The sequence below is a fragment of the Rhodobacter sp. NSM genome (genome assembly GCF_052244495.1).
Lineage (GTDB): Bacteria > Pseudomonadota > Alphaproteobacteria > Rhodobacterales > Rhodobacteraceae > Cereibacter_A.
Map to the genome: position 1 here is coordinate 1 of NZ_JBQPXH010000012.1, position 55045 is coordinate 55045.

At 68.1% G+C, this 55045-nt stretch carries 56 protein-coding genes and 1 tRNA gene; 24 read left to right on the forward strand and 33 right to left on the reverse strand.

The genetic code is table 11. The features are described 5' to 3' along the window. The 8 genes from ACTVZP_RS17635 to ACTVZP_RS17670 all read right to left on the reverse strand — a co-directional run. Nucleotides 1-293: HNH endonuclease (locus ACTVZP_RS17635; RefSeq protein WP_443213478.1), on the reverse strand; the 293-nt coding region annotated here is incomplete at its 3' end. Between the two features lie 103 nt (nt 294-396). Further along, nucleotides 397-936 carry a hypothetical protein gene (locus ACTVZP_RS17640; RefSeq protein WP_443213479.1) on the reverse strand — a complete coding sequence of 180 codons (540 nt, stop codon included), beginning with the start codon at nt 934-936 and terminating at the stop codon, nt 397-399. 74 nt (nt 937-1010) lie between these two features. After that, nucleotides 1011-1589 carry a hypothetical protein gene (locus ACTVZP_RS17645; protein WP_002720775.1) on the reverse strand — a complete coding sequence of 193 codons (579 nt, stop codon included), beginning with the start codon at nt 1587-1589 and terminating at the stop codon, nt 1011-1013. Between the two features lie 229 nt (nt 1590-1818). Further along, nucleotides 1819-2454, reverse strand: a complete 636-nt coding sequence (locus tag ACTVZP_RS17650) for a hypothetical protein (RefSeq protein ID WP_443213480.1) — start codon at nt 2452-2454, stop codon at nt 1819-1821. Nucleotides 2455-2494: 40 nt separating this feature from the next. Beyond that, entirely contained in the window at nt 2495-3052 is a 558-nt protein-coding gene (locus tag ACTVZP_RS17655; protein ID WP_443213481.1) for a DUF1937 family protein, read from the reverse strand. Next, nucleotides 3049-3297: a hypothetical protein gene (locus tag ACTVZP_RS17660; protein ID WP_443213482.1), complete on the reverse strand. Its 249-nt coding sequence runs from the start codon at nt 3295-3297 to the stop codon at nt 3049-3051. The genes ACTVZP_RS17655 and ACTVZP_RS17660 overlap by 4 nt, the downstream gene beginning before the upstream one ends. Further along, a complete protein-coding gene (locus ACTVZP_RS17665) occupies nt 3294-3551 on the reverse strand; it encodes a hypothetical protein (RefSeq protein ID WP_002719227.1) in 258 nt (85 codons plus the stop codon). The genes ACTVZP_RS17660 and ACTVZP_RS17665 overlap by 4 nt, the downstream gene beginning before the upstream one ends. 80 nt (nt 3552-3631) lie before the next feature. Further along, nucleotides 3632-3871: a hypothetical protein gene (locus ACTVZP_RS17670; RefSeq protein ID WP_443213483.1), complete on the reverse strand. Its 240-nt coding sequence runs from the start codon at nt 3869-3871 to the stop codon at nt 3632-3634. A 51-nt stretch (nt 3872-3922) separates the two neighbouring features. On the opposite strand from ACTVZP_RS17670, the gene ACTVZP_RS17675 reads away from it, so the two are divergent. The 10 genes from ACTVZP_RS17675 (at nt 3923) to ACTVZP_RS17720 (ending at nt 10040) form a co-directional block, all read left to right on the forward strand. Beyond that, nucleotides 3923-4258, forward strand: a complete 336-nt coding sequence (locus ACTVZP_RS17675; protein ID WP_443213484.1) for a helix-turn-helix domain-containing protein — start codon at nt 3923-3925, stop codon at nt 4256-4258. A 465-nt stretch (nt 4259-4723) separates the two neighbouring features. Beyond that, nucleotides 4724-4921: a hypothetical protein gene (locus ACTVZP_RS17680; RefSeq protein ID WP_443213485.1), complete on the forward strand. Its 198-nt coding sequence runs from the start codon at nt 4724-4726 to the stop codon at nt 4919-4921. Further along, complete coding sequence (locus tag ACTVZP_RS17685) at nt 4918-5250, forward strand: hypothetical protein (protein ID WP_443213486.1); 333 nt, start codon at nt 4918-4920, stop codon at nt 5248-5250. Before ACTVZP_RS17680 ends, ACTVZP_RS17685 begins: the two co-directional genes overlap by 4 nt. Then, nucleotides 5250-5645: a DUF2312 domain-containing protein gene (locus ACTVZP_RS17690; protein ID WP_443213487.1), complete on the forward strand. Its 396-nt coding sequence runs from the start codon at nt 5250-5252 to the stop codon at nt 5643-5645. The genes ACTVZP_RS17685 and ACTVZP_RS17690 overlap by 1 nt, the downstream gene beginning before the upstream one ends. Nucleotides 5646-5744: 99 nt before the next feature. Beyond that, nucleotides 5745-5924 carry a hypothetical protein gene (locus ACTVZP_RS17695; protein ID WP_443213488.1) on the forward strand — a complete coding sequence of 60 codons (180 nt, stop codon included), beginning with the start codon at nt 5745-5747 and terminating at the stop codon, nt 5922-5924. Then, complete coding sequence (locus tag ACTVZP_RS17700; protein ID WP_443213489.1) at nt 5917-6639, forward strand: hypothetical protein; 723 nt, start codon at nt 5917-5919, stop codon at nt 6637-6639. Before ACTVZP_RS17695 ends, ACTVZP_RS17700 begins: the two co-directional genes overlap by 8 nt. A 41-nt stretch (nt 6640-6680) precedes the next feature. After that, nucleotides 6681-6863, forward strand: coding sequence for a hypothetical protein (locus tag ACTVZP_RS17705; RefSeq protein WP_443213490.1), 183 nt, complete (start codon nt 6681-6683; stop codon nt 6861-6863). 5 nt (nt 6864-6868) lie between these two features. Next, nucleotides 6869-7957 (forward strand): site-specific integrase, encoded by a 1089-nt coding sequence (locus ACTVZP_RS17710; RefSeq protein ID WP_443213491.1) that lies wholly within the window; start codon nt 6869-6871, stop codon nt 7955-7957. A 463-nt stretch (nt 7958-8420) separates the two neighbouring features. Further along, a complete protein-coding gene (locus ACTVZP_RS17715; RefSeq protein WP_443213492.1) occupies nt 8421-9386 on the forward strand; it encodes a hypothetical protein in 966 nt (321 codons plus the stop codon). Between the two features lie 186 nt (nt 9387-9572). Beyond that, nucleotides 9573-10040, forward strand: coding sequence for a hypothetical protein (locus ACTVZP_RS17720; protein WP_443213493.1), 468 nt, complete (start codon nt 9573-9575; stop codon nt 10038-10040). 471 nt (nt 10041-10511) lie between these two features. Here the strand turns inward: ACTVZP_RS17720 and ACTVZP_RS17725 are convergent. Next, nucleotides 10512-10584 (reverse strand) — tRNA-Ile (locus ACTVZP_RS17725). A gap of 106 nt (nt 10585-10690) precedes the next feature. Here ACTVZP_RS17725 and purM point away from each other — a divergent pair. From purM to rnd, 3 genes are all read left to right on the forward strand, one after another. After that, complete coding sequence (purM, locus tag ACTVZP_RS17730; RefSeq protein ID WP_443213494.1) at nt 10691-11737, forward strand: phosphoribosylformylglycinamidine cyclo-ligase; 1047 nt, start codon at nt 10691-10693, stop codon at nt 11735-11737. Further along, nucleotides 11734-12324 (forward strand): phosphoribosylglycinamide formyltransferase, encoded by a 591-nt coding sequence (purN, locus tag ACTVZP_RS17735; RefSeq protein WP_443213496.1) that lies wholly within the window; start codon nt 11734-11736, stop codon nt 12322-12324. Before purM ends, purN begins: the two co-directional genes overlap by 4 nt. Nucleotides 12325-12417: 93 nt before the next feature. Next, nucleotides 12418-13575 carry a ribonuclease D gene (gene rnd, locus ACTVZP_RS17740; protein ID WP_443213497.1) on the forward strand — a complete coding sequence of 386 codons (1158 nt, stop codon included), beginning with the start codon at nt 12418-12420 and terminating at the stop codon, nt 13573-13575. Nucleotides 13576-13737: 162 nt separating this feature from the next. Here the strand turns inward: rnd and ACTVZP_RS17745 are convergent, their stop codons facing one another. Continuing rightward, on the reverse strand, nt 13738-14190 hold the full coding sequence (locus tag ACTVZP_RS17745; RefSeq protein WP_443213498.1) for a hypothetical protein: 453 nt from the start codon (nt 14188-14190) through the stop codon (nt 13738-13740). A 128-nt stretch (nt 14191-14318) separates the two neighbouring features. On the opposite strand from ACTVZP_RS17745, the gene ACTVZP_RS17750 reads away from it, so the two are divergent. Further along, the gene (locus tag ACTVZP_RS17750; protein ID WP_443213499.1) at nt 14319-14747 is read left to right on the forward strand and encodes a SufE family protein; all 429 of its coding nucleotides are present in this window, start codon (nt 14319-14321) and stop codon (nt 14745-14747) included. Between the two features lie 22 nt (nt 14748-14769). On the opposite strand, the gene ACTVZP_RS17755 is transcribed toward ACTVZP_RS17750, so the two are convergent. The 6 genes from ACTVZP_RS17755 to cobS all read right to left on the reverse strand — a co-directional run bounded on the left by ACTVZP_RS17755 (nt 14770) and on the right by cobS (nt 20570). Then, nucleotides 14770-15111 carry a DUF427 domain-containing protein gene (locus tag ACTVZP_RS17755; RefSeq protein WP_443213500.1) on the reverse strand — a complete coding sequence of 114 codons (342 nt, stop codon included), beginning with the start codon at nt 15109-15111 and terminating at the stop codon, nt 14770-14772. A gap of 66 nt (nt 15112-15177) precedes the next feature. Then, nucleotides 15178-16974 carry an aminopeptidase P family protein gene (locus tag ACTVZP_RS17760; RefSeq protein ID WP_443213501.1) on the reverse strand — a complete coding sequence of 599 codons (1797 nt, stop codon included), beginning with the start codon at nt 16972-16974 and terminating at the stop codon, nt 15178-15180. Next, nucleotides 16974-18833, reverse strand: a complete 1860-nt coding sequence (cobT, locus tag ACTVZP_RS17765) for a cobaltochelatase subunit CobT (protein ID WP_443213502.1) — start codon at nt 18831-18833, stop codon at nt 16974-16976. The genes ACTVZP_RS17760 and cobT overlap by 1 nt, the downstream gene beginning before the upstream one ends. Nucleotides 18834-18875: 42 nt before the next feature. Then, entirely contained in the window at nt 18876-19205 is a 330-nt protein-coding gene (locus ACTVZP_RS17770; RefSeq protein ID WP_443213503.1) for a hypothetical protein, read from the reverse strand. Nucleotide 19206: 1 nt separating this feature from the next. Further along, nucleotides 19207-19536, reverse strand: a complete 330-nt coding sequence (locus tag ACTVZP_RS17775) for a hypothetical protein (RefSeq protein WP_443213504.1) — start codon at nt 19534-19536, stop codon at nt 19207-19209. Next, the gene (gene cobS, locus ACTVZP_RS17780; RefSeq protein ID WP_443213505.1) at nt 19533-20570 is read right to left on the reverse strand and encodes a cobaltochelatase subunit CobS; all 1038 of its coding nucleotides are present in this window, start codon (nt 20568-20570) and stop codon (nt 19533-19535) included. Before cobS ends, ACTVZP_RS17775 begins: the two co-directional genes overlap by 4 nt. A 247-nt stretch (nt 20571-20817) precedes the next feature. On the opposite strand from cobS, the gene msrB reads away from it, so the two are divergent. Further along, nucleotides 20818-21288, forward strand: a complete 471-nt coding sequence (gene msrB, locus ACTVZP_RS17785; RefSeq protein WP_443213506.1) for a peptide-methionine (R)-S-oxide reductase MsrB — start codon at nt 20818-20820, stop codon at nt 21286-21288. A gap of 156 nt (nt 21289-21444) precedes the next feature. Here msrB and ACTVZP_RS17790 read toward each other — a convergent pair whose 3' ends face one another. Continuing rightward, nucleotides 21445-22080 (reverse strand): DnaJ domain-containing protein, encoded by a 636-nt coding sequence (locus ACTVZP_RS17790; protein WP_443213507.1) that lies wholly within the window; start codon nt 22078-22080, stop codon nt 21445-21447. Nucleotides 22081-22153: 73 nt separating this feature from the next. Here ACTVZP_RS17790 and ACTVZP_RS17795 point away from each other — a divergent pair, with 73 nt between their 5' ends. Next, nucleotides 22154-22411 carry a BolA family protein gene (locus tag ACTVZP_RS17795; RefSeq protein WP_443213508.1) on the forward strand — a complete coding sequence of 86 codons (258 nt, stop codon included), beginning with the start codon at nt 22154-22156 and terminating at the stop codon, nt 22409-22411. A 106-nt stretch (nt 22412-22517) separates the two neighbouring features. Here the strand turns inward: ACTVZP_RS17795 and ACTVZP_RS17800 are convergent, their stop codons facing one another. Next, nucleotides 22518-24677 carry a malate synthase G gene (locus tag ACTVZP_RS17800; protein ID WP_443213509.1) on the reverse strand — a complete coding sequence of 720 codons (2160 nt, stop codon included), beginning with the start codon at nt 24675-24677 and terminating at the stop codon, nt 22518-22520. Nucleotides 24678-25061: 384 nt separating this feature from the next. On the opposite strand from ACTVZP_RS17800, the gene pepN reads away from it, so the two are divergent. The 3 genes from pepN to ACTVZP_RS17815 all read left to right on the forward strand — a co-directional run bounded on the left by pepN (nt 25062) and on the right by ACTVZP_RS17815 (nt 29921). After that, a complete protein-coding gene (gene pepN, locus ACTVZP_RS17805; RefSeq protein ID WP_443213510.1) occupies nt 25062-27617 on the forward strand; it encodes an aminopeptidase N in 2556 nt (851 codons plus the stop codon). Nucleotides 27618-27748: 131 nt separating this feature from the next. After that, on the forward strand, nt 27749-28633 hold the full coding sequence (locus ACTVZP_RS17810; RefSeq protein ID WP_443213511.1) for a lysophospholipid acyltransferase family protein: 885 nt from the start codon (nt 27749-27751) through the stop codon (nt 28631-28633). Between the two features lie 184 nt (nt 28634-28817). Continuing rightward, complete coding sequence (locus ACTVZP_RS17815) at nt 28818-29921, forward strand: pyridoxal phosphate-dependent aminotransferase (RefSeq protein ID WP_443213512.1); 1104 nt, start codon at nt 28818-28820, stop codon at nt 29919-29921. A gap of 171 nt (nt 29922-30092) precedes the next feature. Here the strand turns inward: ACTVZP_RS17815 and ACTVZP_RS17820 are convergent, their stop codons facing one another. Beyond that, nucleotides 30093-30542: a DUF4177 domain-containing protein gene (locus ACTVZP_RS17820; protein WP_443213513.1), complete on the reverse strand. Its 450-nt coding sequence runs from the start codon at nt 30540-30542 to the stop codon at nt 30093-30095. A 226-nt stretch (nt 30543-30768) separates the two neighbouring features. After that, entirely contained in the window at nt 30769-32280 is a 1512-nt protein-coding gene (gene gatB, locus ACTVZP_RS17825; RefSeq protein WP_443213514.1) for an Asp-tRNA(Asn)/Glu-tRNA(Gln) amidotransferase subunit GatB, read from the reverse strand. A 166-nt stretch (nt 32281-32446) separates the two neighbouring features. Between gatB and ACTVZP_RS17830 the strand changes: the two genes are divergently transcribed. After that, nucleotides 32447-33043 (forward strand): transglycosylase SLT domain-containing protein, encoded by a 597-nt coding sequence (locus tag ACTVZP_RS17830; RefSeq protein ID WP_443213515.1) that lies wholly within the window; start codon nt 32447-32449, stop codon nt 33041-33043. A 4-nt stretch (nt 33044-33047) separates the two neighbouring features. Here the strand turns inward: ACTVZP_RS17830 and ACTVZP_RS17835 are convergent, their stop codons facing one another. The 3 genes from ACTVZP_RS17835 to ACTVZP_RS17845 form a co-directional block, all read right to left on the reverse strand. Continuing rightward, a complete protein-coding gene (locus tag ACTVZP_RS17835; RefSeq protein WP_443213516.1) occupies nt 33048-33392 on the reverse strand; it encodes a DnaJ family domain-containing protein in 345 nt (114 codons plus the stop codon). A gap of 64 nt (nt 33393-33456) precedes the next feature. Further along, nucleotides 33457-36420 carry a valine--tRNA ligase gene (locus ACTVZP_RS17840; protein ID WP_443213517.1) on the reverse strand — a complete coding sequence of 988 codons (2964 nt, stop codon included), beginning with the start codon at nt 36418-36420 and terminating at the stop codon, nt 33457-33459. 124 nt (nt 36421-36544) lie between these two features. Continuing rightward, entirely contained in the window at nt 36545-36976 is a 432-nt protein-coding gene (locus ACTVZP_RS17845; RefSeq protein ID WP_443213518.1) for an Lrp/AsnC family transcriptional regulator, read from the reverse strand. A 216-nt stretch (nt 36977-37192) separates the two neighbouring features. Here ACTVZP_RS17845 and ACTVZP_RS17850 point away from each other — a divergent pair, with 216 nt between their 5' ends. Together ACTVZP_RS17850 and ACTVZP_RS17855 are read left to right on the forward strand one after the other, a co-directional pair. Beyond that, on the forward strand, nt 37193-38338 hold the full coding sequence (locus tag ACTVZP_RS17850; RefSeq protein WP_443213519.1) for a type III PLP-dependent enzyme: 1146 nt from the start codon (nt 37193-37195) through the stop codon (nt 38336-38338). A 156-nt stretch (nt 38339-38494) separates the two neighbouring features. After that, a complete protein-coding gene (locus ACTVZP_RS17855) occupies nt 38495-39598 on the forward strand; it encodes a DUF2235 domain-containing protein (protein WP_443213520.1) in 1104 nt (367 codons plus the stop codon). A 106-nt stretch (nt 39599-39704) separates the two neighbouring features. On the opposite strand, the gene ACTVZP_RS17860 is transcribed toward ACTVZP_RS17855, so the two are convergent. Together ACTVZP_RS17860 and gltX are read right to left on the reverse strand one after the other, a co-directional pair. After that, the gene (locus ACTVZP_RS17860) at nt 39705-40991 is read right to left on the reverse strand and encodes a citrate synthase (protein ID WP_443213521.1); all 1287 of its coding nucleotides are present in this window, start codon (nt 40989-40991) and stop codon (nt 39705-39707) included. A gap of 106 nt (nt 40992-41097) precedes the next feature. Continuing rightward, complete coding sequence (gene gltX / locus ACTVZP_RS17865) at nt 41098-42513, reverse strand: glutamate--tRNA ligase (protein ID WP_443213522.1); 1416 nt, start codon at nt 42511-42513, stop codon at nt 41098-41100. Nucleotides 42514-42589: 76 nt separating this feature from the next. Here gltX and ACTVZP_RS17870 point away from each other — a divergent pair, with 76 nt between their 5' ends. Next, a complete protein-coding gene (locus ACTVZP_RS17870; RefSeq protein WP_443213523.1) occupies nt 42590-44629 on the forward strand; it encodes a ComEC/Rec2 family competence protein in 2040 nt (679 codons plus the stop codon). Nucleotides 44630-44794: 165 nt separating this feature from the next. Here the strand turns inward: ACTVZP_RS17870 and lexA are convergent, their stop codons facing one another. Genes lexA through ACTVZP_RS17900 form a run of 6 tightly spaced genes read right to left on the reverse strand, consistent with a single transcriptional unit; the run spans nt 44795 to nt 49643 of the window. Continuing rightward, on the reverse strand, nt 44795-45481 hold the full coding sequence (gene lexA, locus ACTVZP_RS17875; protein ID WP_443213524.1) for a transcriptional repressor LexA: 687 nt from the start codon (nt 45479-45481) through the stop codon (nt 44795-44797). 57 nt (nt 45482-45538) lie between these two features. Next, nucleotides 45539-46723 carry a molybdopterin molybdotransferase MoeA gene (locus ACTVZP_RS17880; RefSeq protein ID WP_443213525.1) on the reverse strand — a complete coding sequence of 395 codons (1185 nt, stop codon included), beginning with the start codon at nt 46721-46723 and terminating at the stop codon, nt 45539-45541. Beyond that, entirely contained in the window at nt 46720-47199 is a 480-nt protein-coding gene (gene moaC, locus ACTVZP_RS17885; RefSeq protein WP_443213526.1) for a cyclic pyranopterin monophosphate synthase MoaC, read from the reverse strand. The genes ACTVZP_RS17880 and moaC overlap by 4 nt, the downstream gene beginning before the upstream one ends. After that, nucleotides 47199-48011, reverse strand: a complete 813-nt coding sequence (trpC, locus tag ACTVZP_RS17890) for an indole-3-glycerol phosphate synthase TrpC (protein ID WP_443213527.1) — start codon at nt 48009-48011, stop codon at nt 47199-47201. Before trpC ends, moaC begins: the two co-directional genes overlap by 1 nt. Before the next feature lie 31 nt (nt 48012-48042). Beyond that, a complete protein-coding gene (gene trpD, locus ACTVZP_RS17895) occupies nt 48043-49059 on the reverse strand; it encodes an anthranilate phosphoribosyltransferase (RefSeq protein WP_443213528.1) in 1017 nt (338 codons plus the stop codon). Continuing rightward, nucleotides 49056-49643: an anthranilate synthase component II gene (locus ACTVZP_RS17900; protein WP_443213529.1), complete on the reverse strand. Its 588-nt coding sequence runs from the start codon at nt 49641-49643 to the stop codon at nt 49056-49058. Before ACTVZP_RS17900 ends, trpD begins: the two co-directional genes overlap by 4 nt. Before the next feature lie 180 nt (nt 49644-49823). Here ACTVZP_RS17900 and ACTVZP_RS17905 point away from each other — a divergent pair, with 180 nt between their 5' ends. Next, nucleotides 49824-51290: a divergent polysaccharide deacetylase family protein gene (locus ACTVZP_RS17905; protein WP_443213530.1), complete on the forward strand. Its 1467-nt coding sequence runs from the start codon at nt 49824-49826 to the stop codon at nt 51288-51290. Between the two features lie 219 nt (nt 51291-51509). Here ACTVZP_RS17905 and trpE read toward each other — a convergent pair whose 3' ends face one another. Next, on the reverse strand, nt 51510-53021 hold the full coding sequence (trpE, locus tag ACTVZP_RS17910) for an anthranilate synthase component I (RefSeq protein WP_443213531.1): 1512 nt from the start codon (nt 53019-53021) through the stop codon (nt 51510-51512). Between the two features lie 15 nt (nt 53022-53036). Continuing rightward, nucleotides 53037-54902 carry a peptidyl-prolyl cis-trans isomerase gene (locus ACTVZP_RS17915; protein ID WP_443213532.1) on the reverse strand — a complete coding sequence of 622 codons (1866 nt, stop codon included), beginning with the start codon at nt 54900-54902 and terminating at the stop codon, nt 53037-53039. Nucleotides 54903-55045 lie beyond the last annotated feature (143 nt).

Below are 55045 nucleotides of genomic sequence, written 5' to 3' on the forward strand. Positions count from 1 at the left end.
CCGGGATCGCCGCGGTGCGGCCGGATGTGATCGACCTCGGCCGCCGCCACCACGAGCCCGAGCCCGGCGCAGTCGGCGCAGAGCGGATGGGCCGCGAGGAAGCGCGCCCGCGCCCGCCGCCACCGGCCGGTGGCATAGAAGGCGGCACCCGCCTGCGCCGCGGCGCCTGCCTTGGCCCGAGCTTTCCGCGCCCGTGCCTTCGCCTCGGCCTCGGCGGCGTGATCGGCGCAGTGGGCGCGGCCCTCGAGCGCGAGCTCCTCGCAGCCGGGCGCGCAGCAGAGTTTGCGGATCAAGGGGGAGGCTCCAAAACGAAGCGCCCGGAGAGCTTCTGCTCGCCGGGCGCTTGTCTTCGATGATGGCAATCTGCCGAACCGAACGGGCCGCGTCAAGCGGGTGTCAGCTCCATGCCTCGTGGAGCGCCTGCAGTCCCCGCTGGAGCCGGTCGAGCTGGCGGGCCTCGTGCCGGCTGTTGAGCCGCCCGGGCAGGCTGCGGAGCGACTGATCGTCCAGAACGACATGCTGGATGACGGGCCGGGCGAAGGTCGGGACCAGCTCCCACATGCGGAAGAACTTGCGGCGCCGGTCCACCCGCTCGGCCTCGGGATCATGGGTGCCGCTCGTGTCCACTTTCACGATGGCGGCCAGCGGATCGCGCGCGGGCATGCCTGACGCCGCCTCGAAGAGCTCGGCCGCGATGTTCGCCTGCTCGACCGAGAGCTTGCCCTGCCGGTGATAGCGCCCGACCCAGGTCTCGCGCCTCGTGCGGATCACCCGGTTCGGGTTGCTCTTCCTGCCGGTCTTCGGGTCGACCTCGGCCACCTCCTCGATCCGCTTGCCCGCGATCTGCGCGGGCGTCAGCGGCCCGAGATCCCACGGCGCGAGCTTCAGGCTCACCAGCTTCGCCTTCATGGCCTTCCGGCCCTTCGCGCCCTTCATGCGGCACCCTTCTCGTTGTTGTTGTTCTTGTTGCCGCACCGGCTCTGTCCGCCGCATGTCCACCGCGCCGCCGATCATGCCGCCGCCCCTTCCTTCCGACCGCGCCCGGCATCGACCAGCGCGCGGGCCTGGGCCCGGTCGCGGAGGTAGAGCTCGAGCCAGTCCCGATCCTCCCGGCTCGCGGTCTCCCGGTCGATCCGGTCGCGGATCAGCTCGCAGCGCCGGGCATTGTCCTGCGCCTGATCGCGGATCTCGCGCAGGTCCATCGCGAGCGGCGGGCGGGGATGCTTCAGGAGCCAGCGGTAGAGCTCCACCAGATGCCCGCCCGCTTCCGCCTTCGGTCCCTCGACCGAGGCGAGCCAGCTCGAGACCAGCCGCCGCTCGGCCGGCGGCGGCTCCTCGATGGCGCGTGCGAACTGGCGGATCAGCACCTCGGACGGCCAGACCCCATCCGCCGCGCTGTCGATCAGCACCTCGGCCAAGGTCATGAGGTTCTCCGCGCCCATGTAGCCCAGCTGCTCGCAGAGCCTGGCCATCGCCGCCTCATGCGCCGCGGCGGCCGTGCCGCGCCGCCTCACCATCCCGGCCTGCTCCAGCCGGTCCACCACCAGCGCCTTCACCCGCGCCCGCTCCTCTGCTTTCGTCATGGCCATCCCTTTCTCAGCCAGCCACGCCTGCCGTCTCGCCACCGGTTCCGGTGGTTCCGGAACTCTGTTCTGTCTTGTCTCTGTCAGTGTCTTGTGCGCGGGACAGAATTCGGCCCGAAGCGGCCGCGTCCGTCCGGATCCGTCCGGTTCTGTCCAACTCTGTCCGCGTTCTGTCCCGATCCGTCCGGTTCTGTCCCGAACTGTCCGCATTCTGTCCGTCGGACAGAAGTTTCCGTTACACGGCAATCCCTTGCAGGACGTCCGCCTGCGCCAGCGCATCCGCCTCCAGCGCGCGGCGCACCATGTCGCGGGTCCGGTTGCCGGGGCAGTGCTGGGCGAGCCAGCCGTCCACGCGCTCGAGAAGCCCCGGATCGGCCGCCATCTTCCGCGTGCCGCCCGCCTCGAGGATCTGGTCGGGGAGCCGCGCGAGACGCTTTCTCCGCCGGCCGGCCTCGCCTTCGACGCGGCGCTTCTCTCGCAGGCTGAGACTTTCGAGGATGATCTCGACCACCACGCCGTGCATGAGCCGCACCTCGCCGTCGCACTGGCAGGGCACCCACTTGTAGAGCGGCGACCAGTCGCGCGCGCGGTAGGATTGCCAGGCCTTCAGGTCGAGCATGAGCAGCGCCGCGAGCTGCACGTCGTCATCCGGGAGGGTGCCCACCGGGGTCTGCTTCTGGCTCAGGCAGAAAAGATCGAAGGCGAGGCCGCGCACGTCGGGCGGCGCCGAGAGCCGGAAGCGGCTGTTCAGCCACCGGTCGTGATGCCAGGCCATGAAGAAGTGGGTCGTGAGCCGCTGGTTCGGATCGAGCGGATAGTCCGGGAGCTGCCCGGTCTCGATCAGCCGCGGCGAGGGGCGGGGGAGGGTCATGGCCGCGCCCTCCGCGGCGGGTCTGCAGGAAGATCAATCCTCATCGGGGAACCTCCGAAGCATAGATGAAGACGGGCACCTGGGCGGCGAGGGCGGATGCGACCTCGTGCCGGATGCCGGTGGATTGCGCCCAGCCGCGGATCTCGGGGACCACGACGGCGGCGCAGACGGACAGGATGGGGCGGCACCAGTCCTCCCAGAGGACCGGGTTGAACGGATCGATCCGGAGCCGGGGGAACATGGTGGCGTGGAGCGCAGCGGCGGAGAGCACGACGGGCGAGATCGCCGTGACGCCGACCTCGAGGAGCCGCGCCACCTCGCGCGCCGCCTCGGCCATCGCCGCCTCGGACTGATCCCGCGACCAGCACCCGTCCGGGCCGATGGCGCGGAGCGTGTAAGGGCTCGCCAGATAGACCGGCCGCCCCCAGCGCGCATGCCGCGCGACGAGCGCCGGATCGGCATGCCAGCGCAGGAGATCGGCCTGGCCCGCCGGATGGCGCCGCAGCGCGGCCCACCCGCTCGATCGAAAAGCGCCGGAGGCCGAAGCCCCCGGCGAAGTGGCCGCGTCCTGTACAGGCAAGGGCGCGGCGGCGGTCACAGAAGGCTCCCGAGAGCCGTGGCGAGGATCGCGGATCCGGCGAGAACGGACGGCACGAGCCACCAGCCCGAGGGCAGGAGACGAGGCGAAAGCTCCTCGCCTTCGGCCTCGTCTTTCAGCCATGTCTCGGTCAGCCGGGAAGAATATTTCCGCGACTGTTTCTTGAAGTGCAGATGGTTGCAGAAGGCGCGGAAGGACCGCGCCTCGTAGAACCGCTGCATGAGATACCAATAGACCCGCCTCATCCCCGTCCCTCGATGATGCTGAAGATTTCCTCGCCGCAGGCGATGGTCATGACCGCGAAGACATGGCGCAGCGCCGCGTCGTTCTCGCATTGCAGCCAGTTCCGGACCTGCCGCTCGCTCACGCCGAGCACCGGCGCGGCCTTCGCCGCCAGATCCCGCTCCGAGGAGGCCGGGAAGGCACGCCACAGAAGCCCCGCGAACCTTTTCCGGCTCGCTCGGGCATGAACGTCACTTTGGGCAAGATTTTTCCGCATGTTCACTCCATCTTCTCCCTTGGGCAGGGGTTTTGATGACGAAGCGATTTCACGACCGGAAAGGGGGGCGGCGTAGAGCATTACGCCGCCCCCTTAACTTCGCTGGACCGGTCGTGGACGGCCAGCATCCATTCTGCCGTTGCGAACGTCAGGCCTCGAGCGGCGGCAGCCTTTACGACTGCAGCTTGCCAGTCAGCAGGAACACGTCCTGCCCTCGCCCACTTGTGGACGGCCTCCACATTCGCGCCGACTTCAGCGGCGAAGGCCCGGCGCGTCGGCCAGCAAGCGATCAGCTTTTCGATCAGGTTCTCGGTCTGCATGCGGCGCATTCTGGACAAAACATCCAGAAATACAAGATGGAAGAAACTTCAATGGGCAAACTTTCCATTTGTCGTCAAAATGTGCCCATGAAATCAGTGCCTAGCAGGCTACCCAAGATTGACCAGGCTGGCGTGGCGCGCCGGCTCGAAGCCCTAAGAGACGCACTTGGTCTCGATAAGGGCGAGTTCGCACAATCGTTCGGCCTCGATCCTTCGAGCTATTCCAAGGTGCTGCAGGGCAAGAAGCCGCTGAAGTCCGAGTACGGCCACGCCATAGCCGAAGGCTGGGGTGTCAGCATGGACTTTATCTATCGGGGCGACATGTCCCGGATCGACGAGACCTTGCGAGCTAAGGTCATGCAGAACCTCACCGCACCGATGCGATAGAGGCGATCAATCGACATTCCGGAAGCATCGGCAAACGCGAACAGCAACCGGTCTCCTGCATCCAGTCTCATCTCTACCCCTCTTGTTCACATGCGGCTCTAGGCAAACTATGGCCATCACAGCGCCATTTCGGTCGGTGCCAGGTCGGGGATCGTCGTATGCCGCAACGGCGGAGATCCGCGCCCTAGTGAAAATTCTCTTTTTTTGCTCGCACCATACGATGACGGCAAGCGCAACCCTCGGCCGCTCCGGACGTTTCTGAGTTCTCCCGCTCCACGGCCAAGGCTTCCCCACCTGTCACTCCGACACTGCTCGTTGACTGCGGCTACTCCAGCTCATCAACGATCCCTCCGGAGCCCAAGTCAGCGACGCTCCTCAAGCAACTGGACGTTACATCCATCAATAAGTTGACGATGGAAGAAATGTCCAGCATGTTGAGGCGCACTTACTTGCATGGAGATCCTCATGCCCGCCACCGCCATCCGTTACCCGGCCTCTGCGCCGGTTGCCCGCTTCGCCCTCCTCGACCTGACCGAGCCCCAGCTGCGCCGGCTGCTCGCCGCGGCCGAGGCGGGGCTCCCGCAACTCGACGCCGCCGACGACGAGATCGCGGCCGAGGTCGACACCATCCTCGCCCAGGCGCGGGAGGCGCTCGGAGCATGAGCCGGATCCTGCCCCTCACGCCCCGCGATCTGAATGCCGTGCGCCATCGTGCCGAGCACGCGCCCACGCCCGAGATACGCGAGGCCGCCAGCCGGCTCCTGACGGAACACGAGCTGGCCGTTGCCATCGGCCGCCCGCTGCACCGCGCCCGGCCGCGGCCCGCCTTCCGCATGAGCAGGCCGAGCCCGCTCGGGTCGAACCTCACCGGTTTCTTCGTGGGCGCGCTCGCGCTCCTGGGCTTCCTGTTCGTCGCGACGGTCCTCTGGGCGCACGCTACCGATGTGGCCGAGACCATGCGCCAGCAGGCCAGCGCGATGCGGGGCATGTGATGAAGGCCGCCCCGCAGCCCGCGCCGCGCCCGCGTCCAGTTCCGGTGGAGAGCCTCAATGCAGCCGATCTCGACCGCATGGCCGCGGCCATCGACAGCGGCCGGATCCGGAAGCCGCCGATGAAGGAGACGCCGGCCGACCGCGCCGTGGCGGAGGCCGTCTATCAGGTCGCGGCCGACGAGCTCCGCCAGTTCATCGAACGCTACGAGCAGCTCGAGGCCGAGAAGAAGGAGATCGGCGGTCAGCAGAAGGAACTGATGGCCGAGGCCAAGGGCCGCGGCTATGCGCCGAAGATCCTCAGGATGATCGTGGCGCTCCGCAAGCGCACCCGCGACGACATCGCCGAGGAGGAGACGCTCCTCGAGCTCTACAAGGCCGCGCTCGGCATGGCCTGACCTAGCCCCGGCGCGGCGGGTTTTCCGCGCAGCTTCCGTTCACCTCGCCCGGCGCCTCCGCGGCCCGGGCCCTTTCTCCCGAACCTGCGGAGCATTCCCATGAAGAGCAAATCCTCGATCCTGTCCGCCTGGCGGCAGGTCCTCTCCGAAACGGCGCGGTATCTTCCGTTCGGCGGTGCCACTTCGGAGGACCGGCCCGGCCTCTATCGCCGTGTCGCGCGCAGCTGCGGCGTGCCGGTTGAGGCGGTGCGCCGAGCGGTGGAGGCCTCCGGTGGCTGATCCCATGCGCATCCTGATCGGCTGCGAGACATCGGGCGTGATGCGTCGGGCCTTCGCCGCCCGTGGGCATGACGTCTGGTCCTGCGACCTCCTGCCGGCCGAGGATCGCTCGAACCGCCACATCGTGGGCGACGTGCGCCACCATCTGGCCGATGGCTGGGATCTGCTGGTCGTGGCGCACCCGCCCTGCACGCGGCTCTGCAACAGCGGCGTCCGGTGGCTGCACGAGCCCTCGAAGCGCCTGCCCGAGACCTATGCCGCGGCGGAACGCGAGGCATTCGCCCGGATGGGTCGCGAGGAGCGGCTGGCCTTCCTGTGGGCCGACCTCGATCGCGGGGCGGCGCTGTTTGCGGCCTGCTGGCAGGCGCCGGTGCCGCGCGTGGCGGTCGAGAACCCGGTGATGAACCCGCACGCGCGAGAACGCCTGCCGGCCGACCTGCCGCGGCCGCAGACGGTGCAGCCGTGGTGGTTCGGCGAGCCCTTCTTCAAGGCGACGAGCTTCTATCTGCGCGGCCTGCCGCGGCTCGCCGCCACCAACCGGCTGACGCCGCCCCGGCCCGGCACGCCCGAGCACAAGAGCTGGTCGGCCGTCCACCGCGCGCCGCCGGGGCCCGACCGCTGGAAATTCCGCAGCCGCACCTTCGAGGGCGTGGCCGAAGCCTGCGCCGACCAGTGGGGCGGGTGGGCCGAAGGGGAGGCCGCGGCATGTGGGTGAGGCTGCCGAACGTGAACGAGGAACACGAGGAGGTCTAGGACATGCGATCAGCCACCGTCACGAAGACCGCGATCAGCCGCGCCATTGCCGCCTGGAAGGAATCTGGGCTGAAGGTCGGCGGGATGGAGATCACCAAGGACGGCACCATCCGTATCACGGCCGCGATGGACGATTCGGCGCCCGTGGCTCAGCGTGGTGGGCCGAAGCAGTGGCCGACCAGGTGATCGACGTGAAGCACAACTTCCCGGGCCTCCTGCGCGAGAAGCTCCCGTCCGGGGCCATCCGCTTCCGTGTCCGGGCCGAGGGCAACAAGCGGCTCCGCACCCCCATCCCGGTCGGGCCCGACCATGCTGACTTCTATCACCACTATACGGCCGCCCGGGAGGGGCGGCGCTGGGAGGGGCCGTCGCCCGAGAGCAAGGCGGTCGCCCACTCCATCCAGTGGCTGGTGGACAAGTATCTCGCGCACCTTGGGCGGCTGGTCGACGCCGGACAGGCCTCGAAGCTGACGCTTCAGCAGCGGCGATCCCAGCTGCGCAGGCTCTGCGCCATGCCCACCGACGACGGCGGCGGCATCTACGGCGAATATGACATGTGCGCGCCGCGGAGTGCCTTCATTGCCGCCCGGGACCAGTGGCGCGACAAGCCCGGCGAGGCGAACAACCTCATCAAGTCTGTCTCGGCCATGTATCGCTGGGCCATCGAGGAGGCTGAGCTCCTCGCCGAGAACCCGGTCAAGGGCATCAAGAAGCTCGCCATGAAAGGGGAGGGGGCGGCGCCCTGGACGCCGGAGGATCTGAAGAAGTTCCGGGACAGGCATCCGCTCGGCACCACCGCGCATCTGTGGCTCACGCTGCAGATGTTCACGGCCTGCCGGATCGACGACGCGCGCAAGCTCGGCCGCCGGCATGAGGTCGAGAGGGCCGGGGAGCTGTGGCTGGACTTCCAGCCCAGCAAGAAGGGAAGCGCGCCGGTGTCGATCCCGATGATGGCGCCCCTCCTGCGGGCCGTCCGGGCGCAGAAGGTGCAGGGGGCGACCTATCTTCTGACCGACTACGGCAAGCCCTTCAGCACAGCCGAGAGCCTGCGCAACCGCGTCCGCAAATGGTGCTCGGCGGCCGGCATCGAGGGGAAGTCCTCGCACGGGATCCGGAAGGCCGTGGCCGAACTCTTGGCAGAGGCCGGCTGCACCCAGCACCAGATCATGGCGATCATGGCGCACACACAGGCGAAGACCTCCGAGATCTACACGAAGGGCGCGCAGCGGCGGGTGCTGGCGGCAGATGCCCTAGCCGCTCTGAGCGACATGGAGTGGTGACGAAGAGACGACCTCGCCCCCTGCGTCAGGCGATGGTGCTGCTTGGAGATCATGGCCCAGTGGGCACAATGACTTGTTGGACAGCTGCTCCCGAAGGACTGCTGTCTGCTAGGCGCAGAAGCGGACCCCCGCTGCTGCTTGGCCGAGCGCAGCAAGATTGCGCGCCCGGCCCAAAGCGGACCTTGGTGTAAGTTGCCCTGAAGGTCGGCTTCGGAACCCATACCTGCGCCGCGAGGCCGACCCAGCCCGGCAGTAATTCTCAGCTTATCCCAGCCCGATTCATCGACCGACGATATTAAATGTGATATGCTCTTAATCAATCGGTGAGCCAGAGGTCCTGGCGCGTCGGACATTGCGAAGGTTCGAGCGCATGCGAACAGTCATGTATTCACCCTTGCGAGCGGGAGTTGCTCGGCGGACGCGAGCTTGCTCTTCTTGGAACCATGGTTGGAATTACCCTGTCGTGGCAGCGGTTTGGTTTGCGGGAGTATTGACTGGCGCGGTTCCGGCCGCAGCGACACCTCCCGAAGCCGTGCAGCCGGATTTCACCGGCCCCCCGAATGAGCTGTCACACGAAACGCGATGGTTCGACTTCCGGACCGATGCTGCGGCAGGCGAGGTTTACCGGAGCATCAATCGCTCCTTCTGGGTGCAAGTTCAGAACGACAGCGACAACGATTTGAGGATTATCTGGCACATCGCCGGTGTTGATGGCTGGGTCGAGCCAGGCAGCGACCGGGCCTGGCCCCGCGACCTCGTCGTGGGGTCCGAGCGGCAGATAAATGTCTTTACCAGTTGTGTCTCCTACGGAAACCGGGGCTCCGATCACGTTACAGCGACGCTGATCGGACCGTCTTGGGAAATCCAGCCGTCCCAGGAGCAGGTTGACGCGCAGTGCGCGGGCCTTGAGGGCAGACCCACCCTCGTTGATCCGCCGCCGGCCACCCAGGAGACGGAGATTTTCCCATTTTCACGCTTCTACGATTTCATATTTCCGTCGTCGCTCGATGAGCCCGGGAGCACCATGCTGCGCATACGCGCGAACTACACGATCAATCCTGAGACGGAGTGGGCTTACCAGGCCACTCTCGATTTCGAACTTGGTCGCGCGGAAGGCTATGAGGGTGGCGATCCGCGCGGGATGAAGTTATCAATTTTCCAAGCCTCTGAGGAGGACCAAGTGATCGCTGACGCCTTGGAGGCAAGTTTTCCCGACGGTCTCCAGCCCGGGCTCGTTGAGCCACCTGTAGTATTTGGCACGGTCGAGGAGCCGGGAGACGAGCCCGTCTTTGGTTCGGTGAAGTTCTATGTCGAGGGAGGTGAGGAGACCGTCTGGCGCATGGCGCAGCTCGGCCTCGGCTTCGAAACCGCCGACGGGGAAAGGGCCGCGACCCTCTACATTCCAGTCTTCAGCACCTTGGAGCAATAGGGTGCTTCTATGGCCGCGTGTTCAGCACTTGAATTCGAGCCGCCATTCCCCGAATTGGGTGCGGGGTGTAGTCACGTTTGGCCAGAACTCCGTTCGGAGTGGGGCCTGGGTCCGCGGCAACTGGCGGAGAAGAGCTCGACGCTCTTTAAGAGCGCCGGGAGGCCCTGCACGCGAGGCGAATAGGCCATGACCGATCCTCCGAAAAGTCTGCTCGAGAAGCTCTTCGAAGGCGTTTCTTTTGAAAGGCTCGGTAAAAACTTTGTGGAGATGATCGTGGCCTGCATGACGCCGGCCTTGGTTATCCTGCTCGATTCGCAATTCCAGATCCTTGGGGGCGAAGGCTCCTTTCTCTACAATCCCGAATGGAAGTCCGGAGCGCACGCTACGGCGCTGTCCATCTGTTTCCCGATCGCATTCGTGTTGAGCTTCCTTCTGAGGTCGACTTCCGAAAGGCGACTACTCAACTTAGGAAAAATCATCTTCATCCTCTTCTGTGTGTCTGTCGTTCTTTGCCTCGTTTTCTACTTCAGTATCAACGCCATGGGTCGGGAAGCGAGCGAACTCGCGCAAGATGCCTGGATGTTGTTCTACATACTCGCTTACGTGTTCCTGACGGTGTCCGGGACGGCATACGCAGTGAAATATATCGGGTGAGGCCGTCGCGCTGCACGCCCATGTGCAGATACGAAGAAGAGTTTTCCTGCGGAGTCCGACCTCCGATAGAGTTTCCAGTTGCAGCGAAGAAGGAGCATGTGCGGCGAAAGGCAGGAATGTTCCGCACTCCGGACATTAGTGGAGCCTGCGGCGAAGGTCCGTTTCCCGCCCTCTGCGGCAACGCGGTGCATTGCGCTGCGTCCCGCATGAGTGACGGCAAAGGGCTGGTAGCGGTCATCATGCTTCGAGCCTTCATAGATCTCCCGAGCGCTGTTCGTTGCGGAGGGCCGGCCAAGAGGCGCCGCCCTCTCGGCATGCGCATGGTCCGGTCTCGCCCACTTTAAGGGTGCGGATCGTGTCCTCAAGGGAGCCGCTCGAGTGGCCGGAACCTCGCGTCTGCGGCTCGGTGTCCCACGGTCCCGAAAATTGGGACACCTTACGTTGTTCTTGCGGGATAAAATGCTGGAATGCTAGGCCCGGAGGGACTCGAACCCCCAACCAAGGCGTTATGAGCGCCCTGCTCTGACCATTGAGCTACAGGCCCGGCCGGTTCCGGTTAAGGCGAAGAGGCGCAGGGGTCAAGCGCGCTTCGCGTTGCGGAGGCGCCGTTGATCGTCTAGAGCAGCCGCAGGCAGCGGCAGGGGTGAAAGATGGCCGAAGAGCAGAAGGGTCTGACCTACGCGGACGCGGGCGTGGACATCGACGCCGGCAATGCGCTCGTCGAGCGGATCAAGCCCGCGGCGAAGCGCACCGGGCGTCCGGGAACGGTTTCGGGCCTTGGTGGCTTCGGCGCGCTCTTCGACCTCAAGGCCGCGGGCTACACCGACCCGGTGCTCGTTGCCGCGACTGACGGTGTCGGCACCAAGCTGCGCATCGCCATCGACACGGGCGAGGTGGACACGATCGGCATCGACCTCGTGGCCATGTGCGTGAATGACCTCGTCTGCCAGGGCGCGGAGCCGCTGTTCTTCCTCGACTACTTCGCCACCGGCAAGCTCGAGGTGGAGCAGGCCGCCCGCATCATCGAGGGCATCGCCGAAGGCTGCGCCGCCTCGGGCTGCGCGCTGATCGGCGGGGAGACGGCCGAGATGCCGGGCATGTATCACAAGGGCGATTTCGACCTCGCCGGATTCGCCGTGGGCGCGATGGAGCGCGGTGCCGACCTGCCGCAGGGCGTGGCCGAAGGCGACGTCCTGCTCGGGCTCGGCTCGAACGGGGTCCATTCGAACGGCTATTCCTTCGTGCGCAAGGTGGTCGAGCTTTCGGGGCTGGGCTGGGACGCGCCGGCACCCTTCGGCGAGGCGTCACTCGGGCGCGAGCTCCTTGCGCCGACGCGGCTCTACGTGAAGCAGGCGCTGGCCGCCGTGCGTGCGGGCGGGGTCCATGCGCTGGCCCATATCACCGGCGGCGGGCTGACCGAGAACCTGCCGCGCGTGCTGCCCGAGGGGCTCGGCGCCCGCATCGACCTTGGCGCATGGGAGCTGCCGCCGGTGTTCCGGTGGCTGGCCGGGACCGCCTCAATGGCCGAAGCGGAGCTTCTCAAGACCTTCAACTGCGGCATCGGCATGATCGTCGTCGCAGCTGCCGACCGGGCCGACGAGATCGCGGCGCTGCTCGTGGCCGAGGGCGAGACGGTGACGCGCATCGGCGAGGTGATCGCCGGCCATGGCGTGAGCTACGACGGCCGCCTTCTGTGAAACGCGTCGCCGTCCTGATCTCGGGCGGAGGCTCGAACATGCTCGCGCTCCTGCGCAGCATGGAGGGCGACCATCCGGCGCGTCCGGTGCTGGTGGCCTCGAACGACCCGCAGGCGGCGGGCCTCGCGCGGGCAGCCGCGCTCGGCGTGCCGGTCGCGGCAGTGGATCACCGGCCGTTCCACGGAGACCGCGCGGCCTTCGAGGCCGCGCTGCTGCAGCCGATCCTCGCGGCCGAGCCCGACATCCTCTGCCTCGCGGGCTTCATGCGCGTGCTGACGGCGGATTTCGTCGGCCGGTTCGAGGGCCGGATGCTGAACATCCATCCCTCGCTGCTGCCGAAATATCAGGGGCTGCACACCCACCAGAGGGCGCTCGATGCGGGCGACGTCGAAGCGGGCTGCACCGTGCACGAGGTGACGGCCGCGCTCGACGACGGGCCGATCCTCGGGCAGGCGCGGGTGCCGGTGCTGCCGGGCGACACGGCAGAGACGCTCGCCGCCCGGGTGCTCGCGCGGGAGCATGTCCTCTACCCCGCGGTTCTGCGCCGTTTTGCGGCAGGCGACCGCAGTCCGCTGCAGCTCGACTGACGCAAACGCCCATCGGCCTTTCCTTTTCCCCTCACGCCGCCTATAGCGGAAGCGCGGGACGAACCCGCATGAACCCCGAGACGCGGGATCTGGATGCAGACGATCACCACCACCGAGGCGCTGGCCGCCTTTTGCGCGGCCGCCAAGACCGCTCCCTATGTCACGATCGACACGGAATTCCTGCGAGAGCGCACCTACTGGTCGAAGCTCTGTCTGATCCAGATGGCCCTGCCGGGCAAGGATGGCGAAGCTGTGCTGGTGGATCCGGTCGAGGGGCCGGAGATGTCGCTCGAGCCGCTCTACGACCTCTTCCGGCACGAGCCGACGGTGAAGGTGTTCCACGCCGCGCGGCAGGATCTCGAGATCTTCTTCGTCGAGGGGCGGACCTTCCCCACGCCGCTCTTCGACACGCAGGTCGCCGCCATGGTCTGCGGCTTCGGCGAGCAGGTGGGCTATGAGACGCTGGTCAAGAAGATCGCGCGCGAGCAGCTCGACAAGACCTCGCGCTTCACCGACTGGTCGCGGCGTCCGCTGAGCGAGGCGCAAAAGACCTACGCCATCGCCGACGTCACGCATCTGCGGGTGATCTACGAATGGCTCTCGGCGCAGATCGAGAAGAACGGCCGGCAGAAATGGGTCGAGGAAGAGCTTGCGATCCTGACGGATCCCGAGACCTACACGGTCCGACCCGAAGAGGCCTGGCTGCGGATCAAGACGCGCACGACCTCGGGCCGCTTCCTTGCCGTGGTGAAGGAACTCGCCCGGTTCCGCGAGGAATATGCGCAGAAGAACAACGTCCCGCGGTCGCGCGTGATGAAGGACGACGCACTGCTCGAGATCGCCTCGACAAGGCCCGCCAATTCCGAGGAACTGGGCCGCTCGAGGCTCCTTCTGCGCGAGGGGCGGCGGGGCGATATCGCCGAGGGCATCCTCGCTGCCGTCAAGGCAGGCACGGAGGTGCGGGCCGAGGACCTGCCGAAGCCCGACCTCTCTCGCGAGCAGCTTCAGGTGAATCCGGCGCTTGCCGATCTCCTGCGGGTGCTGCTGAAGGCCAAGTCCGAGAGCCTCGGCGTCGCCGCGCGCCTGATCGCCTCGGCCGCCGATCTCGATGCCATCGCCGCGGGCGAGCGCGACCTGCCGACGCTCAAGGGCTGGCGTCTCGAGGCCTTTGGCGCCGACGCCCTGCGCCTCTGCCGGGGCGAGATCGCGCTTTCGGCCAAGGGCAATGACGTGCGCGTGGTGAAGCTCTGACGCTGCGAGGCTGTTCGCGCGCGTAGCCACTCCGATTGTCCGATCCCGCCCGCCCGACCCGCATGGCGCCGGTCGGGCGGAGCGTGGTTCTGCGACGGCGCGGCACCACAACCCTACAAAAGGGCCGCATGGCGGGTGCGCCGGGACCGGCGCAGCCTTCGCTCAGCGCCGGCTGGTGAGGGCGTTGCCCGCTGCCACCACGGTGATCTGGCTGATCGACCGGAGCTGATAGGCCGTCAGATACGCTCCGACCGTCACCTCGCGCGAGGCCTGGGTCGAGACATCGCCGCCCTGAGGCGGGGGCAGGGCACGGAACTCGTAGGTGATCACCCCGTTTTCAACCGGCCGCGCCACAAGCTCGGCATCCCAGTAGCCCTGCGTCGGCGGCACGCCCACGGCGCGCACCACGGCGCCGCCGCGGTTCTGCTCCACATCGAGCGAGATCACCTGCGCCATCAGCGGTCGCGTGTCGGGCGCGGTGCTCGGCAGGTCCGTCGGTGCCAGCACGGACGGCGCGGGCTCCGACCCGCCGAACCAGTTCAGCGGGTTGAGGCGCGAGCCGCAGGCCCCGAGTGACAGGACCAGCGTGAGCCCCACGAGCAGCGGTCGTCTCATTCCTTCATCCCTCGCATCGTTCTCTGCCCATTGGCTAGCCGATGCCGCGCGCTTTGGAAAGCGCGGGCGCGCAGGGCTGGACCTTGCGTGGGCGAGGGGCTACCTCTGGCTCAGAGACGGAGAGGACCATGGCCACCGAAGCCTTCGAAGACATTGCCGAGACGTTCGACTTCCTCGACGACTGGGAGGACCGGTATCGGCATGTGATCGAGCTCGGCAAGGCGATGCCGCCGCTGGACGACGCCTTCAAGGTGCCCTCGACGAAGGTCGAGGGCTGCGCCAGCCAGGTCTGGATCCGGCCGGTCATCGAGGGCGAGGGCGGTGCCGCGCGCTTCGACTTTCATGGCGACAGCGACGCGATGATCGTGCGCGGCCTCATTGCGGTGCTGCACGCGCTCTATTCCGGTCTGACGGTGGCCGAGGTGGCAAAGGTGGACGCGCCGGCCGAACTGGCGCGGCTCGGGCTGGATCAGCACCTGTCCTCGCAGCGGTCGAACGGCCTGCGCGCGATGGTCGACCGCATCCGCCGCGTCTCGGCCGAGGCTGCAGCCGCCTGAGCGGAGACGGCTTCCCGATCCCTCAGTACTGGCCGACCTTCGTGAACTCGGGCGCGAAGGCGAGATAGCCGGCGATCGATTCGAGCCCCTTCTTCGGCGATTCGTAGGACCAGGCGGCGTCCCGCAGGGTGCCGTTCGCGCCGACGATCGAGAAGTAGCTGGCCTCGCCCTTGAAGGGGCAGGTGGTCTTCTTCTCGCTCTTGTCGAACATCACCATCGCCACGTCCTCACGCGGGAAGTAGATCACCGGCTCTCGCGTGCCTTCTGTCAGTTCGATGGCATTGAGGGTTTCGCCCAGAACAGCCGAATCCGTCCGGATGACCCATTTGCCTTCGGCCTTGCGCAGGTGAATGTGATCGTTCATCGGAGAGTCCCTCACTGTGCTGCAACGCAGCAAATCATGCCGCCGCGCAGGCCTTCGGGCAAGAGGTCAAAGAGGCGCAGCCACCTTGCCAAGCCACTCGCGCGCGCCTGACGACAGGCGCATACCTATCTTCGCGATAACGTCCGCATGATAGGCGTCCAGCCATTCCCGCTCTCCCGGCGCAAGCCGGTCGACCAGGATCAGGCGCCGGTCGAACGGCACGAAGGTCAGCGTCTCGAAGGCCAGTTGCTTGCGATCGTCGCCCAGCGGGGCGGCCTCCTTCACGACGATGAGGTTCTCCAGCCGGATGCCGAAGGCGCCCTCGCGGTAGTAGCCCGGCTCGTTCGAGAGAATCATCCCGGGCTCGAGCGGGACCTCGGAGATCCGCGAAAGCCGCTGCGGCCCCTCATGCACGGACAGGAAAGCGCCCACGCCGTGGCCGGTGCCGTGGTCGAAATCCTGCCCCGCTATCCAGAGCGGATAGCGGGCGAGCGGATCGAGATCGCGCCCGGCAAGGCCCTTCGGCCAGCGGACACGACTGATGGCGATGAGGCCCTGCAGGACGCGGGTGTAGCATTCACGCGCCTCCTCGCCCGGATCCCCCACGGCAATCGTGCGGGTGATGTCGGTCGTGCCATCGGCGTATTGTGCGCCCGAGTCGACGAGCAGCAGCTCGTCCTGCCCGACTTGCCGGTTCGAGCCGTCGGTCACGCGGTAATGCATGATGGCGCCGTTCGGTCCGGCTCCGCAGATCGTGTCGAAGCTGATGTCGTGCAGCGCGTTGGTGGCGCGACGGAAGCCCTCCAGCGCCGTCACGACGTCAATCTCCGTGAGGCCGCCGGACGGCGCCTCGGCATCGAGCCAACAGAGGAACTCGACCATCGCCGCCCCATCCCGGAGATGCGCGTCGCGCATGCCCGCGATTTCGGCTTCCGTCTTGCAGGCCTTGGGCAGGCGGCAGGGATCGTCGCCTTCCGCCACCTCGATCCCGGCATCGTGCAGTTCGAGCGTCACGGCGAGCGGGGCGGTCTTTCGGTCGACCTGCACAGGGCCCTGAAGGGTGCGCAGGCCCGGCACGAAGGCTGCCGGGGGCCGCAGTGTCACATGCTCGCCCAGATGGGCCCTGGTCGGCTCGTCAAACTTGCTGTCTTCGGTGTAGAGCGTCACGCGCCCGTCGTCGTGCAGCACCGCGAAGGCGTGGAGCACCGGATTGCGCGGCACGTCGGCGCCCCGGATGTTCAGCAGCCAGCAGATCGAATCGGGCAGGGTCAGGACAGCCGCCTGTCGACCCGCTGTGCGCAGACCCTCCGCCAGACGTTGGCGCTTCGCCTCGCTGGTCTCGCCTGCACGCTCGTCCGGATGGATGAAGGCGCGGCCCAGAGGCGGCTCGGGCTGATCGGGCCAGATCCCGTCAACCGGATTCTCGACAGGCCGCAGGACGATGCCCGACCCCGAAAGCGCCGCTTCCAGCCGCGCGATCTCATCGGCGGTGTGAAGCCAGGGATCGAAGCCGACGGTGCCTTGTGAAAGTTTTTCACGCAGCCATTCGCCGGGCTGCACCTCGGGCCAGGGCACCGGCACGAAATGTCCCGTATCGACCTGGTGCTTGACCTGGACACGGTAGCGGCCGTCGATGAAGACCCCGGCCGCGTCGGGCAGGACGATGCAAAATCCGGCGGATCCGGTGAAGCCGGTAAGCCACTGCAGCCGCTCGTCGCGGGCAGCGACGTATTCGCCCTGATGCGCGTCCGAGCGCGGGACAATGAAGCCCGAAAGCCCATCTGCCGCGAGGGCCGCCCTGAGCGCCGCAAGCCGGGCCGGCCCCTGGGCCGGGGAGGAAGTCGCATGGAACGTCTGGAACATCAGGCCACCCGCCGTTTGCCGACGCGCTTCTTCGGATCGGCGTCGAATAGGGAGGCGAGCTGCTCGGTCATGGCGCCCGCCAGTTGCTCCACGTCGGTGATCGTGACGGCGCGCGCATAGTAGCGCGTCACGTCATGGCCGATGCCGATGGCGATGAGCTCCACCTGCCGCTTGCGCTCGACCATCGAAATCACGTCGCGAAGATGTTTTTCAAGATAGCTTGCCGGATTCACCGACAGGGTCGAATCGTCCACCGGCGCGCCGTCCGAGATCACCATCAGGATCTTGCGGGCCTCGGCGCGGTGGCTCAGCCGGCGGTGCGCCCATTCCAACGCCTCGCCGTCGATGTTCTCCTTGAGGAGCCCTTCTTTCATCATCAGACCGAGATTTTCCCGCGCGCGGCGCCAGGGCGCGTCCGCCCCCTTGTAGACGATGTGGCGCAGGTCGTTCAGCCGCCCCGGCTGCTGGGGCCGGCCCGCGGCCAGCCACTTCTCGCGGCATTGTCCGCCCTTCCAGGCGCGGGTCGTGAAGCCCAGGATCTCGACCTTGACCTGGCAGCGTTCCAGCGTTCGCGCCAGCACGTCGGCACAGATGGCGGCAATCGAGATCGGCCGGCCGCGCATCGAGCCGGAATTGTCGAGGAGCAGCGTCACGCAGGTGTCGCGGAACTCGGTGTCCTTCTCGACCTTGAACGACAGCGGCGTGGTGGGATTGGCCACCACGCGCGCCAGGCGGCCGGCATCGAGGATGCCTTCCTCTCGGTCGAACTCCCAGCTCCGGTTCTGCTGCGCCTGAAGCCGGCGCTGCAGCTTGTTTGCCAGCCGGCTCACCGCGCCCTTCAGCGGCTCGAGCTGCTGGTCGAGATAGGCCCGCAGCCGTTCGAGCTCGGCAGGCTCGGCCAGATCCTCGGCGCGGATCTCCTCGTCGAAATCGGTGGTGAAGACGATGTAGGCGGGGTCTGCCTCGGAATGGGGCGCCGGGGGAGGGGGCTCCAGCGGCGCCTCGCCGTCCGGAAGCTCCACCTCCTCGCCCTGGTCGGCATCGGGCTGGTCTTCCATCGAGACCTGCGCCTGGCTCGGATCGTGCTGCTCTTCCTGGCTGCGCTCGGGCTGCGCCTCGGGCGATTCCTCGGAGTCGTCCTCGCCCTGGCTCTGGGACTCGTCCTCGGTCGTCTCGGCATCCTCGCCGGCGTCGTCCTGCTCGTCCGTATCGGGATCGTCGCCGAGCTGGTCGCCATATCCAAGGTCCGAGATCACCTTCCGCGCGAACCTCGCGAAGGCCGCCTGATCGCCCAGCACCTCGCCGAGATCCTGCAGAGTGCCACCGGCCTGCTGCTCGATGAAGCCACGCCACAGCTGCATCACGTTGTCGGCGCCTCCGGGCAGCGATCGGCCCGTCGCGAGGTGGCGCACCAGATAGCCCGCGGCCGTCGCAAGCGGTGCATCGGCGGCTTGCGTGATCTGCCCGTAGCCGCGGCGCTCGGCCTCGTGGCCAATGCGGGCGTCGATGTTGCCGGCGGTACCGGGCATGGTCTGCGCGCCCACCGCCTCGCATCGCGCCGTTTCCATCGCGTCGTAGATCTCGCGCGCCATCTGGCCTTGCGGCAGGTAGCGGGCGGACACCGCGTCATCGTGATAGCGCCGCCGGAGTGCGAAGGCATCGGCCGTCCCGCGCGCAAGCAGCACCTCGTCTCGCGTCATCCGGCGGCTGACCTGCGGCAGCCGCATTCCGTCGCGGTTCATGCCCGCAGGATCGACCGTGAAGGTTACCGTCATGTCCGGATCGTCGGCGAGCGTCTTCGTCGCCTCGGCAAGGGCCTTCTTGAACGGATCGGCGGGATTGTCGCTGGGCTTGCTCATGGCTTCAGATAAAGCACCGGGGCAGGGCGCCGGCAAGGGGCGTCAGCGGAAGAGCTTCCACCGTTCGGCGCGGGCGGTCGCGCAGGCCAGGCGGTAGCGGTCCATGGCGAGGGCAACCTGCTCGGGATAGGCGCGCTCCAGCGCGGCGCGCTGGCGCTGGGCCCGCAGGCGGCGCAGAGAGAGGGGCGCCGCCGCAGCAACAAGGCCGCCGAGCCCGCAGGCAAGGATCCAGACGCCGTCGGCCGCGGCCAGCCACGCAGCGAATGCAGCCGAGCCGCCTGCCGCCAGCAACAGGAGCCGGTCGCGGCGCCGCGTGCCGTCGATCACGCTGTGCAGACGGGCCAGCCGCTCGGCGATCTCGGCCTGATCCATTTCAGCAGAAAAGCTTGTAGCGCGAGGCGCGCTCCGTCGCCGAAACCATCCGGTAACGCTCGAGCGCCTCGGCAAAGAGGGCAGGCTGATCGGCCTCGAGCCGCGCCAGCCTGCGGCGCGTCGAGACCAGCACGACAACGGCGCTGGCGGCGCCAAAGGTCGCGCCCACCACCGCGAGCGCGGCCGCATTCCGGACGCTGCCAAACAGCAACAGGCCCAGCAGCGCGCCGGTCAGCGCCAGCACCGGGGCGAGGAACAGAAGCTGGCGCCTGGCCCGCGTCCGCGCCGCCTCGCAGTCGGCGATGCGCCCGGCAAGCGCCGCGACCGTCATCTCATGGCCTGCGACGCAGCGCTTTCGGGCAGTTCCTCGTTGAAGCAGCGCTGGTAGAACTCGGCCACGGTCTGGCGCTCGAGTTCGTCGCACTTGTTCAGGAAGGTCAGCCGGAACGCATAGCCCACATTGCGGAAGATCTCGGCGTTCTGCGCCCAGGAGATCACCGTCCGCGGGCTCATTACCGTCGAAAGATCGCCGTTCATGAAGGCCGTCCGCGTGAGATCCGCCACCGTGACCATCTGGCTGATCTGCTTGCGGCCCTTCTCGGTGTTGTAATGCGGGTTCTTCGACAGGACGATCGCCACCTCGGCATCATGGCTGAGGTAGTTGAGCGTGGCCACCAGCGACCAGCGGTCCATCTGGCCCTGGTTGATCTGCTGGGTGCCGTGGTAGAGGCCGGTCGTGTCGCCGAGGCCCACGGTGTTTGCGGTCGCGAACAGCCGGAAGCACGGGTGGGGCGTGATGACCTCGTTCTGATCGAGGAGCGTGAGCTTGCCGTCGGTCTCGAGCACGCGCTGGATCACGAACATCACATCGGCGCGGCCGGCGTCGTATTCGTCGAAGACGATGGCGCAGGGGTTCCGGAGCGCCCAGGGCAGGATGCCTTCCTGGAAGGTCGTGACCTGCTTGCCGTCCACGAGCTTGATTGCATCCTTGCCGATCAGGTCGATCCGGCTGACGTGGCTGTCGAGGTTCACGCGAACGCAGGGCCAGTTGAGGCGACTGGCCACCTGCTCGATGTGCGTGGACTTCCCGGTGCCGTGATAGCCCTGGATCATGACGCGCCGGTTGTAGGCGAAGCCTGCAAGGATCGCGAGCGTGGTGTCCGCATCGAACTTGTAGGTCGGGTCGAGATCGGGGACCCGCTCGGCACGCTCGGCAAAACCCTTCACCTTCATGTCGGTGTCGATGCCGAAGGTTTCGCGAACGGAAATTTCCTCGGTGGGTTTCACAGTCATGTCCAGCATTCCGTCCGCCTTGTTTCCGCTTCGGGCGCCTTTCCGGCGCACGCCCGGTCTTTGATGAAACATATCTTGGGGGCCTGCAAGGGGAAGGGGTCCCGGCAGCGGCGCCTCGACCACGTCCGCGGGGCGTATCCCGCCGCTCGCAATGCGTCCCTCAACCGTCCCTTGACGGCTCTCGCCCCCGAGGCGCCTGGCCAGGGACGGGTGCGGCGTCGGTGACGACAGGTCATCCGCGTCGGCGCATGGGGGTGCAGACCGCGGCTTGCGCCCCTATCTCTGAAGCTAGGAATCGTTGTTGCGAAAGGAGGAGACCATGCTGCGCCGGACCTTCGTGGGCCTTTCGGGCCTCGCGGCAGGCCTCTCGGTCCTGCCGGGCCGGATGAGGGCCGCCGAGACCTTCGAGGTCACCCTCAGCGAGGCCGAATGGCGTCGCCGCCTTTCTCCCGAGGCCTTTGCCGTCCTGCGGCAGGAGGCGACCGAGCGTGCCTTCTCGAGTCCGCTGAACGACGAGCATCGGGCGGGCGTCTATCACTGCAAGGGATGCGAGCTGCCGCTCTATTCGTCCGAGACGAAGTTCGAGAGCGGAACGGGCTGGCCGTCCTTCTGGCAGGCGCTGCCCGAGGCGGTGGCGACGAAGCGCGACTGGAAGCTGATCATCCCGAGGACCGAGGTCCATTGCCGCCGATGTGGCGGGCACCTCGGTCACATCTTCGACGATGGGCCGGAGCCGACCGGAAAGCGGCACTGCCTGAACGGGGTGGCGCTGACCTTCGAGCCGGCCTGACGGTCCCGCCGCCTTGGACTCCTCCAGCGCATCGGCCGGGGGATCGTCCGTGAGCCGCCCGTTTCCGCCGGCAGGGCCGGGTAAGGGGCCATCGCCTCGCGTCAGACGGCGCTGCGCTGCCGGAGGTGCAGGCGCAACGCCTGCTGCCGGTCCGGATCAGTCCCTGAAGTAGCGGCTGTCCTTGATCTGGTCCCAGGCCCAGACGACCTCCTGCAGGCGGTCCTCGTCGGCGCGGTTGCCGCCGTTCATGTCCGGGTGCAGATCCTTGACGAGGCTCTTGTATTGCTTGCGGATCTCGACCTTCGTCCAGGTGTCGCGGGCATCGAGGATCTCGAGCGCCTTCCGCTCGGTCGGCGGAAGCTTGCGCGTGGCGGTGGTGGCCACCTTGCCGGGGTTCTGCGTCGCCTTCTCGCCCAAGATCTCCATCGGGTCGCTGACGCCCAGACGCGACCAGACGCGGCCCTCGTCGGGGCGCTTGCCGAAGGGCTGGGTCTCGCGTCCCCAGAGGCGATCCTTCTCGAGGATGCGCTTGATCTCTTCCTCGCCCGAGCCCTGGAAGAAGTTCCACTTGAGGTTGTACTCGCGGACATGGTCCTTGCAGAACCAGAAGAACTCGTCGAGCAGGTCCGGTGATTTCGGAGCCCGGTAAACCCCTGCCTCGGCGCAGCCCGGATACTCGCATTGACGGTTCGACGTCTCGAAGGCGCCCGACATTCCCCGCCGCCCGGTCTTGCGCCGCTTCTTGTCCGAGGACACCCGGATGTCGAATTCGAAGGGGGGGCGGTTGGTCATCTCTTCTGCCTTTCCGACTCGGAGGCGTGAGTTTAGGGGTTTGTGCGCGGGATTGAAGAGGGGAAGGCGCAGGATGGGTGTCGTCGAGGAAATTCGTGATCGGCTGAAGGCGGCCTTCTCACCGAACGAGCTTGAAGTCGTGGACGAAAGCGAGAAACACCGCGGTCACGGCGGCTGGCGCGAGGAAGGCGAGACGCACTTTCGCGTGAGGATGCGGGCCGGAGCGATGGCGGGCAAAAGCCGGCTCGAACGGCATCGCGCAGTCCATGCGGCGCTGGGTCAGGATCTGGTGGGGCGCATCCACGCGCTGGCGCTCGACCTCGACGGCTGAGGCCGGCCCGTGCAGGTCCGGCGGCGTGGCCGTTGCCGCCGCCGGATGCACACTGGGGGAAGAATGACAGAGGCCGTGTCGCCGTTGCGGGGGGCGGCGCGCCCGGTCAGCTCCGGCTGACCTGCGGCGTCCGTTCGGCCTTCACCTGCAGCCGGCGGGCGTGGAGCACCGGCTCCGTGTAGCCCGATGGCTGCTCACGTCCCTTGAAGACGAGGTCGCAGGCTGCCTGGAAGGCCGCGCCATCGAAGTCCGGCGCCATCGGGCGGTAGGCCGGGTCCTCGGCATTCTGCTGGTCCACCACCGCTGCCATCTTCTTCAGCGCGGTCATCACCTGCTCCTCGGAGACGACGCCGTGGTGCAGCCAGTTGACCAGCGCCTGGCTCGAGATCCGGCAGGTGGCGCGATCCTCCATCAGGCCCACGTCGTTGATGTCCGGCACCTTCGAGCATCCGACGCCCTGATCGACCCAGCGCACGACATAGCCGAGGATGCCCTGGGCGTTGTTCTCGATCTCCTGGCGAAGCTCGGCATCCGACCAGTTCACCCCCTCGGCCACCGGCAGGGTCAGCAGGTCGGCGAGGCTGCCACGCGGTCCGCCGGCCGCGATCTCTTCCTGGCGGGCCTTGACGTCCACCTGATGGTAATGCGTGGCGTGAAGCGTCGCCGCCGTGGGCGAAGGCACCCAGGCGCAGTTCGCTCCCGCCCGGGGATGGGCGATCTTGGTGGCCAGCATCTCGGCCATCCGGTCGGGCATGGCCCACATGCCCTTGCCGATCTGCGCCCGGCCGCGCAGCCCGCAGGCAAGGCCGATGTCCACGTTCCGGTCCTCGTAGGAGGCGATCCAGCGCGACGCCTTCATGTCGCCCTTCTTGACCATCGGCCCGGCTTCCATGCCGGTGACGATCTCGTCGCCGGTGCGGTCGAGGAAGCCCGTGTTGATGAAGGCCACCCGATGCCTTGCGGCCCGAATGCACTCCTTGAGGTTGACCGAGGTGCGCCGCTCCTCGTCCATGATGCCGAGCTTGACCGTGTTGCGCGGCAGGCCGAGCGCCGCCTCGACGCGGGTGAAGATCTCGTCGGCGAAAGCCACCTCTTCGGGCCCGTGCATCTTCGGCTTCACGACATAGATCGAACCGGCGACCGAATTGCGGGGCCCCTCCGTCTTCTGCAGGTCGTGCATGGCGCAGAGCGTGGTCGCGAAGGCATCGAGCATGCCCTCGAAGATCTCGGCGCCCTCGGCATCCAGAACCGCGGGCGTGGTCATCAGGTGCCCCACGTTGCGCACCAGCATCAGCGCGCGCCCCTTCAGGGTCAGGGTGCCGCCGTCGGGCGAAGAGAACTCGAGGTCTGGCGCCAGCTCGCGCACGAACATGCGCCCGGATTTCGAGATCGCCTCGCGCAGGTCGCCGCGCATCAGCCCCAGCCAGTTGGCATAGGCCAGCGCCTTGTCCTCGCCATCCACGGCCGCGATCGAATCCTCGCAATCCATGATCGCAGACAGCGCGGCCTCCATCCGGATGTCGGCCACGCCCGCCCGGTCGGTCGCGCCGATCCGGTGGGCGCCGTCGATCTCCAGGATCACGTGCAGCCCGTTGTTCCTCAGCAGGATCCCGGAAGGCGCATCCTGGGTCCCCGTGTAACCTGCGAACTGAGCCGGATCCTTCAGCGCCGGCACGAGCGCGCCGCCTTCGACGTTGTATCGCTCCACCGCCGCATGGCTTCCTTCGGCGAGCGGCGCCACCTCGTCCAGGAACCTGCGCCCCCAGGCGATGACGCGGGTCCCACGCTCCGCGTCGAAGCTGCCGTCGGGCGGCAGGTCGCCAAGCGCATCGGTTCCGTAGAGCGCGTCATAGAGCGATCCCCAGCGCGCATTGGCGGCGTTCAGCGCGTAGCGCGCGTTCATCACCGGCACGACGAGTTGCGGCCCGGCGACCTCGGCAATCTCGGGATCGACGCCGGTCGTCTCGATCATGAAATCCGGCCCCTCTGGCAGGAGATAGCCGATCTCGCGCAGGAAGCTCATGTAGTCGTCGGGGCTGGCTTTCCGGCCGCGGTGCTCGCGGTGCCAGTCGTCGATCTGCGCCTGCAAGCCCGCGCGCCGATCAAGCAGCTCGCGGTTGCGGGGTCCGAGTTCGGCCGTCATCCGGGCCAGTTCGCCCCAGAAGACCTCTTCGCTGACGCCCGTGCCCGGGAGAGCCTCGCGCGTGACGAATTCGGCGAGACGAACGTCGACCTGCAACCCCTGCTTCTCGATCCGATCGGTCAAGGCACCACTCCCGCTGAGGACAATCTGTCGCAGCAATACGAAGAAATGCGGCAACATTCAATGTTCTGGTCAGCAAAGATGACCAATCCCTCTCGCGGTGGCTGCAAAAGACGGGATCGCTATGGCGCGCGCAGCGGCGGTCGCCGGCATCTCGGGCAGCCCATGACGTCCTTGCCAGATCACGGATGACCGCTTCCTGCCCGAGCAGGCCCGGCTGAGCGGATGCGCGGCCTTCCGGGCGCGCCGGCACGCCGCAGCCCAGGTCGGGGCGCTGTCACCTTCCTGAAACCGGACGGGATCATCATCCTGCGACCTTGCCGATCCTGTGCGGCGGGCCTTGCACGCGGCGTGGCGCGGACTAGGCTGAAGGTCCAGGAGAAGATCATGACCGAAATGCCGATCCGCCTCGCCGATTACCTTCCCCCCAGCCATCTCGTCGATGCCGTCACCCTTACCTTCCGCCTGACTCCCGGGCAGACACGCGTGCTGTCCGAGATCCGCTTCCGGCCGAACCCGGCCCGGCCGGGCCCTCAGGACCTGCGGCTGGACGGCGAGGGGCTGACGCTTGTCGAAGCGCGCATCGACGGAGTGGCCGTGACGGCGCAGCCGGATGCGACCGGGCTGAGCCTGCCGGCCCGGATCCTGCCCAACGGCCCCTTCACCTTCGCGGCGGAAGTGGAGATCGACCCGGCCGCCAATACGGCGCTTGAGGGGCTCTACATGTCGAATGGCATGTATTGCACCCAGTGCGAGGCGGAAGGCTTCCGCAAGATCACCTTCTATCCGGACCGGCCCGACGTGATGGCCCCGTTCCGCGTGCGCATCGAAAGCGACCTGCCGGTGCTGCTGTCGAACGGCAACGAGATTGCCTCCGGGCCCGGCTGGGCCGAATGGCACGATCCCTGGCCGAAGCCCTCGTATCTTTTCGCGCTGGTGGCGGGCGACCTCGTGGCGCACAGCTCGGGCTTCACCACGAAGTCGGGCCGGGACGTCGCGCTGAACATCTGGGTGCGCCCGGGCGACGAGGCCCGCTGCGCCTATGCGATGGACAGCCTGATCCGCTCGATGCGCTGGGACGAGGAGACCTATGGCCGCGAATACGACCTCGACGTGTTCAACATCGTTGCCGTGGACGACTTCAACATGGGCGCGATGGAGAACAAGGGGCTGAACATCTTCAACTCGAAGTATGTGCTGGCCCTGCCCGAGACCGCGACCGACGACGACTTCGCCCGGATCGAGGCGATCATCGCGCATGAATACTTCCACAACTGGACCGGCAACCGGATCACCTGCCGCGACTGGTTCCAGCTCTGCCTGAAGGAGGGGCTGACGGTCTTCCGCGACCAGCAGTTCAGCTCGGACATGCGGTCGGCCGCGGTGAAGCGGATCGAGGACGTGCTGACGCTGCGCGCCCGGCAGTTCCGCGAGGATAACGGGCCGCTGGCCCATCCCGTCCGCCCCGAGGAATACATCGAGATCAACAACTTCTACACCGCGACCGTCTACGAGAAGGGCGCCGAGGTGATCGGCATGCTCAAGCGTCTCGTCGGCGACGAGGGCTATGCCCGCGCGCTCGACCTCTATTTCCAGCGGCACGACGGAGAGGCGGCCACCATCGAGGACTGGCTGAAGGTCTTCGAGGACGCGACGGGCCGCGACCTCTCGCAGTTCAAGCTCTGGTATTCCGAGGCCGGCACGCCTCGCCTGAAGGTCAGCGACCGTTTCGAGGACGGGCGCTACACGCTCGAGGTCGAGCAGATGAACCCGCCGACGCCCGGCCAGCCCGTCAAGCGGCCGAAGGTCATCCCGATCGCGGTGGGGCTGCTGAACCCCAACGGCGACGAGGTGGTGCCGACGACCGTCCTCGAGATGACCGAGCCGCGGCAGAGCTTCAGCTTCGACGGGCTGGCGAGCCGGCCGGTGCCCTCCATCCTGCGCGGCTTCTCGGCCCCCGTGGTGCTCGAGCGCGAGACCTCGCCCGAGGAACGCGCCTTCCTGCTCGCCCATGACACGGATCCGTTCAACAAGTGGGAGGCGGGCCGCGCACTGGCCAAGGACGTGCTGGCGCGGATGGTGACGGAAGGGGCACAGCCCGGGCCGGACTGGCTGGATGCGCTGGCCCGGGTGGCGGTGGACGACGCGCTCGACCCCGCGTTCCGTGCGCTGGCCCTCCGCCTGCCGGGCGAGGACGACATGGCCCAGACGCTGCATGCCGCGGGTCACGTTCCCGACCCCGCGCGCATTCATGCCGCGCGCGAACGGATGGCGACGGCGCTGGCCGAGCGGCTCGAGCCGCTGCTCGGCCCGCTCATCGAGGCGCTGGCAGAGCCCGGTCCCTTCTCGCCCGAGGCGCGGGCCGCGGGGCGGCGCGCCCTGAGGCTGGCCGCGCTTGCGCTCGTCACCCGCCGCGATGGCGGCGCGCAGGCCGAGGCCGCCTTCCGCGCCGCGAACAACATGACGGAGGAGGTGGGCGCCCTCGGCTGCCTCCTCGAGATCGGGCGCGGACAGGAGGAACTCGGCCTTTTCGAGACGCGCTGGGGACGCGACCGGCTGGTGATGGACAAGTGGTTCTCGATGCAGATCCTGCATGCCGCGCCGGAGCAGACCGCGGCGACCGTCGAGCGGCTGACGGCACATCCGGCCTTCGACTGGAAGAACCCCAACCGCTTCCGCTCGGTCATCGGGGCGCTGTCGGCGAACCACGCGGGCTTCCACCATGTCTCGGGCGCGGGATACCGGCTGCTGGCCGACTGGCTGATCCGGCTCGATCCGCTCAATCCGCAAACGGCCGCGCGCATGTCGACCGCCTTCGAGACCTGGGCGCGCTATGACGTCGACCGGCAGACCATGATCCTGACCGAGCTCGACCGGATCCTTGGGACCGGCGGCCTGAGCCGTGATCTAGGCGAGATGGCAGGGCGGATGAGGCACGGATGAGGGAGGGGAACCTTGGGCCGAAACGGGCGTTCTGACAGGCGGATGACCGCCGAGAGCGAAGGGATGCGAAGGCCGGCGCTTGCCGACGGAACGGACCCTGCCTCATGTCACGCGAGAGCTGGAGGCCCGTGATGTCGCGCATGATGCAGTCCCGAATCGATCCCCTCATCGAGGAACGCGCGCCGTGGCTTTTCTCGGGCAGGCCGCATCACGAACTGTCGCGGAGGGTGCTGACCCGCGTTCTGGGCTACCACAAGACTGTCGAGATCGGCGAGCGGCTGCAGGACGACGCCACGCCCGACATCATGCGCCGCGTGGCCGAGATGATCGCCCGCGACGTCGAGGCGACGGGCCTCGAGAACCTGCCGCGCAACGGGCCGGCGCTCGTCGTCTGCAATCATCCGACCGGCATCGCTGACGGGGTGATCCTGCACCATGTCCTCGCGCCGCTGCGGCCCGACCTTTTCTTCTACGCCAACCGCGACATCCTGCGGGTGCTGCCGCAGATGGAAAACCTGATCTGCCCGGTGGAGTGGCGGCAGGAGAAGCGGAGCCACCAGAAGACGCGCGAGACAATGGACTACACCCGTCGTGCCATCGAGGCGGGGCGGCTCGGGGTGATCTTCCCCTCGGGGCGGCTGGCCAAGCGGACGGGGCTGAAGCTGATGGAGCGGCCCTGGATGGCCTCGGCCGCCATGATCGCGCGCAAGTTCGACCTGCCGGTGGTGCCGGTGAACATCCGCGCACGCAACTCGACGCTGTTCTACCTCTTCGACCTGATCCATCCGACGCTGCGCGACATCACGCTTTTCCACGAGGTGCTGAACAAGCACCGCCAGCCGTTCCGCATCACGATGGGCCGGCCCATCCCGGCCGAGCGGCTGCCCTCGAAATCCGAGGAGGGCATCGAGATGCTGCGCGAGGCGACGCTTGCGCTCGGCGGCCAGTATTCGCCGGCAGTGAGCATCCTGCAGATGACGAGCCTGCGCGGAGCGCTCCGCTACGCACGGGGATAGGAGCCCGGCCTTTCGACAGACAGCCTGAGCGACGCCACGCAGTTGCGATCCGCACGAGGATGAGAGCGCCGGCGGCCGTGCCCCCGGCGGGCTGCTCGCGTCTTTCTTGTCGCGGCTGTGGTCGCTCGCGCGCCATGGAGGCGGCTCTTGCGCCGGCATGCGGGATGGCGTTCAACTCGGCGCCATGACCGGACCTCGTTACACCCCGCTCGTCACGAGCCTGCCCGCCACCGTTCCCTTCGTCGGCCCGGAAACGCAGGAGCGCGCGCGCGGCCGTCCGTTCCGTGCACGCCTCGGCGCCAATGAGAGCCTCTTCGGTCCTTCGCCCCGGGCGGTGGCCGCCATGACGCTCGCCGCGTCCGACGTGTGGATGTATGGCGACCCCGAGATCCACGAACTCCGCCATGCGATTGCCGCCCATCACGGCGTGGCGCCGGATCAGGTGACGGTGGGCGAGGGGATCGACGGGCTGCTGGGTCTGCTCGTCCGGCTGCTCGTGACGGAAGGCGATCCCGTGGTGACCTCGGAGGGCGCCTATCCGACCTTTGCCTTTCACGTCTCAGGCTTCGGTGGCGCGCTCCACAAGGTGCCCTACGGCGGCGATCATGAGGATCCCGAGGCGCTGGTGGCGCGGGCACGGGAGGTCGGGGCGAAGATCCTCTACATCGCCAATCCGGACAATCCGATGGGCTCGCACCACCCGGCCGCCACGATCCGGGCGATGATCGAGGCGATGCCGGACGGGACGCTGCTCGCGCTCGACGAGGCCTATGTGGAACTCGCCCCCGACGGCACCGAGGCCGAGATCGACCCGGAGGATCCGCGCGTGATCCGCTTCCGCACCTTCTCGAAAGGCTATGGCATGGCGGGCCTGCGGGTGGGATATGCCATCGGTGCGCGCGGTCTGATTGCGGCCTTTGACCGTGTGCGCAACCATTTCGGCGTGGGACGCATCGCGCAGGCCGGTGCCCTTGCCGCGCTCGAGGATCAGGACTGGCTGGCGCAGGTGCGTGCGCAGGTCGTGCTTGCCCGCGACGAGATCGCCCGGATCGCGCGCGATTGCGGGCTGAAGCCGCTGCCCTCGGCCACGAATTTCGTCACCATCGACTGCGGTCGCGACGGAACCTTCGCCCGGGCGGTGTTGAAGGAGTTGTCGGAGCGCGACATCTTCGTGCGGATGCCCTTCGTCGCACCCCACGACCGCTGCATCCGGATCAGCTGCGGCCGCGCGGTCGACCTTGAGGCACTGGCACTCGCGCTGCCCGAGGCGCTTGCCGCAGCTGGCTGAACCCGCTGCGGCGTCAGGCTCCGGTTGCAGGCCATCCCCGAGGGGGGATGACGCCCTTGCGTGTCGCCGGCTGCCTGCGCGGCGCAGTAGCACGTCGCGGCTCGGTCCCCTACGGTTCCCGCAAGGCAAGGCCCCTTCCGGTGGAACTGCCGGGCTGCGCTTGCATGACGCCTATTCGGCCGCGAGGCCGCCGCCGCGGGCAGGCCCGACCGTCGGTGCATGGCCCTGCGGTGCCTTCGCCGAAAGGGCCCGGACCCCACCCTTCACGCGGGGATTGAGCGTGGCCGCCAGTTGCGCCTGCGTGGTCGCGCGTTCGGGCCGGAAGAAGGCGGGAAGGTCGGGCGGGAGCCCCTCTTCGTCGACTTGCGACCCCGCAGAGGAGACCTCTTCGACCGACCGCCGGAAGATCAGCAGGTTCTGGTAAGTGGTCGTCTTGCCGGTGAAACCCGCGCGCTCCTCGCAGGGCAGGGTTTCGGCGCGCATGTATTCCCAGCCGTCGCGGCCGAGTTCGTTCATCACCTGCGTGAGGGAATGGGCGAACCTGTCCGAGGGCGTCTTCAGCCCCTTCACCTTCTCGCCTTTCCGCGGTGCGGGAACCACCTTGTATTCGAATCGGGTCATGATCTGAAATTCTCGCTGACTATCAGGCGAGTCTAGGACAGATCACGCAGTTGCCAAGAGCCAAGGACCGGCCCTGCAGTCCACCGCGCGGCGAATGGCCGAGCGCGAAGGGAGGAGTGGCTGGCACCCCTTCCGGCTGAAAGGTCAATCCTGCGCCGAAAGGCGAGGTGTTTCGGTCAAGAACGGGCAGTGCGGAGCATCTCGTGCACCGCACTGCCCGTGTGGATCAAAGGCCCAGCTTGCGCGCCACGATCTCGTTCACGGCGGCCGGATTGGCCTTGCCGCCGGAGGCCTTGATCACCTGTCCCACAAACCAGCCGGCGAGCTTCGGGTTGGCCTTGGCCTTCTCGACCTGCGCAGGGTTGGCCGCGATGATCTCGTCGACGGCCGCCTCGATGGCGCCGGTGTCGGTCACCTGCTTCATGCCGCGCGCGGCGGCCACTTCGGCCGGATCGCCGCCCTCGGTCCAGATGATCTCGAACAGGTCCTTGGCCATCTTGCCCGAGATCTCGCCCGAGGCCATCAGGTCCAGCACGCCGCCCAGTTGCACCGCGCTGACGGGGGTCTCGGCGATGCCGAGCCCCTGCTTGTTCAGCCGCCCGAAGAGTTCGTTGATCACCCAGTTTGCGGCCTGCTTGCCGTCGCGACCGCGGGCGACCTCCTCGAAATAGGCCGCGGCGTCGAGTTCGGCCGTCAGCACGTTGGCGTCGTAATCGGTCACGCCGTAATCGGCCATGAAGCGCGCCTTCTTGGCGTCCGGCAGTTCCGGCATCGAGGCGGCGATGTCGTCCACCCAGGCCTGTTCGATCTCGAGCGGCAGCAGGTCGGGATCGGGGAAGTAGCGGTAATCATGCGCCTCTTCCTTCGACCGCATCGACCGGGTTTCGCCCTTGTCGGGATCGTAGAGGCGGGTTTCCTGCACCACCTTGCCGCCATCCTCGAGGACCGCGATCTGGCGGCGCGCCTCGTAGTCGATGGCCTGCTGGATGAAGCGCATGGAGTTCATGTTCTTGATCTCGCAGCGGGTGCCGAGATGCGAGAAATCCTGCGTCGCCTGATAGCGCTCGTAGTCGCCCGGACGGCAGACCGAGACGTTCACATCCGCGCGCAGGTTGCCGTTCTGCATGTTGCCGTCGCAGGTGCCGAGGTAGCGCAGGATCTGGCGCAGCTTCGCGACATAGGCCGCGGCCTCCTCGGGTCCGCGAATGTCGGGGCGGCTCACGATCTCCATCAGCGCGACGCCGGTGCGGTTGAAGTCCACGAAGGACAGGTTCGGGTCCATGTCGTGGATCGACTTGCCCGCGTCCTGCTCGAGGTGGATGCGCTCGATCCGCACGAGCCGCGCGACGCCGGGGGCCATCTCGACCAGCACCTCGCCCTCGCCCACGATGGGGTGGTAGAGCTGGCTGATCTGGTAGCCTTGCGGCAGGTCCGGGTAGAAGTAGTTCTTGCGATCGAAGGCCGAGGTCAGGTTGATCTGCGCCTTGAGGCCAAGGCCGGTGCGCACCGCCTGCGCCACGCAGAAGTCGTTGATGACCGGCAGCATCCCCGGCATCGCGCAATCCACGAAGGAGACGTTCGAGTTCGGCTCGGCCCCGAAAGTGGTCGAGGCGCCCGAGAAGAGCTTGGCATTCGACGAGACCTGGGCGTGGATCTCCATGCCGATCACCAGCTCCCAGTCGTGTTTCGCCCCGGCGATCACCTTGGGCTTGGGGGCTTCGTAGGTCAGGTCGAGCATGGGACACCTCCGGTCGATGGGCGTTTCTAGGCGGGGAACCGCCAGAGGGCAAGGGAGGGGCGGGCGGAGTCTCGCCGATATCCGCAAGGTCGGGTTGCCAGAATCCGCCGTCCGCCGGCACAACCTCCGGGCCGCAGTGTGAGGCGGTGCAACACGAGGTTGTCGGATGAAGATCCGAATGGTCCTGATCGGTCTGATGCTCGCCCTGCCCGTATCCTGCGGCGAAGCACGGCCCACTTCGGAAGTCCGCAACTTCCTGCCCGTCATGCGGTGGGATCACCGACCCGAAGCGAAGATCTGGACCGAGCGGACACTGCTCGCCGTCGAGCAGCGCGACGACTTCCTGACCGACACCGTTCCGCAGGACATCGGCACCTGGTGCCCCGGTTATCCCGACGCCACGCCGGAAGAGCGCCGCGCCTTCTGGACCGGCATCCTGTCGGCGCTGGCCAAGCACGAGAGCACGTGGAACCCGGTCGCCTCGGGTGGCGGCGGCCGCTGGATCGGCCTGACGCAGATCGCGCCTCAGACCGCCCGTGCCTACGGCTGCCGCGCGCAAAGCGCCGGTGAGTTGAAGGACGGCGCGCTGAACCTCTCCTGCGCGGTGCGGATCGCCGCCAGGCAGGTCGGGCGCGACGGCATGGTGGCGGGCAACGGCCGGCTCGGCCTCGGGCGCGACTGGGCGCCGTTCCGCAACGCCTCGAAGCGCGCCGAGATGGCCGCCTGGACCCGCGCACAGCCCTACTGCCAGGTCAAGAGCTGAGGACTTAGCCGCGCAGGAAGCGGCGGCGCGCCTCCTCGGCCATCGCCTGCCGCATCTCGATGCGCGCCAGTTCCGACATCGCCGCGCGCCGTTCCTCGGGATCGGTGATCTCCGCCAGACGCGCGCGCTGAGCAGTGGCCTGCTTCTTCAGGACGATTTCCTCGGGCAGCACGCCCGCTTCGGCCATGATGCGGAAGCCGATCGCCTCGCCAGGGGTGGTGAAAGCCTCCGAGGGCCGCTCGGGAAACGGGCGTCCCTCACCCGACAGCCCCGAGAGCTTGCCCTCGGCCCGGGCCTTGAGCATCCGGCGTTCCGCGATCCGGTCGAGCCACCCCATCCGCGCCTCCATCGGGTCCGAGACGGCTTTCCGGCCCCGCTTGGGGCAGGGGCGGCGCCGCCCCTGCCGGTCGTCCTCAGGCGATCTCGGACAGGCGGGCGAGGGCGGCCGAGAGCTTCGCCCCTTCCTCCTCGCCCTGTTCGAGCCGGGTGCGCGCCTCGTCCACCACCTCTTCCGGGGCCGAGGCCACGAAGTTCGGGTTGCCGAGCCGTCCGCGCAGCCCCGCCATGTCCTTCTCGAGCTTCTCGAGGGTCTTGGCGAGGCGGGCCTTCTCGGCGCCGATGTCGATCACGCCCTCGAGCGGGATGGCGAAGCTGCCGCCCTCGACCGGGATCGTGAGCGCGCCCTTGGGCGCACTGGTGGCTTCGGTGAACCCTTCGAGCCGCGCAAGCCGGAGGATCAGCGCCTCGTTCCGCGCAAGCGCCCCGCGGCCGGTCTCGTCCAGCGCCAGTTGCAGCACCGGGAGCTTCATGCCGGCCGGGACATGCACCTGCGCACGGGCCGAGCGAATCTCCTCGATGAGTCCGATCACCCAGGTCATCTCGCGGTCGGCTTCGGGATCGACCAGTTCGGCGCCGAAGGACGGCCAGTCGGTGTGGACCAGCATCTTTCCGCGCGCGCCGGTGGTGGCCCAGAGGTCCTCGGTGATGAAGGGCATGATCGGGTGGAGCAGGATCATGCACTGGTCGAGCACCCAGCCCATCGTGGCGCGGGTCTCGGCGGCCGCCTCGGTGTCGAAGAGCGGCTTCGAGAATTCCACATACCAGTCGCAGACCTTGCCCCAGACGAAAGCGTAGAGGGCGTTCGCCGCCGCGTCGAAGCGGTACTGGCCAAGGGCCGCATCCACTTCCTCACGGACGCGTCCCGTTTCGCCGATGATCCAGCGGTTGACGGTGGCGGTCGCGGCGGGCGGGGCGGCCTGCGTCGCATGGCCCTCCCAGACGCCGTTCATCTCGGCGAAGCGGCAGGCGTTCCAGAGCTTCGTGCCGAAGTTGCGATAGCCCTGGATGCGCGCCGTCGAAAGCTTCAGGTCGCGCCCCATAGCGGCCATGGCCGTCAGCGTGAAGCGCACGGCGTCGGCGCCGAACTCGTCAATCAGCTCCAGCGGATCGAGCACGTTGCCGAGCGACTTCGACATCTTCTTGCCCTTCTCGTCCCGCACGAGGGCGTGGACGTAGACGGTGCGGAACGGGATCTCGTTCACCACGGCCAGCTGCATCATCATCATCCGGGCCACCCAGAAGAAGATGATGTCGAAGCCGGTGACCAGCACGCTGGTCGGGAAGTAGCGCGCAAGTTCGGGCGTCTCCTCCGGCCAGCCCAGCGTGCCGATCGGCCAGAGGCCCGAGGAGAACCAGGTGTCGAGCACGTCCGGATCGCGCCAGACCGGGTAGACGAGGTGGGTCGGGTCCTCGTTCAGGTTGTAGTCGGCCAACGCCTGCGCCAGCCGGTCGACGGCCTCGGCGCGGTCGGCGACCTCGATCACCCGGGCGTTGTTCAGCGGATGCGGCAGCGAGGCCAGATCGTCGAGGAACTTCTCCGACACGGCGTCGAAGTCGAAGGCGCAGTGATGCGTCGGTTCGGCATGGTTGAAGGCGCCGTCTTCCAGCAGTTCGAACAGTTCCACGTCGTCCAGCGTGTCGTCGCCGTCATCGTCGAAGCGCGCGGGCCAGACGTCGAGGCCGTACCACACGGGGATCTGGTGCCCCCACCACAGCTGGCGGCTGATGCACCACGGCTCGATGTTCTCGAGCCAGTGGAAATAGGTCTTGGCGTCGCGTTCGGGCAGGATCTCGGTCCGGCCGTCGCGCACGGCGTCGATGGCGGGCTGGACGATCTTTGCCGTGTCCACGAACCACTGGTCGGTCAGCATCGGCTCGATGGCGACCTTCGACCGGTCGCCATGCGGGACCATGTGGCGGTCCTGGTCGATGCCGTCGAGCCAGCCCTGCTCCTCGGCCAGTGCCACAATGCGCTTGCGGGCGTCGTAGCGGTCGAGGCCGTCCAGCGCCAGCGCCTCCTCGGACGGCTCGCAGCCTTCAAGGAAATCCGCGTTCTCGGCCAGGAACATCGTGGCGCGGCCGGTCATGACGTTGATGGCCGAAAGGCCGGTGCGGCTGCCCACACCCCAGTCGTTGAAGTCATGCGCCGGCGTGATCTTCACCGCGCCGGTGCCCTTCGCGGGGTCGGCGTAGTCGTCGGCCACGATGCGGATGCGGCGGCCGACCAGCGGCAGGATGGCCTCCTTGCCGATCAGATGGGCATAGCGCTCGTCGGCCGGGTTCACCGCGATGCCCGTATCGCCCAGCATGGTCTCGGGGCGGGTGGTGGCGACGGTCAGGTAGTCGCGTTCTTCCCATTCGGTGGGATTGCCCTCTTCATCGAAGGCCACCGGATGCCGGTAGGTCGCGCCATCGGCCAGCGGGTAGCGCAGGCGCCACATGTTGCCGTTGACCTCGACCTGCTCCACCTCGAGATCCGAGATCGCGGTCTCGAAATGGGGATCCCAGTTCACCAGCCGCTTGCCGCGGTAGATGAAGCCCTTCTCGTAGAGGTCCACGAAGACCTTCAGCACCGCGCGCTGGAAGGTCGCGTCCATCGTGAAGGCATTGCGCGACCAGTCGCAGGAGGCGCCGAGCCGCTTCAGCTGGTTGACGATGGTGCCGCCGGACTGCTCCTTCCACTCCCAGACCTTTTCGAGGAAGGCCTCGCGGCCCATCTCGCGGCGGCCCGGATTGCCTGTCTTGGCCAGTTCGCGCTCGACCACCATCTGCGTGGCGATCCCGGCGTGGTCCTGGCCCGGCTGCCAGAGCGTGTCGAAGCCGCGCATCCGGTGCCAGCGGGTCAGGATGTCCTGCAGCGTGTTGTTGAAGGCGTGCCCCATGTGGAGCGAACCCGTCACGTTCGGCGGCGGGATCATGATGCAGAACGTCTCGGGACGCGAGGCGTTGGCCCCCGCACGGAAGGCGCCCGCCTTCTCCCAGGCATCGTAGAGCCGGGCCTCGGCCTCGGCGGCGTTGAAGGTCTTGTCCATCGGCATGTCGGGCCTCGCAATTCGTTGCGCCCGGTCTACCCAAGGCGCAGCCCGAGGCCAAGCCTCATCGCAGCGCTGCCATGCGGCACGAAAGGTCGGGCGGTGGCGCAGGGCCGGCGGATGATCGCCCTCAGACCGCGCGGTCGATCCGGGTCGAGAGGTGGATCAGGCTTTCGGAACTTCGGACACCGGTCATGGCCCCCACCTCGTCGAGCACCTGGTCGAGCACCTGCGTCGACGGGGCCGCGATCTGCAGGAGGAGATCGAACCGGCCGGAGGTGGTGAACACGCGCTCCACCTCGGCGATGGCCTTCAGACGCGTCAGGATCGCGGCCTGCGTCCGCGGCTCGATGGTGAGCAGGACCGAGGCGCGCAGCCGGCCCTGACGGGCATGTTCCCCCAGCTTCAGCGTGTAGCCGGCGATCACGCCTGAGGTCTCGAGACGCTCGAGCCGGGCCTGGATCGTCGAGCGCGCGACCTTCAACCGGCGAGCGAGCGTCGCCACCGAGGTCCGTGCATCGGCGCCCAGGATGCCGAGGATGTTGCGATCGAGTTCGTCCATGAGATATGACCAGATTTTTCGTCATTATGACGACGATGCGCTACAATTCAACACTTTTGATCGGTGGATTTGTGCCCCAAATGAGGCATCCTTTACTGCAGGAAAAGGGCGGCTCATACGCACCTGGCCTGGTTTGTCGAAACCGCGCAGGTGCCTCCCACTCCCCCATGAAACGCGGGCAGAGGGCTTGCGTCTTGTTGGCCGAAAGGAACGCCGATGGGACTCTCGAAGACGATCTGGACAAACCCCGCCGAATATCTCCGCGCGATCTCTCCCGAGGCGCCGGTGCTGTTCTTCTCACCGGCGACCCTGCAGGCGACTGCACGCCGCTTCATCGACGGCTTTCCGGGGATGGTGACCTATGCGGTCAAGTCGAACCCGGAAGAGGTCGTGATCGAGAACCTCGCCGCCGCCGGGATCCGCGGCTATGACGTGGCCTCGCCCTACGAGATCCGCATGATCCGCCGGATCGCGCCGGATGCCGCGCTGCACTACAACAACCCCGTGCGCTCGCGCTCCGAGATCGCCGTCGGCGTCGAGATGGGCGTCAAGAGCTGGTCGGTCGACTCGAAATCCGAACTGGCGAAGCTGATCGAACTGGTGCCCGCCGAAGGCTGCGAGATCTCGGTCCGGTTCAAGCTGCCGGTCTCGGGCGCGGCCTACAACTTCGGCGCCAAGTTCGGCGCCACGGTGGAACTCGCCATTGAACTGCTGCGCGCGGTGTCCGAGGCGGGCTTCATCCCCTCGATGACCTTCCACCCCGGCACGCAATGTACCGATCCCGCGGCCTGGGAGACCTACATCCGCACCGCGTCGGAGATTGCGCGCGAGGCGGGCGTGACGATCGCGCGGCTGAACGTCGGTGGCGGCTTCCCCTCGCACCGCCTGAACGGCGTCGAGCCGGAACTCGAGGCGATCTTCCACCTGATCGACCGGGTGGCCGATGAGGCCTTCGGTGTCGATCGCCCGCTTCTCGTCTGCGAGCCGGGACGCGGCATCTGCGCCGACGCCTTCACCCTCGCGACCCGCATCAAGGCGGTGCGGGACGACACGCATGTGTTCCTGAACGACGGGGTGTACGGCTCGCTGACCGAGCTGCCGCTGATCGGCGTGATCGACCGCGTGCAGGTGCTGACCCCCGAGGGCCGGCGGCGGGAAGGCGAGACCACCGACCGCATCATTTTCGGGCCGACCTGCGACTCCGTGGACCGTCTGCCGGGTGAGCTGCCGCTTTCGGTCGATGTCCAGGAAGGGGATTTTCTGGTCTTCCGGGGGATGGGTGCCTATTCCACCGCCACCAATACGCGGTTCAACGGCTTCGGCGAACTGAGTATGGCGACCGTCCTTTCGCTCAAATTGTAAATCATTCACCTCTCGGTGATATTTATAAGTCCGGTCGGAACTTTCCGGCCGGACTTTTTCTTCATCCTCCATGTAACAGTGGATGGGCAACATGTTTGCGCTCGGTCAGTTCGCACATTGCAGGGACGGAACCGCGTCAGGACCGGAGGTCCGCGCATGTCGCTGATGAAGAGTTTCCGCCACTGGTTGCGCCCCCATCCCAATGTCGAGACCGAGCCCGCCACACCGCCTGCACGCGGGGCCTGCCGGGGTCCGGTCGATCACGTCATCCTGCTCGATGGAACCTGCTCGTCGCTGGAACCGGGCAACGAGACCAACGTCGGTCTGGTCTTCAAGCTGCTGCGCGAGGGGCGACGCTCAGCGCATCGGACCATCTACTACGAGCCCGGGCTGCAATGGGGTGGCTGGCTCCGCATCGGTGATCTGGTGCAGGGCAAGGGCCTCAACCGGCAGATCCGCCGCGCCTATGGCTATCTCGCCTCGCACTACCGGCCGGGAGACCGGATCTTCCTCTTCGGCTATTCGCGCGGCGCCTATGCGGCGCGCTCGCTGGCGGGGGTGATCGACCGCGTGGGCCTGCTCCGGCGCGAGGAGGCAACCGAACGCAACGTGCAACTCGCCTGGAGGCACTACGAGCTTGGCGGCACGCGCCCCCATGCGCGGGCCTTCGCCAGGCGCTACTGCCATGACACGGTCGAAATCGAGATGGTCGGCATCTTCGACACGGTCAGTTCTCTGGGCCTCAGGCCGCCTCTGCTCCGCCGTCTGCGACCCGACCGGCATGCGTTTCACAGCCACCGGCTCGGGCGCAGCGTGCGCCACGGCTTCCACGCGCTCGCCCTCAACGAGACGCGGCGCGTGTTTCAGCCCGTGCTGTGGGATTACCCTTATCACGGGCAGATCGTCGAGCAGGCCTGGTTCCGGGGCGGACATGGCGATATCGGCGGCCAGCTCAACCGCGGGCGGCACGGCTCGCGGATGCTGTCCAACATCCCGCTCGTCTGGATGCTTGAACGGGCATCGCATTGCGGCTTGCAGCTGCCCGACGGCTGGCGCGCGCGCTTCCCCTGCGATCCGGCGGCCCCGATGACGAGCATGTTCGCCGGCTGGGGAAAGATCTTCCTGATGCGGCACCGGCGCGTCACCCTGCGCTGCCCCACCGAGTACATTCACCCGACTGCCCGGCGCCCGGAGCGCGGGCCGCGCAAGTGGCGGCTGCGCCTCGGCTCGGCAGCCGAAGGAGAGGCGACGCAAGGCTGAGGCCAGAGCCGCTTCTGCCGCCCGAAGCTTGGGTTTTCCGACGCTGACGAGTGGTGCCTGAAACGCAAGACGGCGGCTCTTTCGAGCCGCCGTCTTAAATCTGACATCAGCGGTGACGCAGATCCGTGTAGTCGCGCCGCTTCTCGCCCTTGTAGAGTTGCCGGGGCCGGCCGATCTTCTGCGTGGGATCGCCGATCATCTCTTTCCACTGCGAGATCCAGCCGACAGTGCGCGAAATCGCGAAGATCGGCGTGAACATCGAGGTCGGGAAGCCCATCGCGTCGAGGATGATGCCCGAGTAGAAGTCCACGTTCGGATAGAGCTTCTTCGAGACGAAGTAGTCGTCCTCGAGCGCGATCCGCTCCAGTTCCTTGGCCACCTGCAGCGTCGGGTTGTTCTCGATGCCGAGCAGACCCAGCACCTCGTCGGCGCTTTCCTTCATGACCTTCGCGCGCGGGTCGAAGTTCTTGTAGACCCGGTGGCCGAAACCCATCAGGCGGAACGGGTCGTCCTTGTCCTTGGCGCGGCGGATGTATTCCGGGATGCGGTCCACGGTGCCGATCTCGCGCAGCATCTCGAGGCAGGCCTGGTTGGCGCCGCCATGCGCCGGGCCCCAGAGACAGGCGATGCCGGCCGCGATGCAGGCGAAGGGGTTCGCCCCCGAAGAGCCCGCCAGACGCACCGTCGAGGTCGAGGCGTTCTGCTCGTGGTCGGCGTGCAGCATCATGATGCGGTCCATCGCCTTGGACAGCACCGGGTTGACCGTGTAGGGTTCGGCCGGAACGGCAAAGCACATGTGCAGGAAGTTGCCCGCATAATCGAGGTGGTTCTGCGGGTAGTTGAAGGGCTGGCCCACCGAATACTTGAACGCCATCGCGGCGATGGTCGGCAGCTTGGCGATCATCCGCACCGCGGCGACCTCGCGCTGCCAGGGGTCGTTGATGTCCAGCGAGTCGTGGTAGAAGGCCGACATGGCACCCACCACGCCCACCATCGTGGCCATAGGGTGGCTGTCGCGGCGGAAGCCCCGGAAGAAGTAGTGGATCTGTTCGTGCAGCATGGTGTGCCGCGTGATCCGGTATTCGAAATCGGCCTGCTGGGCCGCGTTCGGCAGTTCACCGTAAAGCAGCAGGTAGCAGACTTCCAGATAATGCGACCGCTCGGCCAGCTGCTCGATCGGGTAGCCCCGATACATCAGCTCGCCCTTGTCGCCGTCGATGTAGGTGATGGCGCTTTCGCAGGCCGCCGTCGAGGTGAAACCCGGATCGTAGGTGAAGACGTCGGCCTCCGCATAGAGCTTGCGGATGTCGACCACGTCCGGCCCAAGGGTGGGCGAATGGACCGGCAAGTCGATGACCTTGTCGCCGATCGTTAGCTTTGCGGATTTCGTCATGCTTCTCCCTCTCTCGTTCGGGCCAGCCCCGCGCCGGATGGCGCGGTGCCGATGGGTTCCGGCCGTGCGGCCGACCGCGACGCGACCGGGAGGGGAGGGCGGCAGCTCAGGCCGCCGCGGCATCCTCCAGCCGCGCGATCGTCTCGTCCCGACCGATGACGAGCATCATGTCGTAGACGCTGGGCGTCACCGTGCGCCCGGCAAGAGCAGCGCGCAAGGGGGCGGCCAGTTTGCCGAAGCCCATCCCCTTTTCCGCCGCGAAGGCGGCCAGGACGGCCTCGAGTTCCTGCTTGGACCAGCTAGCAGCTTGCAGGAGCGGCGTCAATTCTCGCAGTATACCACGGGATACCGCATCGAGTGCCTTGGCCGCTGCCTCGTCCGCCGAAACAGGGCGGGAGACGAGCGCAAATCTTGCCTTCTCAAGCAGTTCCGGGAATGTCTTGGATCGGTCCTTCAGGCAGTAGAGCGCCGCCGACAGCCGCTCCGACTGCAGGTCCGTCAACGGATCTTTCCGCGCCGCAGCGAGAAATGCCCCTATTTCATGCATCAGGGCTGCATCATCCGTGACGGCGATGTGCTGACCGCAGACATTCTCGAGCTTCTTGAAGTCGAGTCGCGCCGGCGAGCGGCCGATTCCCTCCAGATCGAACCATTCCATCGCCTGTTCCGAGGTGAAGAACTCGTCGTCGCCATGCGCCCAGCCGAGCCGCGCGAGGTAGTTCCGCATCCCGGCGGCGGGGTAGCCCATCGCCTGGTATTCCTCGACCCCGAGTGCCCCGTGCCGCTTCGAGAGCTTCTTGCCGTCCGGTCCGTGGATCAGCGGGATATGGGCCCAGACCGGCACCTCCCAGCCCATCGCCTCGTAGACCATCGTCTGGCGCGCGGCGTTGTTGAGGTGGTCGTCGCCGCGGATGACATGGGTCACGCCCATGTCGTGATCGTCCACCACCACGGCCAGCATGTAGGTGGGCGTCCCGTCCGAGCGCAGGACCACCATGTCGTCGAGCGTCTCGTTCTGGAAGCGCACCGTGCCCTGCACGCGGTCCTCGACGACCGTCTCGCCCGTCCGAGGCGCCTTCATGCGGATCACGAAGGGCGCGTCGGGGTGGGTGGCGGGATCGGCATCCCTCCACGGGCTGCGGAACAGGGTCGAACGGCCTCCGGCGCGCGCCGCGTCACGAAACGCCTCGATCTCTTCCTGCGTCGAGAAACACTTGTAGGCCGCGCCGCGGTCGAGCATTTCGCGCGCGATTTCCGCGTGGCGGTCCTTGCGGGCGAACTGGCTCACCACCTCTCCATCCCAGTCGAGACCCAGCCATTTCAGGCCGCGCAGGATTGCATCGGTCGCCTCGGGCGTCGAGCGCTCGCGGTCCGTGTCCTCGATCCGCAGAAGGAAGGTCCCCTTCCGGCCGCGGGCGTAGAGCCAGTTGAAAAGCGCCGTCCGCCCGCCGCCGATGTGCAGGTAGCCGGTCGGCGAGGGGGCGAAACGGGTGACGACGGGCTTGTCGGACGCGGCGGACATGGGCGGATTAACCTTTCTGAAACCATCAGGCGCTCAGGATCGGGTCTGTCTAGGCAATCACGGATCAGGAGACAAGGTGCGCGCTCTGGCGCTTCCTCTCGTGGCTCTGGCCGAAGCTCGGGGCTTCCTGTTCCCCTTCGTGCCGGTCTTCCTCGGCGTGGGGATCGGGATCTGGTTCACGCCCCTGGACGAGCCGGGCTGGCCCGCCTATGCCCTCGCGCTGACGGTGGTTCTGGCCGGTGCCATCGGTCGCTGGAGGGCGCCGGAGCTGTTCCACCCGCCGCTCGTCGCGCTGGCCTGTGTGGCGGCGGGATTTCTCGCAGCCGGAGGCCGTGCGGCGATGGTGGCGGCTCCGATCCTCGGGTTGCACTACTACGGCGCCATCGAGGGCAGGATCGCCGCGATCGACCGCTCGCGGAGCGACGCGATGCGCCTCACCCTCGACCGGGTCGTGATCGAACGAACGGACCCGGACCGCACGCCCGAGAGGGTGCGGATCACCGTCCACGGCGCTCAGCCCTTCGAGCCGACGCCGGGCATGGTCGTGATGACGACCGGCCATCTCGACGCGCCGCTGGCCCCGGCGGAGCCCGGCGGCTTCGACTTCCGCCGCATGGCCTTCTTCGACCGGCTGGGGGCGGTGGGCTACACGCGCAGCCCCGTGGTCATGCTCGAGCCCGCCCATGCGCGGGACAGCCCGGTCAACCGGCTGCGCACGTCGGTGCGCAGCGCAGTGCAGGCGCGCTTTCCCGGCGAGGCGGGCGCCTTCGCCGCCGCTGTCCTGACGGGCGACTACGCGGGCATCAGCGCGGCGACGATGGAGGATCTGCGCCGCTCGGGCCTGTCCCACATCCTCGCGATCTCGGGACTGAACATGAGCCTCCTCGCGGGCTTCGTCTTCGGCCTCGTCCGGCACGGGCTGGCGCTGGTGCCGCCCCTGGCCCTGCGGTTGCCGACGAAGAAGATCGCGGCCGCAGCGGCCTTCGCGGCCACCTTCTTCTACCTGCTCATGTCAGGGGGCAACGTGCCGACCCTGCGGGCCTTCGTCATGATCGCCATCATGCTGGCGGCGATCCTCGCCGACCGGCGCGCGCTTTCGATGCGAAGCTTCGCGCTTTCGGCGACCGTCATCCTGCTCTGGCAGCCCGAGGCCCTGCTCGAACCCGGCTTCCAGATGTCCTTCGCGGCCACCGCGGCGCTGATCTGGGGTTTCAACGCCCTGCGCGAGAAGGTGCATCCCCGCACCATGTCGCGTTGGGTGGCGCCGCTTTTCCTGCTCTTCGTCTCGTCGCTGATCGGCGGGCTGTCGACCGGCCCCTATGCCGCGGCGCATTTCAACCGGATCGCGGTCTACGGGCTGATGGGCAACCTGATCGCCGTGCCCGTGATGGAGCTTCTGGTGATGCCGGCCGCAGGGCTGGCGGCGCTCTTCGCGCCGCTGGGCGCCGCGATGCCGGCGCTCTGGATCATGGAGATCGGCGCGCGCTGGATCCTCTGGGTCGCGCATTGGGTCGCGGGCCTGCCAGGCGCCGTCGGGGCGGTCGTCACGCCCGGCCCTTGGGTGCTTCCCCTGCTTTCGCTCGGGGGGCTCTGGCTCATGCTCTGGCACGGGAAGGCGCGCTACGCAGGCCTTGCGGTGATTGCGGCGGCCTTCGCCCTGTGGGCCGTGGCCGAGCGCCCTCCGCTGCTCGTGGCCTCCGACGGATCGCTCGTCGGCATCCTCGGCCCCGGAGGTCGGGCGCTCTCCACGGCACGCGGCGGAGGGTTCGCAGCCGGAAGCTGGCTCGAGAATGACGGCGATCTCGCCGATCAGGAAACGGCTGCCGGGCGACCCGGCTTCGAGGGCCCGCGCGAGGCACGTCGCTTCATGCTCGGCGGATTGCCGGGGATCGCCCTGAAGGGGAAGGAGGCGGCCGCGACCGTGTCGGAAGCCTGCGCAGAGGCGCGGCTCGTCATCCTTGCCGAAACGGCCAAGGTCCCCGTCAGCGGCGGATGCATCCTGATCGATCGCGCATCGCTCGCCCGCAGCGGCTCTCTGGCGATCTGGGTCGACGAAGCCGGACTCCGTCTGGAATCCGCCCGCGCCGACCACAGGATGTGGAGCGGGCGCCACTGAAGGAAGCTAAGGGCGCCTTTCGCAATCAGGTCGCCGCCCGTGGCGCTTCGATGCGGTCAGGCTGGCGCGCACGCGCCGGGTCCGCGACAGAAGGCCGTCCGGCAAATTCCGGCAAGGGCCGGCTTTGCCGAAGCGGGATTCCCGCGCCGGCCGGGGTCGCCTCGGTCAGTAGCTGCGGATCAGCCCGACGAGCCGGCCCTGCACCTTCACCATGTGATCGGGATAGACCTGCGTCTCGTAGGAGGCGTTCGCCGGTTCGAGCGCGATCATGCCGCCGCGACGGCGGAAGCGCTTGAGGGTCGCCTCGTGATCGGCGACCAGCGCCACCACGATATCGCCGTTGTCGGCCGTCTGCTGCTCGCGGATCACGACGATGTCGCCGTCGTTGATCCCGGCCTCGATCATCGAATCCCCGCGCACCTCGAGCGCGTAGTGCTGGCCGCGCCCCGAAAGCATGGAACTCGGCACCGTGACCGATTGCGCACCGTCGGTGATCGCCTCGATGGGAAGACCCGCCGCGATCCGTCCCATCAGCGGCAGATCGAGAGCATTGGCGCTCTCGACCGCGATCGCGCCCGCGGGCATCTGCGGCCTGTCACCCTCGATCACGCGGGGCGTGAAACCCGCCCGCTCCATCGCTTCGGGCAGCTTGACGATCTCGAGCGCGCGTGCGCGGTGGGCGAGGCGGCGGATGAACCCCCGCTCTTCCAGCGCGGTGATGAGGCGGTGGATCCCCGACTTCGACCGCAGGTCGAGCGCATCCTTCATCTCGTCGAACGAGGGCGGCACGCCGTCGCGGTCCATCCGCGTCTTGATGAAATCGAGCAGTTCCATCTGCTTGCGGGTCAGCATGGCGACATCCTCCCATCCCGGGTTCACCGCCTGTTCTGCCCGCGTTCCCGCTTTGTGTCAAGCCGTCAGCGGGATGTAGTCCACCGTCTCGCCGGCCGTGCGCGGCCCGTCGTCCACCGGGCGCACGAGAAGCGCGTCGGCCTGCGACAACAGCCGCAGGAGCGAGTTGTCCTGCGAGGCGAGGGGCTCGATCAACGGCACCCCGTCGCGCAGGGCGAGCCGCGCCCGCATGTAATGCGCCCGCACCGGGTTCGGCGGAAGCGCGACGGCCAGTTCGGCCCGCCGCACGGGTGCTGGACCGGCGGGCAGGCCCAGCATCGCCCGGACCATCGGCAGCAGGAAGAGATGGGCGCAGACGATGGACGAGACCGGGTTGCCGGGCAGGCCCAGCATCGGCACGCCTCGCAGACGCCCGGCCATCAGCGGTTTCCCGGGCCGCATGGCGATCTTGTAGAAGGCCCGGTCGAGGCCCATGCCGGCCGCCACCTTGCCCACGAGGTCGTGGTCGCCGACCGAGGCCCCGCCGATGGTCACGATCAGATCGGCGTCGGAGGCGAGGTCGAACACCGTGCGCAACTCGTCCTCGGTGTCCCGCGCGATGGGCAGAAGCCGCCCCTCCGCGCCTTCGGCCTCGACGAGCGCCTTCAGGGCGAAGCTGTTCGAGGCGATGATCTGCTCGGGGCGCGGCACCTCGCCGGGCATCACCAGTTCGTCCCCCGTCGCGATCAGCGCCACGACCGGGCGGCGCGTCACGTTCACCTCTGGAATGTTCATCGAGGCGAGCAGGGCGAGGTCGTTCGGGCGGAGACGGCGCGGCGAGAGGCTGTCTCCGACGCGGAAGTCCTGTCCCTTCGGCCGGATATGGGTTCCCCCTGCGGCCGCGGAGGCAAGGCGGATCCTGCCGTCCTCGACCGTGACGTCCTCCTGCAGCACCACGCGGGTGGCCCCCTCCGGGACCGGCGCGCCGGTGAAGATCCGCACCGCCTCGCCGGGTGCCATCGCTCCGGAGAAGGCGTGGCCCGCCGCGGCCTCGCCCACGACGGGGAAGGTGGCGCCCGCCGGATGGTCGCCGACCAGCGCGTAGCCGTCCATGGCGGAGGCGTCGAAGGGCGGCTGGTCGCGGGTCGCCACCGCCGGGCGCGCCATCACCCGCCCGCAGGAGGCCGCGAGCGGCACGCGCTCGACCGGCAGCGGGGCGGCGAGCGCCAGTGCGCGCTCGAGCGCCTCCTCGACGCGGATCACGCGCGGGCCTCGAACCGGCCGGACTTGCCGCCATCCTTGAGGAGGAGCCGGATCCCGGTGATCTCCATGCCCTTCTCGACCGCCTTCACCATGTCGTAGATCGTGAGACAGGCCACCGAGACGGCCGTCAGCGCCTCCATCTCGACGCCGGTCTGCCCGCCGGTCTTGACCGTGGCCTCGACCACCACGCCGGGCAGGGCCGGATCGGGCGTGAGTTCCAGCGCGACCTTGGTGATCGGCAGCGGGTGGCAGAGCGGGATCAGCTCCGCCGTGCGCTTGGCGCCCATGATCCCGGCAAGCCGCGCGACGCCCAGGACGTCTCCCTTCCCGGCCCGGCCCTCGGTCACGAGGGCCAGCGTCTCGGCGCTCATCTTCACCGCGCCGCGCGCGACGGCCACCCGGGCGGTCACCGGCTTGTTGGAGACATCCACCATATGGGCGCGGCCGGCCTCGTCGAAGTGGCTGAGGCCCGGCATCACGCACCCCCGGGCGAGGTCAGCGGGTCGGACAGGATCGCGCGCGTGGCGGATTCCACGTCGGGCTGGCGCATCAGGCTCTCGCCGATGAGGAAGCAGCGCGCGCCGTAGCGGGCGAGGTCGGCGAGGTCGTCGGGCGTGTAGAGCCCGCTCTCCGCCACGATCAGCCGGTCCTCGGGCACCCGGCGGGCGAGGTCGCGCGTAACGTCGAGCGAGACCTCGAACGTGTCGAGGTTGCGGTTGTTGATGCCGATCAGCTTCGACTTCAGGTGCTCGGCCCGTGCAAGTTCCTCGCGCGAATGGACCTCGATCAGCACGTCCATTCCCCAATGGATCGCCGCCGCCTCAAGCTCGAGCGCCTGGCTGTCGGTCACGCTGGCCATGATGATCAGGATGCAGTCCGCCCCGAGCGCACGCGCCTCGGCGACCTGGTAGGTGTCGTAGAGGAAGTCCTTGCGCAGGCAGGGCAGCTGAACCGCATCACGCGCCTGGCGCAGGAACTCGTCCGCGCCCTGGAAGGAGGGGGTGTCGGTCAGCACGGAAAGGCAGGTCGCGCCGCCCGCCTCATAGGCGCGGGCAAGGGCGGGGACATCGAAGTCCTCGCGGATCAGGCCCTTCGAGGGGCTCGCCTTCTTGATTTCGGCGATGAGGCCGTAGCCGGTCGAGGCCGCGGTGGAGAGGGCGCGGGCGAAGCCGCGCGGCGCCGCGGCGGCGCGGGCCGCATCCTCCACGGCCGTCAGCGGATGGCTGGCCTTCCGTGCCGCGACCTCTTCCAGTTTGTAAGCCTTGATGCGGTCGAGAATGGTGCTCATCGCCGGCCGGTCCCCCTTGTTTTCTTGGCCGTCAGGCGGCGTTCGTCAGCCGGGCCAGCAGGGCGACCTTCGCCTTGGCGGCACCGGACAGGATGCTTTCGGTGGCGATCTCGGCGCCCTCCGTCAGGGATGCGGCCCTGTCGGCGACCACGAGGGCCGCCGCCGCGTTCAGCAGCACCGCGTCGCGGTAGGCGCCCGGCGCCCCGTCGAGAAGCGCGCGGAAGGCCTGGGCATTCTCGGCGGGTGTGCCGCCGATGATCGCCTCGAACGGATGGACGGGCAGGCCCGCTTCTTCGGGGTGCAGGTCGAACTCGCGGATCTGCCCGCCCTCGAGCGCCGCCACCCTCGATGCGGCCGATATCGAGAGTTCGTCCGTCCCGTCTCCGCCGTGGACGAGCCAGGCCTTCTCGGAGCCCAGCATGGCCAGGACCTCGGCCATCGGCCGGATCAGATCGGCGCTGAAGGCGCCGGTCAGCTGGCGCTTGACCCCGGCGGGGTTCGTCAGCGGGCCAAGGATGTTGAAGATCGTGCGCGTGCCCAGTTCGGCGCGGACCGGGCCCACATGGCGCATTGCCGGATGGTGCATCGGCGCCATCATGAAGCCGATCCCGGCCTCCATCAGGCAGTCCTCGACCCGGTCCGCGCCGATCATCACGTTGAGACCCATCTCGGTCAGCGCATCCGCCGCACCCGACTTCGACGAGAGGTTGCGGTTTCCGTGCTTCGCCACCGGCACGCCTGCACCCGCCACCACGAAGGCCGTGGCCGTGGAGATGTTCAGCGTGCCCTTGCCGTCGCCGCCGGTGCCCACGATATCGATGGCGCCGGGCGGCGCCTTCACCTTGTGGCACTTGGCCCGCATGACCGAGGCAGCCGCCGCGTATTCGTCCACCGTCTCGCCGCGGGTGCGCAGCGCCATCAGGAGGCCGCCCATCTGCGCGGGCGTGGCCTCGCCCTCGAAGAGGCACTCGAAGGCCAGTTCCGCCTCGTCGCGCGTCAGCGGACGGCCCGCCGCGATGCCGATCAGCGGCTTCAGCCGGTCGCTCATGCTGCCACCGCGGCGCGGGCGCTGTCGAGGAAGGTGCGCAGCATCTGGTGGCCGTGTTCCGAGGCGATGCTCTCGGGGTGGAACTGCACGCCCTCGATCGGCAGGGTCTTGTGGCGGAGCCCCATGATCGTGCCGTCCTCGAGCCAGGCCGTCACCTCGAGGCAGTCGGGCAGGCTCTCGCGCTCGACCACGAGGCTGTGGTAGCGCGTGGCGAGGAAGGGCGAGGGCAGGCCCGCAAAGACGCCTTTCCCTTCGTGGTGCATGGCGCCCATCTTGCCGTGCACGATCTCGTGGCAGCGGACCACCTTTCCGCCGAAGGCCTCGCCGATGGTCTGATGGCCGAGACAGACGCCCAGCAGCGGGATCCTCGCCTCGGCCGCGGCGGCGGTCAGGGGCAGGCAGATGCCGGCGGCGGCGGGGTCGCAGGGTCCGGGAGAGAGCACGATGGCATCCGGCCGAAGCCCCATCGCCGCCTGCACGTCGATGGCATCGTTGCGCCGCACATCGACCTCGGCCCCGAGTTCCCCCAGATAATGCACGAGGTTGTAGGTGAAGCTGTCGTAGTTGTCGATGAGAAGCAGCATCTTGCGGCACCCCGAGGCGATGTGGAGGATAGGGGGTGAACCCTTGCGACCGTCGCGTTATACATGGGCTGACCGGCGCGGGGGCGTCAAGGGGATGAACGGCGCGGCGAACGCGCGAAATGCCCCACGCCCGACCCGGTTCGAGGCTGGAGCGACAGGGCAGAGTGCAGGAGTGGCCGGATGAGCCGTGGTTTCCTTTCGGGCGTATTGGTTGGCGGCGTCGTGGGCAGTGTGGGCCTGGCGCTCGCCTCGCAGATGGCGCGGCCTCCGGGCACGACCTGGCCTGAGGCGGCCGTCGAGGGTCCCGCAGCGGATGCGGCGGCTTCCCTCGCATCGGGGACTGCCGCTGCACCCGAGGCGGCAGGCGGAACGGCGACGGGACCGTCCTCCGGGGCGTCGATGACGCAGGACAGTCCCGGCCCGGCCACGGATCTGGCGCCGCCGCCCGGCTCCGAATTTGCCCGACCGCTGCCTGAGGCGGCCCCGGTCCTGCCATCCGCCGACACGGCTCCGGCACGGGCGGTGGCCCCGTCCGTATCGACCCCCGAGCTTCGGGATGCCGCGTCGCCCGACACAGAGACCGCCCTGCGGCCGCAACCGGTGCCGCTCGAACCGATCGCTCCCGCGCCGCCCGCGACCGAGGCCGTAGCCCCATCGCTGCCGACCGCGCCCTCCACGGTGCCGCTCCGGTCGGGCGGCGCGCCGCTGCAGCAGGCACCGGATGCCGAACCGGAGACCTTTGCCGTCGAACTGCCCCCGCCGCCGCCTCTCACGCCCGAGGAAGAGGCGATGCTGGCCGGCGCCGCCGATGGCGCCCCGGTCGAGGCGGAGGCCCCTGCTGAGCCCGGCAAGCCCCGGATGCTCGAGACCGACCCGCCGCGGGTGCCGTCCGACGGTTCCGCAGCCTCGCGCCTGCCCCGGATCGGCGATCCGGCTCCGGAGGCCGGGGCGCCGCCCGCGGAGGAGGCCGAGGCCGATCTGCCGCCCATCCGCCGCTATGCCCAGCCCTTCGAGAACCCTGACCGGAAGCCTCTCTTCGCGGTGCTCCTGCGCGACACGGGCGGCCCCTCGCTTGACCGCGAGGCGCTGGCCGGGCTTGCCTTCCCCGTGACCTTCGTGATCGACCCCAGCGCGCCCGACGCGGCGACCGCGGCCGAGATGTATCGCAAGGCAGGCCACGAGGTGCTGATGCTCGCCACCGGCCTGCCCGAAGGCGCCAAGGCGTCCGATGTCGAGGTGACGCTCGAGGCTGCGGCCAACGCGCTGCCCGAGGCGGTCGGGGTGATCGACCTGCCTGCGGGCGGCTTTCAGGATGCGCGCCCGCTTTCCACGCAGGTGGTCGAGATCCTGAAGGCGCAGGGGCGTGGGCTGGTGACGCACGACCGTGGCCTCAACGCGGCCGAACAGGTGGCCCGGCGCGAGGATCTGCCCTCGGCGCTCGTCTTCCGCATGCTGGACGGAGAGGGTGCGGATCCGGCCACCGTGCGCCGCGTGCTCGACCGCGCGGCCTTCAAGGCGGCGCAGGAAGGCCGGGTCGCGGTCTACGGCGACACGCGCCCCGAGACGGTGCAGGGCCTGCTCGAATGGAGCGTCGAGGGTCGCGCGGATGCCGTGGCCCTCGCGCCCGTCACTGCGCTGATGCGCTGAGCGAGCCGCCGAGCATCCGTTCGTCTGTCAGGAGGCTGGCGCGTTCCGCGGCAGCCCGCTCCTGACGGGCGATTGCCGCCGGGTTCACACGGCAATCACGCTCGCAAGAGTGGGGCGCCGCGCGCTCGCGAAGAAGCGCCGATCTCCGCCGACGGACGCCCGGCATTCCTGCCATCCGCCTGCCAGCGGGTCGGGCCTGGCAGGATGCTCCTGCCGGTCTCAGGCGTTGCCGTTGCGGCGGACAAAGAGCCCCGCGTCCTCGGCCGCCCGGCGCAGCGCCATGGCCTTGTTCACCGTCTCCTGATATTCGGCCTCGGGATCGCTGTCGTAGACCACGCCGCCGCCCGACTGGATGTAGAGCGTCTCGTCCTTCAGAACGGCCGTCCTGAGCGCGATGCAGAAGTCCATCTCGCCATTGGCCGCGAAATATCCGAGGCCGCCGCCGTAGATCCCGCGCTTCTCCGGTTCGAGTTCGTCGATGATCTCCATTGCCCGCACCTTGGGTGCGCCCGAGACGGTGCCGGCAGGCAGGCCCGCGAGCAGGGCGGACAGCGCGTCCTGCCCTTCGGCGATCTCGCCCACCACGTTCGAGACGATGTGCATGACGTGGCTGTAGCGCTCGATGATGAACTTCTCGGTCGGCCGCACCGTGCCGACCTTCGCCACGCGCCCCACGTCGTTCCGCCCGAGGTCGAGCAGCATCAGGTGCTCGGCCAGTTCCTTCTTGTCGGCCAGCAGGTCGGCCTCGAGCGCGCGATCCTCCTCGGGGGTGGCGCCGCGCTTGCGGGTTCCGGCGATCGGGCGAATCGTGACCTCTCCGGCGCGCAGCCGCACGAGGATCTCGGGGCTGGCGCCCACGACCTGGAAGCCGCCGAAGTTGAAGAAGAACATGAAGGGCGAGGGGTTGGTCTTGCGCAAGGAGCGGTAGAGCGCGAAGGGCGGCAGCCGGAATGCCTGCGACCAGCGCTGCGAGGGCACCACCTGGAAGATGTCACCCGCGCGGATGTAGTCCTTGGCCTTCTCGACGGCCGCCTTGTAGCCCTCGTGGCTGAAGTTCGAGCGCATCTCGCCGACCTGCGCGGCCTCGCCGAAGTCGCGCTGCGCCGGCGGGGCACGGTCGAGGTCGCGGAGCGCATCCATCACCCGTTCGGCGGCCTGTGCATAGGCCGCGCGGGCGGAAAGCCCCGAGGACACCCAGGCAGGCGCCACGATCGTGACCTCGCCCTTGACCCCGTCCAGCACCGCCACCACCGAAGGCCGCATCAGCACGGCGTCGGGCAGGCCCAGCGGGTCGGGATTGATCCCCGGCAGATGCTCGACCAGCCGGATCATGTCGTATCCGAGATAGCCGAAGAGGCCGGCCGCGATCGGGGGCAGGTCCTCGGGCATGTCGATCCGGCTTTCGGCGATCAGCGCGCGCAACGTCTCGAGCGGATGACCCTCGAGCGGCTGGAACGCCTGCCGATCGAAGCGCGCCTCGCGGTTGATCCGGCTTTCCTGTCCGTGGCACTGCCAGATGAGGTCCGGCTTCATCCCAACGACGGAGTACCGGCCGCGGATCTCGCCGCCCGTCACCGACTCGAGCATGAAGGTATCGGTCCGGGCCTCTGCCAGCTTCAGCATCAGCGAGACGGGCGTGTCGAGGTCGGCGGTCAGCCGCGCGTGGACGAGTTGGTTCCGCCCGGCATTCCAGCCGCGCTCGAAGCTATCGAAGGAGGTCACGAGCGGCACGGGGCACCCTGTTGCTTACTGGAACTGCGCCTGAACCGCAGAGATCGCGGCATCGTTGAGCGTGATGCCGGCCTCCTGCATCAGGCTGTTGGAATAGAGGGCGAGCGCATCCTGCGACAGCGCCTGTTCGATCTGCGCCGAGAGAGAGGCCTTCAGCGCCTTCGCGGCGTCGTCGTCTGTCGCCGCCGGCTCGATGCTGTCGAGCCGCAGGACGCCCGCGAAGGCATCGCCCGCGACGGACCGCAAGGCATCGGGCTCCATCTCGAAGGCGGTCTGGACGAGCGTGGGCGGCACGCCCTCGACGAAGCCATCGCGCGTCATCGGTCCAAGGTTCTCGACCGGGCCGAAGCTGCCGAGGTCGGTGCCCTCACCGGCGGCTTTCGCGATTTCCTCGGCTCGGGCGGTCAGCGCCTTGGCCATCGCATCGGCGCGGACAGCCTCGGCGACCTGCTCGCGCACCTCGTCGAAGGGCTTGAGCTGCGGCGGCACGACCTCGTCGAGACGCATGGCCAGAAGGCCGCCGTCGTTCAGCTGGATCGTCTCGGGGAAATCGTCCTTCTGCAGGCTGTCGGCGGCGGTCCGGAAGGCCTCGTAGCCTGCGATCTCGACGTCGAGCCCGGGGGCGTAGTCGACGGTCGCGATCTTCATGCCCGCCTCGGAAGCCAGATCCTCCAGCGTCGCACCGGCGGCGAGCAGGTCGTCGATCTGCTCGCGGCGGCTGGTGATGGCACGCCCCGCGGCGTCCTGCTGAAACTCGGTCAGGAGGTCGTCGCGCACGTCCTCGAAGGGCGTCTCCTGCGCCGCGATCACCCCGTTCACCCGGAAGAGGGCTGGGCCGAGATCGGTCTCGACCGGCCCGGTGATGCCGGGCTCGGTGAGGGCAAAGACCGCATCGGCCGCAGAGCCCAGCTGCTCGCGCGTGGCGTCGCCCAGGTCGATGTCGGCAAGTTCCAGCCCGCGTTCCGCGACGATCGACTCGAAGGACGCACCCTCGTCGATGCTCCTTTTCGCGTCGGCTGCGGCCTCGGCCGTCGGGAACACCAGCCGCTCGACCAGCCGCCGCTCGGGCTGGACGAACTCCGACCGGCGCTCGTCATAGAGCCGGCGCAGCGCATCCTCGTCGGCGGGAAGCGTCCCGGCGACATCCTGCGGCAGGAGCGCTGCATAGGTGATCCGCTTGGTCTCGGGCGCGGTGAAATCGGCCGGATGGGCGTCGTACCAGGCCTTCAGCTCTTCTTCGGTCGGCGCGGGCAGGGGCTGGGCAAGGTTCGCCTCGGTGACCCGCAGGAGGCTGAAGCTCCTCCGCTCGGCGATGTAGGCGTGCAGCGCGTCCACCATGGCGGCGGGCGCGGTGAAGCCGCCGCCGACCGCTCCCTGCAGCAGCGACCGGGACATGTCCTCGCGCAGGCCGTTCTCGAACTCGCCCTCGCTGAGGTTGTTCTGGCGCAGCACGAGGCGATAGGTCTCGCGGTCGAACTGTCCGGAGGGGCCGTGGAAGGCGTCGGTGCCGGTGATCTCGCGCGCCACGCGTTCGTCGCCGACCGACAGGCCGATCCTGTCCCCTTCGTTGGCCAGCGCGGCCTCGGTCACCAGGCGGCGCCGGACCTGCTGGTCGAGCCCGAAGGCCCGCGCCATCTCCATCGTGACCTGCTGGTCGATCTGCGCCCCGAGCGCCCGCATCTCCTGCTGGAGCGCGCGGGCATAGGCGCCGGTGGTGATGTCGCGGTCACCGACGCTGCCGATCGTGCTGAGGCCGCCGCCGAAGTTCGTCACACCGAAGCCGCCGAGGCCCACGGCCATCAGGCCGACGAGACCCCAGAACACGATCTGCGTGCCCTTCTTCTTCGGCTTGTGGTGCTCGATCGACGTCAGTCTCGACATGGCAGGTCATCCGGTTTGGGCGGTTGCGACTGTCTAGGGCCTCGTCGCCGCCGGGGCAAGGTGCAGAGGGCCGCAAGGCGCGGGGGCGCAGGCGGCGCCTCACGCGATCCTGACCGCGCGTGCGCCGGGCGGCGCCGAGGGGT

Bases quoted from the DNA above. Each gene is read 5' to 3' on its own strand.
- ACTVZP_RS17640 (WP_443213479.1), bottom strand. From the start codon at position 936: ATGAAGGGCGCGAAGGGCCGGAAGGCCATGAAGGCGAAGCTGGTGAGC.
- pepN (WP_443213510.1), top strand. From the start codon at position 25,062: ATGACCGAAATGCCGATCCGCCTCGCCGATTACCTTCCCCCCAGCCAT.
- ACTVZP_RS17665 (WP_002719227.1), bottom strand. From the start codon at position 3,551: ATGCGGAAAAATCTTGCCCAAAGTGACGTTCATGCCCGAGCGAGCCGG.
- gltX (WP_443213522.1), bottom strand. From the start codon at position 42,513: ATGTCCGCCGCGTCCGACAAGCCCGTCGTCACCCGTTTCGCCCCCTCG.
- rnd (WP_443213497.1), top strand. From the start codon at position 12,418: ATGCAGACGATCACCACCACCGAGGCGCTGGCCGCCTTTTGCGCGGCC.
- ACTVZP_RS17840 (WP_443213517.1), bottom strand. From the start codon at position 36,420: ATGCCGATGGACAAGACCTTCAACGCCGCCGAGGCCGAGGCCCGGCTC.
- ACTVZP_RS17685 (WP_443213486.1), top strand. From the start codon at position 4,918: ATGAGCCGGATCCTGCCCCTCACGCCCCGCGATCTGAATGCCGTGCGC.
- ACTVZP_RS17690 (WP_443213487.1), top strand. From the start codon at position 5,250: ATGAAGGCCGCCCCGCAGCCCGCGCCGCGCCCGCGTCCAGTTCCGGTG.
- ACTVZP_RS17695 (WP_443213488.1), top strand. From the start codon at position 5,745: ATGAAGAGCAAATCCTCGATCCTGTCCGCCTGGCGGCAGGTCCTCTCC.
- ACTVZP_RS17845 (WP_443213518.1), bottom strand. From the start codon at position 36,976: ATGGACGAACTCGATCGCAACATCCTCGGCATCCTGGGCGCCGATGCA.
- ACTVZP_RS17720 (WP_443213493.1), top strand. From the start codon at position 9,573: ATGACCGATCCTCCGAAAAGTCTGCTCGAGAAGCTCTTCGAAGGCGTT.
- ACTVZP_RS17855 (WP_443213520.1), top strand. From the start codon at position 38,495: ATGTCGCTGATGAAGAGTTTCCGCCACTGGTTGCGCCCCCATCCCAAT.
- trpC (WP_443213527.1), bottom strand. From the start codon at position 48,011: ATGAGCACCATTCTCGACCGCATCAAGGCTTACAAACTGGAAGAGGTC.
- ACTVZP_RS17860 (WP_443213521.1), bottom strand. From the start codon at position 40,991: ATGACGAAATCCGCAAAGCTAACGATCGGCGACAAGGTCATCGACTTG.
- ACTVZP_RS17850 (WP_443213519.1), top strand. From the start codon at position 37,193: ATGGGACTCTCGAAGACGATCTGGACAAACCCCGCCGAATATCTCCGC.
- ACTVZP_RS17770 (WP_443213503.1), bottom strand. From the start codon at position 19,205: ATGGATCAGGCCGAGATCGCCGAGCGGCTGGCCCGTCTGCACAGCGTG.
- ACTVZP_RS17755 (WP_443213500.1), bottom strand. From the start codon at position 15,111: ATGAACGATCACATTCACCTGCGCAAGGCCGAAGGCAAATGGGTCATC.
- ACTVZP_RS17810 (WP_443213511.1), top strand. From the start codon at position 27,749: ATGTCGCGCATGATGCAGTCCCGAATCGATCCCCTCATCGAGGAACGC.
- trpD (WP_443213528.1), bottom strand. From the start codon at position 49,059: ATGAGCGACCGGCTGAAGCCGCTGATCGGCATCGCGGCGGGCCGTCCG.
- ACTVZP_RS17775 (WP_443213504.1), bottom strand. From the start codon at position 19,536: ATGACGGTCGCGGCGCTTGCCGGGCGCATCGCCGACTGCGAGGCGGCG.
- ACTVZP_RS17675 (WP_443213484.1), top strand. From the start codon at position 3,923: ATGGGCAAACTTTCCATTTGTCGTCAAAATGTGCCCATGAAATCAGTG.
- ACTVZP_RS17745 (WP_443213498.1), bottom strand. From the start codon at position 14,190: ATGAGACGACCGCTGCTCGTGGGGCTCACGCTGGTCCTGTCACTCGGG.
- ACTVZP_RS17705 (WP_443213490.1), top strand. From the start codon at position 6,681: ATGCGATCAGCCACCGTCACGAAGACCGCGATCAGCCGCGCCATTGCC.
- lexA (WP_443213524.1), bottom strand. From the start codon at position 45,481: ATGCTGACCCGCAAGCAGATGGAACTGCTCGATTTCATCAAGACGCGG.
- ACTVZP_RS17760 (WP_443213501.1), bottom strand. From the start codon at position 16,974: ATGTTCCAGACGTTCCATGCGACTTCCTCCCCGGCCCAGGGGCCGGCC.
- cobS (WP_443213505.1), bottom strand. From the start codon at position 20,570: ATGTTTCATCAAAGACCGGGCGTGCGCCGGAAAGGCGCCCGAAGCGGA.
- ACTVZP_RS17680 (WP_443213485.1), top strand. From the start codon at position 4,724: ATGCCCGCCACCGCCATCCGTTACCCGGCCTCTGCGCCGGTTGCCCGC.
- moaC (WP_443213526.1), bottom strand. From the start codon at position 47,199: ATGCCGGGCCTCAGCCACTTCGACGAGGCCGGCCGCGCCCATATGGTG.
- ACTVZP_RS17835 (WP_443213516.1), bottom strand. From the start codon at position 33,392: ATGGAGGCGCGGATGGGGTGGCTCGACCGGATCGCGGAACGCCGGATG.
- ACTVZP_RS17650 (WP_443213480.1), bottom strand. From the start codon at position 2,454: ATGACCCTCCCCCGCCCCTCGCCGCGGCTGATCGAGACCGGGCAGCTC.
- ACTVZP_RS17820 (WP_443213513.1), bottom strand. From the start codon at position 30,542: ATGACCCGATTCGAATACAAGGTGGTTCCCGCACCGCGGAAAGGCGAG.
- ACTVZP_RS17795 (WP_443213508.1), top strand. From the start codon at position 22,154: ATGGGTGTCGTCGAGGAAATTCGTGATCGGCTGAAGGCGGCCTTCTCA.
- ACTVZP_RS17645 (WP_002720775.1), bottom strand. From the start codon at position 1,589: ATGGCCATGACGAAAGCAGAGGAGCGGGCGCGGGTGAAGGCGCTGGTG.
- msrB (WP_443213506.1), top strand. From the start codon at position 20,818: ATGCTGCGCCGGACCTTCGTGGGCCTTTCGGGCCTCGCGGCAGGCCTC.
- cobT (WP_443213502.1), bottom strand. From the start codon at position 18,833: ATGAGCAAGCCCAGCGACAATCCCGCCGATCCGTTCAAGAAGGCCCTT.
- purM (WP_443213494.1), top strand. From the start codon at position 10,691: ATGGCCGAAGAGCAGAAGGGTCTGACCTACGCGGACGCGGGCGTGGAC.
- ACTVZP_RS17830 (WP_443213515.1), top strand. From the start codon at position 32,447: ATGAAGATCCGAATGGTCCTGATCGGTCTGATGCTCGCCCTGCCCGTA.
- ACTVZP_RS17915 (WP_443213532.1), bottom strand. From the start codon at position 54,902: ATGTCGAGACTGACGTCGATCGAGCACCACAAGCCGAAGAAGAAGGGC.
- gatB (WP_443213514.1), bottom strand. From the start codon at position 32,280: ATGCTCGACCTGACCTACGAAGCCCCCAAGCCCAAGGTGATCGCCGGG.
- ACTVZP_RS17750 (WP_443213499.1), top strand. From the start codon at position 14,319: ATGGCCACCGAAGCCTTCGAAGACATTGCCGAGACGTTCGACTTCCTC.
- ACTVZP_RS17790 (WP_443213507.1), bottom strand. From the start codon at position 22,080: ATGACCAACCGCCCCCCCTTCGAATTCGACATCCGGGTGTCCTCGGAC.
- ACTVZP_RS17815 (WP_443213512.1), top strand. From the start codon at position 28,818: ATGACCGGACCTCGTTACACCCCGCTCGTCACGAGCCTGCCCGCCACC.
- ACTVZP_RS17900 (WP_443213529.1), bottom strand. From the start codon at position 49,643: ATGCTGCTTCTCATCGACAACTACGACAGCTTCACCTACAACCTCGTG.
- ACTVZP_RS17660 (WP_443213482.1), bottom strand. From the start codon at position 3,297: ATGAGGCGGGTCTATTGGTATCTCATGCAGCGGTTCTACGAGGCGCGG.
- ACTVZP_RS17905 (WP_443213530.1), top strand. From the start codon at position 49,824: ATGAGCCGTGGTTTCCTTTCGGGCGTATTGGTTGGCGGCGTCGTGGGC.
- ACTVZP_RS17670 (WP_443213483.1), bottom strand. From the start codon at position 3,871: ATGCAGACCGAGAACCTGATCGAAAAGCTGATCGCTTGCTGGCCGACG.